Origin of the sequence: Vibrio sp. B1FLJ16, from assembly GCF_905175385.1 — a bacterium.
In the GTDB taxonomy this organism is placed as follows: Bacteria; Pseudomonadota; Gammaproteobacteria; order Enterobacterales; family Vibrionaceae; genus Vibrio.
In genome coordinates this window covers 461374-519044 of record NZ_HG992749.1, presented here as the reverse complement: position 1 = coordinate 519044, position 57671 = coordinate 461374, and the positions used below count along the sequence as shown (strand labels likewise).

Annotated in this window: 39 protein-coding genes, 4 pseudogenes and 1 other annotated feature (2 of these 44 only partly in view); of the genes and pseudogenes, 14 read left to right on the top strand and 29 right to left on the bottom strand. The window is 46.2% G+C overall.

All coding sequences use genetic code 11. The annotated features are described in order from the left end of the window. On the bottom strand, window positions 1-1103 hold the 5' portion of the coding sequence (locus tag KHN79_RS02375) for a sodium:alanine symporter family protein (protein ID WP_182009507.1). 331 nt of this gene lie to the left of the window's left edge; only the first 1103 of its 1434 coding nucleotides appear in the window; its start codon is at window positions 1101-1103; the stop codon falls past the left edge of the window. A 720-nt stretch (window positions 1104-1823) separates the two neighbouring features. Here KHN79_RS02375 and KHN79_RS02370 point away from each other — a divergent pair. Then, window positions 1824-2009, top strand: a complete 186-nt coding sequence (locus KHN79_RS02370) for a DUF3545 family protein (RefSeq protein WP_182009509.1) — start codon at window positions 1824-1826, stop codon at window positions 2007-2009. Window positions 2010-2112: 103 nt separating this feature from the next. On the opposite strand, the gene KHN79_RS02365 is transcribed toward KHN79_RS02370, so the two are convergent. From KHN79_RS02365 to nfo, 3 genes and pseudogenes are all read right to left on the bottom strand, one after another. After that, window positions 2113-2664: a hemerythrin domain-containing protein gene (locus tag KHN79_RS02365; protein ID WP_182009511.1), complete on the bottom strand. Its 552-nt coding sequence runs from the start codon at window positions 2662-2664 to the stop codon at window positions 2113-2115. 111 nt (window positions 2665-2775) lie between these two features. Further along, the gene (gene ung / locus KHN79_RS02360; RefSeq protein WP_182009513.1) at window positions 2776-3456 is read right to left on the bottom strand and encodes a uracil-DNA glycosylase; all 681 of its coding nucleotides are present in this window, start codon (window positions 3454-3456) and stop codon (window positions 2776-2778) included. 336 nt (window positions 3457-3792) lie between these two features. Next, a pseudogene (gene nfo / locus KHN79_RS02355) lies at window positions 3793-4681 on the bottom strand (deoxyribonuclease IV). A 328-nt stretch (window positions 4682-5009) separates the two neighbouring features. Here nfo and grcA point away from each other — a divergent pair. Then, on the top strand, window positions 5010-5387 hold the full coding sequence (grcA, locus tag KHN79_RS02350; RefSeq protein WP_182009517.1) for an autonomous glycyl radical cofactor GrcA: 378 nt from the start codon (window positions 5010-5012) through the stop codon (window positions 5385-5387). Between the two features lie 117 nt (window positions 5388-5504). Here the strand turns inward: grcA and thrC are convergent, their stop codons facing one another. Genes thrC through thrA form a run of 3 tightly spaced genes read right to left on the bottom strand, consistent with a single transcriptional unit; the run spans window position 5505 to window position 10218 of the window. After that, on the bottom strand, window positions 5505-6785 hold the full coding sequence (gene thrC / locus KHN79_RS02345) for a threonine synthase (protein ID WP_182009519.1): 1281 nt from the start codon (window positions 6783-6785) through the stop codon (window positions 5505-5507). Next, on the bottom strand, window positions 6782-7738 hold the full coding sequence (thrB, locus tag KHN79_RS02340) for a homoserine kinase (RefSeq protein ID WP_182009948.1): 957 nt from the start codon (window positions 7736-7738) through the stop codon (window positions 6782-6784). The genes thrC and thrB overlap by 4 nt, the downstream gene beginning before the upstream one ends. 20 nt (window positions 7739-7758) lie before the next feature. Further along, window positions 7759-10218 (bottom strand): bifunctional aspartate kinase/homoserine dehydrogenase I, encoded by a 2460-nt coding sequence (gene thrA, locus KHN79_RS02335; RefSeq protein WP_182009521.1) that lies wholly within the window; start codon window positions 10216-10218, stop codon window positions 7759-7761. 54 nt (window positions 10219-10272) lie between these two features. Beyond that, window positions 10273-10392, bottom strand: a sequence feature (Thr leader region). Window positions 10393-10836: 444 nt separating this feature from the next. Here thrA and KHN79_RS02330 point away from each other — a divergent pair. Beyond that, on the top strand, window positions 10837-11307 hold the full coding sequence (locus tag KHN79_RS02330; RefSeq protein WP_182009523.1) for a ribonuclease regulator: 471 nt from the start codon (window positions 10837-10839) through the stop codon (window positions 11305-11307). Here KHN79_RS02330 and KHN79_RS02325 read toward each other — a convergent pair. Together KHN79_RS02325 and KHN79_RS02320 are read right to left on the bottom strand one after the other, a co-directional pair. Beyond that, entirely contained in the window at window positions 11304-11786 is a 483-nt protein-coding gene (locus tag KHN79_RS02325) for a putative 4-hydroxy-4-methyl-2-oxoglutarate aldolase (protein WP_182009525.1), read from the bottom strand. The genes KHN79_RS02330 and KHN79_RS02325 overlap by 4 nt on opposite strands. A gap of 52 nt (window positions 11787-11838) precedes the next feature. Next, the gene (locus KHN79_RS02320; RefSeq protein ID WP_182009949.1) at window positions 11839-12246 is read right to left on the bottom strand and encodes a DUF3293 domain-containing protein; all 408 of its coding nucleotides are present in this window, start codon (window positions 12244-12246) and stop codon (window positions 11839-11841) included. Between the two features lie 359 nt (window positions 12247-12605). On the opposite strand from KHN79_RS02320, the pseudogene arcA reads away from it, so the two are divergent. After that, window positions 12606-13323, top strand: a pseudogene (gene arcA / locus KHN79_RS02315) (two-component system response regulator ArcA). A gap of 84 nt (window positions 13324-13407) precedes the next feature. Here the strand turns inward: arcA and KHN79_RS02310 are convergent. The 3 genes from KHN79_RS02310 to KHN79_RS02300 form a co-directional block, all read right to left on the bottom strand. After that, entirely contained in the window at window positions 13408-13857 is a 450-nt protein-coding gene (locus tag KHN79_RS02310) for a lipoprotein (RefSeq protein WP_182009527.1), read from the bottom strand. Window position 13858: 1 nt separating this feature from the next. Then, window positions 13859-16210, bottom strand: a complete 2352-nt coding sequence (arcB, locus tag KHN79_RS02305; RefSeq protein WP_182009529.1) for an aerobic respiration two-component sensor histidine kinase ArcB — start codon at window positions 16208-16210, stop codon at window positions 13859-13861. Window positions 16211-16548: 338 nt separating this feature from the next. Next, window positions 16549-17511: a TIGR01212 family radical SAM protein gene (locus KHN79_RS02300; RefSeq protein ID WP_182009531.1), complete on the bottom strand. Its 963-nt coding sequence runs from the start codon at window positions 17509-17511 to the stop codon at window positions 16549-16551. A gap of 555 nt (window positions 17512-18066) precedes the next feature. Here KHN79_RS02300 and gltB (KHN79_RS02295) point away from each other — a divergent pair. From gltB (KHN79_RS02295) to KHN79_RS02255, 9 genes and pseudogenes are all read left to right on the top strand, one after another. After that, window positions 18067-22617, top strand: coding sequence for a glutamate synthase large subunit (gene gltB, locus KHN79_RS02295; protein WP_182009533.1), 4551 nt, complete (start codon window positions 18067-18069; stop codon window positions 22615-22617). Continuing rightward, window positions 22617-24086 carry a glutamate synthase subunit beta gene (locus KHN79_RS02290; protein WP_182009535.1) on the top strand — a complete coding sequence of 490 codons (1470 nt, stop codon included), beginning with the start codon at window positions 22617-22619 and terminating at the stop codon, window positions 24084-24086. Before gltB (KHN79_RS02295) ends, KHN79_RS02290 begins: the two co-directional genes overlap by 1 nt. A 452-nt stretch (window positions 24087-24538) precedes the next feature. Further along, window positions 24539-29001: pseudogene (gltB, locus tag KHN79_RS02285) on the top strand (glutamate synthase large subunit). 21 nt (window positions 29002-29022) lie between these two features. Next, window positions 29023-30435 (top strand): FAD-dependent oxidoreductase, encoded by a 1413-nt coding sequence (locus KHN79_RS02280; RefSeq protein WP_182009537.1) that lies wholly within the window; start codon window positions 29023-29025, stop codon window positions 30433-30435. 114 nt (window positions 30436-30549) lie between these two features. Further along, entirely contained in the window at window positions 30550-30978 is a 429-nt protein-coding gene (locus tag KHN79_RS02275) for a DUF1499 domain-containing protein (protein WP_182009539.1), read from the top strand. Between the two features lie 62 nt (window positions 30979-31040). Further along, window positions 31041-31736: a 5'-methylthioadenosine/S-adenosylhomocysteine nucleosidase gene (mtnN, locus tag KHN79_RS02270; RefSeq protein ID WP_182009541.1), complete on the top strand. Its 696-nt coding sequence runs from the start codon at window positions 31041-31043 to the stop codon at window positions 31734-31736. Between the two features lie 30 nt (window positions 31737-31766). Next, window positions 31767-32720, top strand: coding sequence for a cobalamin biosynthesis family protein (locus tag KHN79_RS02265; protein ID WP_182009543.1), 954 nt, complete (start codon window positions 31767-31769; stop codon window positions 32718-32720). Then, complete coding sequence (gene btuF, locus KHN79_RS02260) at window positions 32720-33544, top strand: vitamin B12 ABC transporter substrate-binding protein BtuF (protein ID WP_182009545.1); 825 nt, start codon at window positions 32720-32722, stop codon at window positions 33542-33544. The genes KHN79_RS02265 and btuF overlap by 1 nt, the downstream gene beginning before the upstream one ends. A gap of 68 nt (window positions 33545-33612) precedes the next feature. Then, window positions 33613-34233, top strand: a complete 621-nt coding sequence (locus KHN79_RS02255) for a TRIC cation channel family protein (RefSeq protein WP_182009547.1) — start codon at window positions 33613-33615, stop codon at window positions 34231-34233. 95 nt (window positions 34234-34328) lie between these two features. On the opposite strand, the gene KHN79_RS02250 is transcribed toward KHN79_RS02255, so the two are convergent. The 6 genes from KHN79_RS02250 to secA form a co-directional block, all read right to left on the bottom strand. Further along, complete coding sequence (locus KHN79_RS02250; protein WP_182009549.1) at window positions 34329-35108, bottom strand: TSUP family transporter; 780 nt, start codon at window positions 35106-35108, stop codon at window positions 34329-34331. Window positions 35109-35304: 196 nt separating this feature from the next. Then, a complete protein-coding gene (gene carB / locus KHN79_RS02245; RefSeq protein ID WP_140254890.1) occupies window positions 35305-38538 on the bottom strand; it encodes a carbamoyl-phosphate synthase large subunit in 3234 nt (1077 codons plus the stop codon). A 16-nt stretch (window positions 38539-38554) separates the two neighbouring features. Next, window positions 38555-39694 (bottom strand): glutamine-hydrolyzing carbamoyl-phosphate synthase small subunit, encoded by a 1140-nt coding sequence (gene carA, locus KHN79_RS02240; protein WP_182009551.1) that lies wholly within the window; start codon window positions 39692-39694, stop codon window positions 38555-38557. Between the two features lie 480 nt (window positions 39695-40174). Further along, on the bottom strand, window positions 40175-40984 hold the full coding sequence (gene dapB / locus KHN79_RS02235) for a 4-hydroxy-tetrahydrodipicolinate reductase (protein WP_182009553.1): 810 nt from the start codon (window positions 40982-40984) through the stop codon (window positions 40175-40177). Between the two features lie 263 nt (window positions 40985-41247). Beyond that, window positions 41248-41649 carry an 8-oxo-dGTP diphosphatase MutT gene (gene mutT, locus KHN79_RS02230; protein WP_182009555.1) on the bottom strand — a complete coding sequence of 134 codons (402 nt, stop codon included), beginning with the start codon at window positions 41647-41649 and terminating at the stop codon, window positions 41248-41250. A 122-nt stretch (window positions 41650-41771) separates the two neighbouring features. Further along, window positions 41772-44498: a preprotein translocase subunit SecA gene (gene secA, locus KHN79_RS02225; protein WP_182009557.1), complete on the bottom strand. Its 2727-nt coding sequence runs from the start codon at window positions 44496-44498 to the stop codon at window positions 41772-41774. A gap of 409 nt (window positions 44499-44907) precedes the next feature. On the opposite strand from secA, the gene KHN79_RS02220 reads away from it, so the two are divergent. Then, window positions 44908-45360, top strand: coding sequence for a DciA family protein (locus KHN79_RS02220; protein WP_182009559.1), 453 nt, complete (start codon window positions 44908-44910; stop codon window positions 45358-45360). Window positions 45361-45426: 66 nt separating this feature from the next. Here the strand turns inward: KHN79_RS02220 and lpxC are convergent, their stop codons facing one another. From lpxC to murE, 11 genes and pseudogenes are all read right to left on the bottom strand, one after another. Beyond that, entirely contained in the window at window positions 45427-46344 is a 918-nt protein-coding gene (gene lpxC / locus KHN79_RS02215; RefSeq protein ID WP_182009561.1) for a UDP-3-O-acyl-N-acetylglucosamine deacetylase, read from the bottom strand. Window positions 46345-46445: 101 nt separating this feature from the next. Beyond that, a complete protein-coding gene (ftsZ, locus tag KHN79_RS02210; protein WP_182009563.1) occupies window positions 46446-47681 on the bottom strand; it encodes a cell division protein FtsZ in 1236 nt (411 codons plus the stop codon). A gap of 30 nt (window positions 47682-47711) precedes the next feature. Further along, entirely contained in the window at window positions 47712-48974 is a 1263-nt protein-coding gene (gene ftsA / locus KHN79_RS02205) for a cell division protein FtsA (protein ID WP_182009565.1), read from the bottom strand. After that, window positions 48967-49750, bottom strand: a pseudogene (locus KHN79_RS02200) (cell division protein FtsQ/DivIB). The gene ftsA and the pseudogene KHN79_RS02200 overlap by 8 nt, the downstream one beginning before the upstream one ends. Before the next feature lie 191 nt (window positions 49751-49941). Then, on the bottom strand, window positions 49942-51399 hold the full coding sequence (gene murC, locus KHN79_RS02195) for a UDP-N-acetylmuramate--L-alanine ligase (RefSeq protein WP_182009567.1): 1458 nt from the start codon (window positions 51397-51399) through the stop codon (window positions 49942-49944). Between the two features lie 23 nt (window positions 51400-51422). Continuing rightward, the gene (gene murG, locus KHN79_RS02190) at window positions 51423-52490 is read right to left on the bottom strand and encodes an undecaprenyldiphospho-muramoylpentapeptide beta-N-acetylglucosaminyltransferase (protein WP_182009569.1); all 1068 of its coding nucleotides are present in this window, start codon (window positions 52488-52490) and stop codon (window positions 51423-51425) included. Next, on the bottom strand, window positions 52477-53673 hold the full coding sequence (ftsW, locus tag KHN79_RS02185; RefSeq protein ID WP_182009571.1) for a cell division protein FtsW: 1197 nt from the start codon (window positions 53671-53673) through the stop codon (window positions 52477-52479). The genes murG and ftsW overlap by 14 nt, the downstream gene beginning before the upstream one ends. A 21-nt stretch (window positions 53674-53694) precedes the next feature. Continuing rightward, complete coding sequence (gene murD / locus KHN79_RS02180) at window positions 53695-55008, bottom strand: UDP-N-acetylmuramoyl-L-alanine--D-glutamate ligase (RefSeq protein WP_182009573.1); 1314 nt, start codon at window positions 55006-55008, stop codon at window positions 53695-53697. Between the two features lie 38 nt (window positions 55009-55046). Next, window positions 55047-56129, bottom strand: coding sequence for a phospho-N-acetylmuramoyl-pentapeptide-transferase (mraY, locus tag KHN79_RS02175; protein ID WP_182009575.1), 1083 nt, complete (start codon window positions 56127-56129; stop codon window positions 55047-55049). Then, complete coding sequence (gene murF, locus KHN79_RS02170; protein WP_182009577.1) at window positions 56129-57493, bottom strand: UDP-N-acetylmuramoyl-tripeptide--D-alanyl-D-alanine ligase; 1365 nt, start codon at window positions 57491-57493, stop codon at window positions 56129-56131. Before murF ends, mraY begins: the two co-directional genes overlap by 1 nt. Next, window positions 57490-57671, bottom strand: the 3' portion of a protein-coding gene (murE, locus tag KHN79_RS02165; RefSeq protein ID WP_182009579.1) for a UDP-N-acetylmuramoyl-L-alanyl-D-glutamate--2,6-diaminopimelate ligase. It continues 1300 nt past the right edge of the window; only the last 182 of its 1482 coding nucleotides appear in the window; its start codon lies beyond the right edge, outside the window; the stop codon is at window positions 57490-57492. The genes murF and murE overlap by 4 nt, the downstream gene beginning before the upstream one ends.

Here is a 57671-nt window from a genome sequence, read left to right as displayed (position 1 = left end):
TTTGCAATGATTGATGTAAACGCAAAGAAGAAAATTGCGACAGCAACGAAGATTGCACCCCAGTCACCAACTTGCGAGCTCAACGCGCGCTGGGTCAGTTCGATACCCGTTACTTCAGTAGCCTGACCAACGTATTCCCCTGACATCAGGATGATCGCTACCGTACAAGAACAGATAACAATCGTGTCCATAAACACGCCTAGCATCTGAACATAGCCCTGAGATGCCGGGTGTGGCGGATATGGTGTTGCCGATGCTGCTGCATTTGGCGCAGAACCCATACCCGCTTCGTTCGAGAACAGACCACGCTTTACGCCGTTAATCATCGCCTGCGCAATAGCGTAGCCCAGGCCACCAGCAGCTGCTTCCTGCAAACCAAATGCGCTCTTGAAGATAAGCGCGAGTACCGCAGGCAGTTTCTCGATATTGGCAAACATAACCAATAGCGCAAGAACCAAGTAAAGCAGTGCCATTACCGGAACAATCATCTCCGCGACTTTAGCGATACGTTTAATACCACCAAAAATAACGATCGCTGACAGCACAACAACGGCAATACCTACATACAGAGAGTTCCAGCCAAAAGCTGTGCTCATTGCATTTGCAATCGAGTTCGCCTGGACGGCATTAAAAACTAAACCAAAAGCGATAATGAGGAAAATGGAGAACAGCACGCCCATCCAACGCATGCCCAGGCCTTTTTCCATGTAGTAAGCCGGCCCGCCACGATAGTTGCCATCATCGTCTTTAGTTTTGTACAGCTGTGCCAGAGTACTTTCTGCAAACGATGTTGCCATACCCAGCATAGCGATTAGCCACATCCAGAAGATAGCGCCAGGGCCACCCGCAGTCAGTGCTACCGCGACACCAGCCATATTACCGGTACCAACACGTGCTGCCAGACTGGTACAAAGTGCTTGGAAAGAAGAAATACCAGCTTTGTCTGCTTTACGGCTGTTCTTTAACACCGAGAACATATGACCGAAATGGCGGAATTGAATGAATCCCAAGCGAAAGGTGAAGTAAATACCTACACCAACAAGAAGATAAACCAGAATCGATCCCCAAAGGAGATCGTTCATTAAATTAATTAAATCTGTCATGCGTACCCCAAAGTGAGTTGCGCCGGTCTGTGCGTCCTAGCCATCAACCGATTGCCTGCCAGGTGTCAAAGTGTGCCTGGCTAATTAAATAATGTTTTTATGAGCAATCCTGAATTGTAAATGTCGCTTCGTGCATCCATTTTACGTACCAGCGTTTTTTTTGACGGGCGGATAATGCAGTTTGGGTAGGTAAAAATCAATATGCAACCAAGATGGTAATATTGTTATTTTTCACTATAAAGTCACCAATAAACAACATAAAAGAAAGATCTACCGCCCACCAAATGCAACACTTTCACCACAAAGTAGCAACAATAGCGATGGACGCATCATTCACTCAATTGGAGTCTACCAGTACAACTTCAGACCAGGGCCGACAAGGTATTGCAGACACTCCGGCTACAGCTATTATCTTCGGTTGGCCGCTAATTGAGCAACTTAGTTTTATGCAACTTGAACCCTGCCTTACAGACCTGGCTGGGTACCTCTGATTAACATAGAAAATCCCACCATTTAATCGTTTTCTCTTACTCGTTTGTGCACTTTTCATACATTAATTACAAACTAAAGTGTGATTGTGAAAATGTTTTTGCACGAAAATGTCATGTGACAGACACAAATCCGCAATATGTCATAGCTATTCTCACAAATATTGTGGTAATTAAAAAACTCCACAAGGAGTGGTTAAAACAGTTTAGTTAGATAAAGGTAAGGTGGCTTATGGACGGCTTTCAACTAGATGACATGTTTAATCTGGATACTACCTCAACAACCAAAACTCGCGCCAAACCAGTAAAGCGTAAATGGCGTGAAATAGAAGCAATGAACGACAGGCGCAACTTACTTAAAGAGCTGCGCGAACTCGATGTCTGCACAGACTACGACTTAGACGACATTAAACTTTAATTCAAACAAAAGGCACCTTATGGTGCCTTTTGTTATTTGGATAGAGAATCAACAAGGGTGAGTACACTTCAGTTGTGCTTGCACCTCATTAAGGCAAGCGTATTTAGATGTACTCCATATCGCTTTGACGTACGCGTTCTGCCAACTGTTTATATCGATCAGCAATGGTTTCACCAAACACTGGGTCGTCCTCATTTTCACTCCAGAGGCTCTCTACGTGCTGCCAGTCTTCTGTGGTAAACAGCTCTTCGATGAGTGGCAGTATCTTGCGTTCTTCAAGCTCAAGGTGTTTTCTTTGCGATTCAATAAAGTCCTCTAAATGAGCGACAAACATATCCTGAGGCACCACTGCATCTTGCAGGATCATCTCAATCACCGTTGAAAACTCTTTGGTTTTCTCAGCCAGATCTTTATGTTCCTGCTCCAAATCCTCTATGGTTTGCTGCTTACCATAGTGGGTAAGAAAATGGTGATAGAGGATATCTTCTTTAGGGTGATGTACTCGCTCTGAATGGGTAGAGAGGTAATCAACAACCTCGCCCACTAACGCATAGTTAATAGCGCGCTCATGTTTAATTTCATTAAGTTTGTGGCGCAATATAGCCAATAAGCGAACCATGTAACCGTGTTCGCGTCGAATTCTTTCGATCATCATAGCGTCTCTCCTTAACACCTGCTTATAGTAAGTGTATATGAGAAATGAATGACCAGCTTGAGCGTGCTCAAAAAAACAGCAATAAGAAACCCTTAATCGCTGTCCTTTTATTTAAACCGCTAACGGAAGATGCCAGTTGACCGGCTCTTTACCTTGTGATGCAAGTAATTGGTTTGCTTGAGAGAAATGCTTACAGCCCAGAAAGCCCCGGTGAGCTGAGAGCGGTGAAGGGTGAGGGGCAGTAAGCACATGATGCTTTGAACGGTCAATAAACCTCCCCTTTTTCTGCGCGTGCGCGCCCCACAGCATGAATACAACACCTTGCTGCTGCTGGTTTATGGCTTCAATAACTTTATCTGTGAAGGTTTCCCAGCCAGTTTTGGCATGCGAATGAGCCTTGCCCTGCTCTACCGTCAATACGGTATTAAGCAGCAAAACGCCTTGCTCTGCCCAGCTTTGTAAAAAACCGTGCTGAGGGATTTGGAATCCTTCAATATCCTGCGCTAGCTCTTTATAAATATTGACTAAAGATGGCGGTGTTTTTACTCCGGGTAATACCGAGAAACACAGCCCGTGTGCCTGATTTGGACCGTGATAAGGATCCTGGCCTAAAATCACCACTTTCACCTCGTTAAACTCTGTAAAACGGAAAGCATTGAACACATCTTCTTCCGGCGGAAATATGTTTTTCCCCGCAGAACGTTCCGCTTCAACAAAGTTTAAGGTGTCGACGAAATAGCGCTGTTTTTTCTCTTCGCCGATCACATCGTGCCAGCTCGGTGTCTGATTCATGGAAAGTTCCTGTCTTAAAGTCTGGCTCTATTCTAGCGAGCGAAACTCAAACAAACAAAAACTTACCTTCAACTAAAGAACAAAACACCCTAAGCGGCAAGTCAACTTACTGAAAGAAAGGAACATTTCACAAATAGGTTAGTGTTTCTGTGGCGTTCGGAAATGACCCGGACCTGTGATGTGGCGGTTAGGCATTGGCAGACGCACTCCGCGTCTGCTTTGCGAGAAAGGAACATGAGAAATTGGTCGAGACATAATGCAATCCTTCTATACCAAGCCTCTATATAAGGCTCCAGTGATCACTAAGAAAGAAAAATGCCAACTATTACAGCTTGATTAATTTTTGTTGAATTCTTCCAGATGATAACCACGAAGAGTTTCAATCTCGCGATGCCATATTTCTGGGTCAATTGTTTCTAAAATCAAAGGGATACCATCAAATCGAGAGTCTCTTGCAATATATTCAAAGCAGTCCCAGCCAATTTCGCCTTTACCCAGAGAATGATGACGATCCACCCGGCTTGCAAACTCGACTTTTGAATCATTTAGATGCATTGCTCTTAAATAGTGCATGCCAACGATACGGTCGAACTCAGCAAAAGTGTGCTCGCAATCTTCTTTCGTTCTTAAATCATAGCCTGCTGTGAAGGTATGACACGTATCAATACACACACCGACGCGTTTTTTTGTCTTCGACCTGCTCAATGATCTCAGCTAGGTGTTCAAACTTCCAACCCAGATTGGTACCCTGACCCGCTGTGTTTTCTATCACCGCAACCACATCCGGCACCGCTTTGTGTGCAAGATTGATAGATTCAGCAATTGTCGCCAGACACTCTTGCTCCGAGACTTTCTTTAAGTGGCTGCCAGGATGAAAATTTAATAATGTCAGACCAAGCTGGTTACAACGCTCCATCTCATCGATGAATGCTGCCCGCGATTTATTAAGCTTCTCTTCTTCAGGCGCGCCCAGGTTAATCAGGTACGAGTCATGAGGGAGGATACTCTCGGAGCCAAAACCAAGCATTTTACAGTTAGCCTTAAATGCACTTATGGTCTTCTCTTCTAGTGGTTTGGCCACCCACTGACGCTGATTTTTTGTAAATAGAGCAAAAGCATTAGCGCCAATCTCTCGAGCACGCATAGGGGCTTGATCCACTCCACCAGCAGCAGATACATGAGCGCCGATAAGTTTACTTCCAAGCTTGTTTTTCATGTTTGTCATTTAATCACTTAAGACTTTCAGTAGGTGTACATAAATACAATTGATTACATATAATGGGTCAAATTAAAAACAACACTTTGTAGTAAAATTACTACAAAACAGCCATTTAAATTATTTTTATAATATCAAATATTTTGTAATTGGTATGTTTTTAAAGGTTTTATTGATTTGACTCAACAAAACAACCTCATTAAAAATAATGTTTTTGGTTGTTTTTTGACTTAAATCAATATTAAAATAGTGGATATTAGCTATATAATACCTAGCTCGACAATAAATTTGAAAGTTAATACCAATAAACTCCACGTATGTGGACTAGGAGACTGTAATGATCCAAGGCATCCAAATTACTAAAGCAGCAAACGACGCTCTACTTAACTCAATCTGGTTACTTGACAGCGAAAAGAGTGAAGCTCGTTGTGTTGCCGCTGCGGCTGGCTACGAAGCAGACCAAGTGATTGCAATCAGTGACCTGGGTGAATACGAAAGCCGTGAAGTTGCGATCGAAACTGCACCTCGTATCGAAGGTGGTCAGCACCTAAACGTAAACGTACTTAAACGTGAAACGTTAGAAGATGCAGTAGCAAACCCTGAGAAATACCCTCAGCTAACTATTCGTGTTTCTGGCTACGCAGTGCGTTTCAACTCACTGACTCCAGAGCAGCAACGCGACGTTATCGCGCGTACATTTACTGAGTCTCTATAATCGCAGAGACACTCTCCGGTATTTTTGAAAACGGCGCTTATTGAGCGCCGTTTTTATTGTCAGAAAAACAAAAGATGGAGACTAAGCTCCACCTTTGTGATTCAACTTATATCTGGTTTACTGAACGCGGCGCAATACCGTTTTTAGTGCATCGAAGTCAGCATCGAGATCTTCAGATAGCAGTTCCATTGCGGCATGCTTCGCAAGTGGCGCTGGTACTTCAATATCCGATTTTAGGATGTCATCCACTACTTCTTTGAACTTAGCAGGGTGGGCCGTACATAAGAACAGACCAGTTTCACCGGCTTGTAACTGCTGATCCAGAACACGATACGCTATTGCACCGTGAGGTTCGCACAGGTAACCCAGTGAATTAAGCTCTTGCACTGATTCTGCGCTCTGCTCATCAGTAACCATACCTTTACCTAGCGTTTCCAAACCCCACTCTTTCACGCGGCATAGCTCTTCAATACGCGGCCAGTTGTTTGGTTGGCTTACATCCATCGCATTCGATGTGGTTGCTACCGTTGGTTTGGGCTCCCACTTACCGGTTTCCAGGTAACGCGGAACCGTATCGTTGGCATTGGTTGCCGCGATAAAACGTTTGATTGGCAGACCAAGTGCTTTTGCTAACAAGCCAGCGGTTAGGTTGCCAAAGTTACCACTCGGTACTGAGATAACCAGATTTTCACGCTCTTGCTTACTCATCTGCGCTGCCGCTTCAAAGTAGTAACAGATTTGCGCCATCAAACGGCTGATATTAATTGAGTTTGCCGAGTTAAGACCGATTTCTTCGCGCAGTTCAGCGTCATCAAAGGCTTGCTTCACCAGTGCCTGACATGCGTCAAAATCACCATTAATAGCGACGGTATGGATGTTCTTACCCAGAGTACAGAATAACTTTTCCTGTAGCGGGCTGATCTTACCTTTAGGGTAAAGGATCACAACATTGATGTTTTCCATACCATAGAAAGCATGAGCAACCGCAGCGCCCGTATCACCCGATGTTGCAGTAAGAATCGTGATCTTACCGCCATCTGATACCGCGGCCAGCGACTGAGCCATAAAGCGCCCACCGAAGTCTTTAAACGCCAGTGTTGGACCGTGGAAAAGCTCTAGTGCATAAACACCATCTTTGACCTGCTTAATCGGCGCAGGGAACTGGAATGCCGCATCAACCAAGCCATTTACCTGGTCTTCCGTCAGCTCTTCACCAATCAGTGCAGAAAGGATCTTAGTACTACGAGAAACAAAGTCTTGATCCAGTAGTGCATCAATATCATCAAATTTTGGTAATTCCGATGGAAAAAACAGGCCTTGATTACGACCTAATCCTTGGCGAACGGCTTGGCCAAAGGAAACTTGTTCATCATTTTCTTTTATATTGTAAAGCTTCATAGCTCACTTCCTGTAACAATCGAACCTTGCTTATCCAGTCGACAAACGTGGACGAATCCTTCTTCATTTTGTACGTAATTTTGTTCTAACCAGCGAGCAACTCGCTCAGCGACATCTTTCTCTTTGCAAATACTGAACAGTGTCGGACCACTGCCCGAAATACCGGTGGCTAAAGCCCCTGCAGATGCTGCATATTGTCGAGCATTAGCAAAGCCAGGTAGCAGTTTCTCACGGTACGGCTCCGCGATCACGTCTTTGATCATTTTTGCAGCGAGTTCCGGCTGACCAGAATGACACGCATGAATAAAGCCTGCAAGATGACGCCCATGAGCAATAATATCTTGTCGGCGGTACTGAGATGGTAGGATCTCACGCGCTTCCGCAGTAGACACTTTGATTCCGGGATACGCCATCACCCAGTACCAGTCATCAAAACACGGTACTTCCTGGCTGATGATACCCAGCTCTTCCAGCATCAGCTGCACACCACCCAGGTAACACGGCGCTACGTTATCATAGTGGACACCGCCAGATATCTTGCCTTCCATTTCACCCATCAGGGCTAACAGCTCAGTTTCATTCAGAGGTTGGCCATGGAAACGGTTCAAAGCATCAAGCGCAGCAACGATAGAACAAGCACTGGAACCCAGGCCCGATCCAATTGGCATGTTCTTCTCAAGCGTCATTTCCAGTGGTTTCAGCTCTACGCCTTTTCTGTCTAGCTCGCGAGCAAATACAACCCAGCAATCGTAAACGATGTTCTCTCTTGGCTCTGTTGGTAACTTAGAAACGAAGCTACCTGCTGTTTTCAAGCTGAACGGTTCAGAGCCCGCTTTAACCTGAACTCGATCACCTAATAAAGTACCATCAATGGGAGATACCGCAGCGCCCAATACATCAAAACCTACGCTTACATTACCAATTGATGCCGGGGCATAAACCACTACATCCATATCACTTGAACTCATTGCTGTTATACCCCTAACTTCCAACCTAAAGTACGCATCACATCTGAGAATACGCCTGCTGCGGTAACTTCAGTACCGGCTCCGTAACCACGCAATACCAATGGGATTGGCTGGTAGTAACGGCTGTAAAACGCCAGTGCGTTCTCACCATCCTTGATTTTGAACATCGGATCATTTTCATCAACACAGGCGATACTAACCGTACATTTACCGTCGTTGATTTCACCAACATAACGTAAAACTTTGCCTTCTTCTGCTGCTTTTGCGACGAGATCTTTGAAATACGCATCAGCCTCAGGAAGTCGTGCCATAAATTCATCGACACTGCCTGAATCATCAAAGCCTGGTGGCAGCGCTTGATCTACAACCACATCTTCAAGCTCTAGTGACATACCCGCCTCACGCGCCAGGATAAGAAGTTTACGAGCCACATCCATGCCTGACAGGTCATCACGCGGATCCGGCTCAGTAAAGCCATTTTCTTTCGCGATGTTGGTTGCTTCACTCAGGCTCATACCTTCGTCTAGCTTACCGAAGATGTAAGAGAGTGAGCCAGACAGAATACCGCTGAATCGCTCCAGTTCGTCACCGGCAGCAATAAGGTTTTGCAGGTTTTCGATAACCGGCAGACCAGCACCAACTGTCGTTTCATACATCAGTTTACGACGTGAGCCACGCGCTACATCGCGCAGCTGATGGTAATACGCCATGCTTGCTGTGTTTGCTTTCTTGTTTGGTGTCACGACATGGAAGCCCGCCGCCAGAAAATCCGCATACTGGTTAGCAATGTCTTCACTTGAAGTACAATCAACCAATACTGGGTTAATGATGTGATTACGCTGCACAAGGGCAATGAGACGCGCTAAGCTGAATTCTTCCGTTGCCGAAGACATACGATCGCGCCAGTGCTCCAGTGGAAGCCCTTCACTATCAAGTAACAGACCTTTACTGTTTGCCAGACCACAAACTCGGATCACGATCCCTTTCTCAGCTAGTTTCGCCTGCTGACGTTCAATCTGATCAACCAGTTCACCACCGACACCACCGATACCAACAACGAACACATCCAGGAAGTGTTTCGAGTTGAATAGGTTCATGTGACACGCTTTGATCGCCTCAGAGATCTTATCTTCAGGGATCACCGCCGAAATCGCGCGTTCTGAAGAGCCCTGTGCAATCGCGACGATATTAACGTTCACTTCTGCAAGGGATGAGAAGAAACGGGAAGCGACACCACGAGATGTACGCATACCATCACCAACCAGAGTTACGATAGCGACATCATCGATGAAGTCTACCGGCTCAAGCAGACCATCTTTTAGTTCCAGCTCAAACGCTTCGGCCAGAGTCTGTTCTGCTTTGGCTTTATCTTCAGCCTCAATACAGAAGCTGATGCTGTACTCTGAAGAAGACTGAGTGATAAGTACAATTGAAACACCTGCCGATGACATAGCACCAAACACCCGGCTAGCCATGCCAACCATGCCTTTCATGCCTGGGCCGGAAACGTTAACCATGGTCAGGTCATTCAGTGTCGTAATACCCTTGATAGCCAGATTATCTTCACCAGTGTCCTGGCCAATCAAGGTGCCTGCACCTTGCGGATTAAAACTGTTCTTGATTAAGCATGGAATGTGGAACTGAGCAATTGGCGCGATGGTTTTCGGATGCAGAACGGACGCCCCGAAGTAAGACAGTTCCATCGCTTCCTGATAACTCAGAGACTTAAGTAATCTCGCATCTTCTACTAAACGAGGGTCACAGTTGTAAACGCCATCAACGTCTGTCCAGATCTCACAACAATCAGCACGAAGACACGCGGCTAAAACTGCGGCTGAATAGTCTGAACCGTTACGACCTAGTGTAACCAGTTCTCCTTTCTCATTACCGGCAGTAAAACCAGGCATGATGTTGACATGACCTTGAGGAAGAGGCTTTTGGCGGAAGTTTTGTGTAGAGACATCAACATCAACCATGGCTTCAAGGTGGTCACCTTGCGCGTAAAGGTATTCTACCGGATCGATTAGGCTGGCTTTCTGGCCTTTTGCTTCAAGCACCGCTTTCATCAGTTGGATCGATACACGTTCGCCTTTACTGATAATACGAGCGTTGACGTTGTTTGGGCACATACCTAACAAGCTGATACCGTGTACGAATTGACGCAGCTGGGAAAGCGAGGTTTTGACCTGATTGTCGTAGCCTGTTCCATCTAGGTTAGGCACTACGGCTTGAATATCTGCGAAGAGAGCTTTAAACGATTCTTCTAGCTCGTTAATTTGTAATTCTGCTTCACCATTTCGTAAAGCGCCTTCAATCACAGCAACCAGTTTATTAGTTGTTTTGCCTGGTGCAGAAAGCACGACTGCGACTTCTTCCTGCTGAGCATTATTCGCAATGATATCTGCTGCTCTTAAAAAGCGATCTGCATCAGCCAATGATGAACCGCCAAACTTTAATACTCGCATCCCTTCCTCCAGTGTATCTTCTTAAACTTGTCTAAATTTTGTATTAAGAAAGCATAAAAAAAGGCCTGTATCTTGTTGGATACAGGCCTTTCTTGTGAATTTGTTTCGCTCAGCAGCCTGCCCCAACAATGGTAATGTCGGTAATAATAATGGTGGTGGTCATTACAACGAGGCGGTTAACTGGCATAAATATTATTCTACAAAATGTATGTGTGTTTGCTTAACTCTACGTTTACCGAGTTTCCGAATCAGAGTCAATAAAAAAATTGTACATTTTCCAAACTTATAGAGATAAATCCTAAAGTAATGCTTTGAAATATAATATGTAAGCTAGATTTTCAATTTGATTAAATTTTATCTTTGCTTCTCAATTTCTTTGCAGTTTTCAACAGAAAACGGATCATTACACGCTAAGTTAGAAGGATCTTTGTTTAAAGGCGAAGATCAAACAAACAGACACCGTGGCAACAGCTTTGCAGCAGTTCAAATGTGATCGCTGTTCATCACTATCGATAATTTCATAAAATAAATGAGCCGACTTTCATATTCTATGCTTTAATAGTGTGAAGCATTAAGCTAATACCAATAATAATCTTCTAGTACAAAGGAGTGGTGAGCATGAAAAAATGGATTTTTCTGTTGTTTTTTGCCGTGCCCGGCATTTCTTTGGCTACTGAACTGCCTCCGCTTCCAGGAAAAAACACCACTTCCCCTCATAAGTTATTTATCTCCAGCGAAAGTTACCAGTCTGACAGTTTTGACGTATGGAATATTGATGGCGGGTACTCTTACGAGTTATTTGACTCCGTTGACCTTTACGTTGGTGCTCGTGTCAACAACTCCCCGGTTCAAAACCAGAGTGGTTTTTTGAGTGGTGTCAGCTATCACTTTAATGACCGTGTGACAGTAAAAAGTACTTTACGTTCATTTAAAGGTGAGACTACAGAAGGCATTCGTGAAGAGGATAACGGCCTTGCCGCCGAAGTATCTAGCCGCGTGAAAATTACTGATAAATTAGATATTCACGCGACTTTGGATTATCAAGACTGGCAACAAGGCTTTGAGGTAGGTTTAGGTTTCCGCTTTTAGAAGTCAAGCTTCTCTTTAGAAATAAGTACCCCATTCCAGTCTGCATAGACATAGTGTTTTGGCTGCACAATTTGATTGTGCATGGTTAACGTAACATTGACGTCCCCCATCCCACGCTTCTCAGTTTTAAACGGGCATGTACCAAGTGCTTGCACACCAATATCCATCTGTGACATTTGCGCCACATCACGAACCGCCCCGTAAATGATGATCCCTTCCCAGCCGTTTTCAATTCCCAGTATCGCTAATTGATCGCCAAGTAATGCTTTCTGACATGAGCCATGTCCATCTACTATCAACACTTTCCCTGCACCGTCCTGCCCCAAAACCTCTCTTACCTTTGAGTTATCATGGTAACAGCGTACTGTGACAATTTCCCCATGAAAGGCCGTGCGTCGTCCGAAATTCTGTAATGGCAGATTCAGCAAAGTTACCTGGTCTTCAAATTGGTCACAAATATCTGGTGTTATATCGATCATATTCCCTCCATGAATTTTTCGCCCGAGACTAGCTCCAGCGAGTAGTATCCTTTTATACGAGCCGATCTCTGATTTCACCGATATGATGCTTTTTATTCGGCTCAGTACAGGCTATTAAATAGAGCTCTCCGCGAGTGACATAATAAATCGCATGCTGTTGAAACTCGTTCGCCAGAGATATCGCTTCGTCTATCGAGATCTCGACCGCAAAACTCTCTTCGTACCATTTGAAGCCACTATCTCCAACAGTAACTGACACGTAGTTGGCGTGTTGCAGGTATTTTTCTAACTCTTGATTATTTATGCAGTTATCTTGTTTTGACCGCAATTTACTCCATGGGTTCCAAGCAGTTATTACAACATAGTTCAAAACGTTCCATTCTGATTCGAAATGAAAAAACGAATTTGAATAAGAATTCCATAATGATGCGTCGATGTTCGTATTGTTTTTTTCTATCATAACTCTTAAATGATTCATAACAGTTAAATTTCATCAATTGATGTAAATCAACAAAGTGCATGGAATTAACATTTGTGCATTGTTAGCATGCTGTTAACATTATAAAATTCGCCCCATATCTAGGGTAATTACGTTTCATACTCCATTAAAAGCAGGAACGGAACGGTAAAAAGCCCTGTAGAATAAAGTTCGCCACAGGATCTTGGTGAGCGGGTAAATTTTTATGGACAGCGGATAACTGAAAGCCGTGTTTTTTTGATCAACTTGATTTAATATCAAAATTACATTACCTGTATGTTATATTTTTGCCTAGAATTTATTCTATTAGCACAATTTTGTCACAAATTTAGGTACCGCCAATGCAAACCCCGCAGATTCTGATCGTTGAAGATGAGCAAGTAACTCGTAACACTCTAAAGAGTATTTTTGAAGCAGAGGGATACGCTGTTTTTGAAGCCAGTGACGGTGAAGAGATGCACCAAGTTTTATCTGATAACTCAGTTAACTTGGTCATTATGGACATTAACCTTCCAGGTAAGAACGGTCTTCTACTAGCACGTGAGTTGCGTGAACAAGCGAACATCGCGCTGATGTTCCTGACTGGTCGTGACAATGAAGTCGACAAGATTCTTGGTCTTGAGATTGGTGCTGATGACTACATCACGAAACCTTTTAACCCTCGTGAGCTGACTATCCGTGCACGTAACTTGCTAAGCCGCTCAATGAGCACCAGTGCTGTGCAAGAAGAAAAACGCTCGGTAGAAAAATACGAGTTCAACGGCTGGGTACTGGATATTAACAGTCGCTCACTCGTGAGCCCGTCTGGTGATAGCTACAAGCTTCCGCGTTCTGAATTCCGTGCTCTGCTTCACTTCTGTGAGAACCCGGGTAAGATCCAAACGCGTGCTGACCTGCTTAAAAAAAATGACAGGCCGTGAGCTTAAACCTCATGATCGTACTGTTGACGTAACTATTCGTCGTATTCGTAAGCACTTCGAGTCTGTGTCGGGTACGCCAGAAATCATCGCAACTATTCACGGTGAAGGTTACCGCTTCTGTGGCGATCTGGAAGACTAATAAACTTCCCAGAAACATTAAGGGCTTGCTCATTGAGCAAGCCCTTTTTATTTGAAAGATTAGGATCGCACGATAGGTCAGCCCCTAGTACACTCGGTTGATTTTTACATGCTTTTCTACCAACCAGCGCTTTTCTCCCGCATCATCAAGAAGTATCGCCAGATCAACCAACTTCTCATTGCTAAGCTCACTCTGTAGTGTAAAAGCAACTTCCCATTGGTTTTCACTATTAGTACGTGTCTCTAACGAGTCCTCTCCAATCATCCATTCCTTATCGCCTTGTCTGATGATCAAAGCTTCTGCCGTAAGGTTTGCAGGTAACTGCTGAGCACTCTCTAGGGAAAGAGAGCCATGAAGGCTTGGCTCTTGAGCCTCACCAATGGTCGGCATAAGATTAACCCAAAGGTTACTCTTAAGCTCGATGTTAACCTGATTCATGGTTATTTGGCTGTCTTGTTTCCAGTTCACTTCAGGGACGGCACTACAACCTGTCAGCAACGCAGTAGCGATTAAAACGGATGTAAATTTCTTCATGTTACTTCCTTTGATCTAGCCAGCTTCTCAGTACTTGAATATCATTCTGGTATTCATTTTTAATTTCTTCGACCCAATCTGAAATATTCTCCCACCATGCCGGCATATCAGGAGATTGCGCTTTCTGAGCGACACTTTGAATTCGTTTGAGCCCGATTGATCCTGCTGCACCTTTTATTTTATGAGCTTCAGAGACAATGCCATCCTTATCTTTCGCCGTCATATTTGAGTCCAGTACTTCAATGTAATCCGGCATCATTTCTTCGAACATTTTGATGCTGTCATAAACAGGAGCGGCACCTACAATATCCACGTAAGACTCCAGCATATCTAAGTCAAGCAGATGTGTCTCAATCACCGGAGACGGCACAGGTTCTTCTATCACTTCAGTGACTTCAACAGGCTCTGTCTTGCACACCTTATCGACAAAGAACTTATCAATTACCGACTGAATAGCATTCACGGCCAGTGGTTTACTGATCGCATCATCCATACCATTTTCCAGATATTCGCGTCGATCTTTCAGTACATTTGCCGTTAACGCGACTAACGGCGGTAGATTGTCATAATGTTCCCGGTAATAGTGAGCCACATCAAAGCCGGTCATATCAGGCAACTGGATGTCGAGCAGTACCAGGTCATACTGCTCTGGGACAAAGTTGACTAACGCTTCTTGTCCGGTCATGGCGACGGTAACTGAATGACCCAGGCTCTCTAACAACGATTTAGCGACCGTTACGTTGAGCTCAATATCTTCAACCATAAAGATATTTAAATGAACGTTATCGCGTTGTGCATCGATAACAGGCTCGTCAAGTGTCACGACCGGAACATGGATAGACACCGTAAACGTACTACCAAAGCCCTCTTCACTTGTCACGGTAATATCACCATCCATCATATTGATCAGCTGTTTAGAGACAGCTAAGCCGATACCGGTACCAACCGCGTGCAGGTTGTCCTTGCCTGATTTGACCTGGTAATACATAGCGAAGATCTTATTCAGTTCCTCTTCAGGAATGCCGATGCCTGTATCTTCCACTTCCATGATAATAGTTGCGAAATCCTCTTCAACGTCTGCACTCACCGTCATCACCACGCCACCTTCTTTAGTGAACTTCATGGCATTGCTGACGAGGTTCCAGATCACCTGACGTAAACGGGTAGCATCAACTTCAATCGCTTTCGGCAAATCACTCAGACGCTCCAAATCAAAGCGCAGCCCTTTTTGCTGCGCCATAAGAGCAGAAATACTTTCTATTTCAGCAACAAAGTCCTCAAAATTCAGAGGCTCTGGCAAAAGCTCAAGCTTACGGCGGTCAAACTTATCCATATCAATGATATCATTGAAGATGTTGCCGAGCGTTATGGCGCTCACGTTGATAGTTTGCATGTACTTACGCTGCTCTTGAGTAAGCTGAGTATCCAGCAGCATGCGGCTCAGTCCAACAATACCGTTGAGTGGAGTACGAAGTTCATGACTGATTGTTGAGATAAAGGTGGTTTTATCACGACTGGCTTTCTCCAGGGACTCTTCGTGATGTTTGCGCTCAGTGATATCACGTCCGAAACCTACCAAGCCTAGGTGACGTCCATCTTTACTGTAGAAAGGAACTTTACGAAGTTCGAAGTAATGCTTACGGCCATCAGGGTATTCGAGCCATTGTTCGTAAGTGATCGCCTGATTGTCAGTGAATACTTTCTGGTCGGTATCAACAATTGGCTGTGCTATTTCTTTGCTGTAAACATCCCAGGGACTCAAACCAACCAGCTGATGCTCCTTCTTCCCGGTCAGTTCTTCCATTGCCCGGTTACAGCCCGAGAACACACCATCGGCATTTCGGTAATAAATCAAATCCGGGGAGGCATCAATAAAGGAGCGTAAAAGAGCCGTTCGTTCGGCGAGTTCTAACTGTGTTCGCTCACGCTGGAAAACCTCATTTTCCAGGTCTTTCATCGCTTCTTCGCGCGCTTCTTCTGCCTTAAATCGGTCTTCAATCTCTTGATTGAGTTTCTCAATATTCTGTTGCAGTTGGACATTCAGTTCCTGGTCCCGAGAACGCATGTCTTTCAGTTTAGAAACCAGTTTGGTTAATCTCTGGCGGGACTCTTCAAGTTGATCAACAACTACAGAGAGGAAATATACTGCCCAGGGAGTAATCAGCAGACCGAAAAATACCGAACGGACAATATCAATATCATCGACCCGACCTTTAAGAGCCAGAGTAATACCGACTTGTACCACGACAGCCAGTGCAACCAGCGCAAGTGCCAGCAAAATTGAAAAACGGACAATCCCCAGTTTAACCAGAAGGTCAACATAGTACTGGGCAAGATTTTTCATCGGTTTCATTCACGACTCCAAGGCGCAAAGCTAAATATCATTCCTGAAAATTAAACACTAACCTTGGTGCACAAAAACTTCAGGGCAACAATCAAAAAAACACCAAGTCCCCGCAGTTTAACGTGTTTGATATAGTGATTAAAACTGCCCGCTCTCAAGTTAGAGTATGCGGTCACAAAGCACCGGCAATAACGTAAGTTAATTTACTCATGGTTAACCAGAACAATGAAAAAGTCGTTTGAAAAAATTTCCAGATGCAGTTTCGACGAAAGATCAGATAAACGAACAACTATTGGTGCCCCTCCTACCCGCCTCAAAATAAAGTACGTTCTGTCCGGGGCGAATAATCACCTTCTGTTATCGGCAGTTTGGTTTTTTAAATCGGGTTTACTGTAGACAAATGACTTACCCGTTAGACTCCCCTGAGCTCCTTCTCTATCAAGTGCCCGACCAATTTCGGTCATTGCTAACCAACGGTTTTCACACCAGAGCGGAGAGAGCAGCGTCGGACGACGAGCGGCTGAGGACACTCGGTGGAATACAATATCTGCCGGTGTCATACGGATAAGTTCACTTGCTATCGCAACGTACTCTTCTAATTCAGGTGCTTCCAGCTTTCCAGCTCGCCACGCTTTGGCCATTGTGCTGCCTTCTACAACATGCAGGCCATGTAGTTTGATGCCATCCGTACCAGCCTCGAGTACTTTTCTCATCGTTTCCACGTTATGTTCTCGAGTTTCTTTTGGTAATCCTACGATCAAATGGGTACAGACTTTAATTCCCAGGGCGCGCGCGCGTTTGGTGATTTCCGCGTAACATTCAAAATCGTGGCCACGATTAATTCGTTTAAGCGTATCATTATTAGCAGTCTGCAAACCCAGCTCCAGCCAGATTTCATACCCCTGGACGACGTAATCAGACAGCAACTCTAATACCGCATCCGGCACACAGTCGGGACGGGTTCCCACGCATAGCCCCACTATATCCGCCGCTTTTAAGGCTTCCTGATACATGCTCTTCAGGACTTGTACTTCAGCATAAGTACTGGTGTACGCCTGAAAATAGGCGAGATACTTTTTCGCACGCTGGATTTCCCCGGCACGATCACTTAACTGATCATGGATACTTTTGACCTGTACTTCTTCGTCAGCAAACGACGCAACATTACAAAATGTGCATCCACCACGCCCTATCGTGCCATCTCGGTTTGGGCAGCTGAAACCACCATGTAATGTCAGTTTGTGAACTTTTTCACCGTAACGGCGCTGGAGATCCTGACCTAATGTATTGACCAATTCATGTAACTGCATAAGCTTTCACCAGTTGCAAACCGCAATCAATCTCACTGCGGTTTATGTAAGTAAGTTACATCCCTGCAAGAAAAATACATAATTTTAGTCAATTCAAACGCCACTTAAGCAGGGTAAAATCAACAAACCTGCATAAATACATAAAAAAAACACCCATGTTGCACAATTGTTAAACAAATTATGCATATTTAAACAAAAAAAATGGGTCACAATGTCGACTTTTCATTGCATTCTTAAGTAACAAAATTGTAGGATACTTACGCAACCCCGTTGCTTTTTGTGGTTTAGATTACAACACGGACTTCGGGATTTGTTGGTGTTACCTCACTCCTACCTATATAAGTCACCAAGAAGTGGCAAATAATAAAGAGATATCACCAAGGATTGTTTTTCTCGCAATACTTTTTCTGCGAGATACGGAAAGGACTCAAGACTGGTCAACCTCGATCGGTGGCGAATCATAAATATAAAGGACAAGACGCGTAAAAAATGTGCCTGGGCAGGCCTAGTCTGTCTGGAGTTTTCGCGTCCACATTGAACTGGAAGGATGTATCTATGGTAGATATAGAGCAAAACTCACAGGGTCTGTACACTCCTGAACTGGAGCATGACGCTTGTGGTATCGGTTTTGTTGCTCACCTTAAAAACCGTAAATCTCATGAAGTAGTAACTCAGGCATTGGATATGCTGGCACGCATGGAACACCGTGGCGGTCAGGGTTGTGACCCTTGCAGCGGTGATGGCGCAGGTATCCTGCTACAGAAACCTCATGAGTTTCTATTAGAAGAAGCCGTCAAACTAGGCATTAAACTGCCTTCTTTCGACAAATATGGCGTTGGTGTCGTTCTTTTCCCGAAAGACGAATACAAACGTGAACAGTGCCGTGACATTCTGGAGCGTAATGCCAAACGCCTGGATCTTGAAGTTATCGGTTACCGCGTGCTACCAACCGACAACTCTATGATTGGTGCCGATCCGCTAAGCACAGAGCCTCAGTTTGAGCACGTGTTTATTTCTGGCGGCCCTGGTATCACTCCGGAAGAACTAGAGCGCAAACTGTATGTATTGCGTAACTACACCGTACGAGTTTGCCTGGAAAGCGTGTCGAATATTGGTGACGACTTCTACATCAACTCAATGTCATACAAGACATTAGTGTACAAAGGTCAGTTAACAACCGAGCAAGTACCTCAGTACTTCCTGGATCTGCAAAACCCGACCATGGTGACCGCACTGGCACTGGTACACTCGCGTTTCTCTACCAATACCTTCCCGAAATGGCGTCTTGCACAGCCTTTCCGTTACATCGCCCACAACGGTGAGATCAACACAGTTCGCGGTAACCTGAACTGGATGAAAGCCCGTGAAGCGATCATCGAATCAGACCTGTTTACTCAGGCTGAAATAGACATGCTTCTTCCTATCTGTCAGGAAGGCAGCTCAGATTCATCAAACTTCGATATGGCACTAGAGCTCCTGGTTCTTTCTGGTCGTAGCCTGCCACACGCGCTGATGATGCTGATCCCTGAAGCATGGCAAGAAAACAAAAACATGGATCCTAAGCGTCGTGCTTTCTATCAGTACCACGCGAATATCATGGAACCATGGGACGGCCCGGCATCGGTATGTTTTACAGATGGCGTTCAGGTCGGTGCAACCCTTGACCGAAATGGTCTGCGTCCGTCTCGCTACACAGTGACGAAAGACAACTTCCTGGTTATGGCTTCAGAATCTGGCGTTGTGGACATCGCACCAGAAAATGTTGAGTTCCGCGGTCGTCTTCAACCTGGTCGTATTTTTGTTGCGGACCTGGAACAAGGTCGCATCATTTCTGATGAAGAAGTGAAAGATACCATCGCAAATTCACAGCCTTATGAGCAGTGGGTGAAAGACAACCTGCTGAGCTTGAAAAAACTGCCAGATGCCAGCAACCAGTTCAGTCAGCCTTCTCCAGAGCGTCTACTACACCGCCAACAAGCGTTTGGTGTGAGCTCAGAAGAAGTGAATGAAATCATCGTTCCGATGGCAAATGATGCTAAAGAGCCACTATCTGCAATGGGTGCCGACTGGCCGCTAGCAGTTCTGTCTCACCAGTCTCAGCATCTGTCGAACTACTTTAAGCAATTATTTGCTCAGGTGACTAACCCACCGATCGACCCGATCCGTGAGCGTATGGTTATGTCGCTGAACACTTACCTTGGTAAAGACCAAAACCTACTGACGGAGACACCGCTTCACTGTCAGAAAGTTGAGCTTGAATCACCTGTACTGGCTAACTCTGAGCTTGAAAAACTGCGTGCTATCGATAACGAACACCTGCAAGCGAAAACGCTGGATATTGTATTCCAGGCCAGTGAAGACAAAGGTAAGTTAGAACGTGCACTGAAACGTATTTGCCAATACGCAGAAGATGCCGTGGTTGATGGTTACTCTATCATCGTGCTGACAGACCGTGCAGTTAACTCTAACCACGCAGCAATTCCGGCAATGCTGGCAGTAGGCGCAGTTCACCACCATCTTATCCGTAAGGGTCTGCGTGCGAAGTGTGATATTGTCGTTGAAACAGGTGATGCACGTGAGACACACCACTTCGCAACATTGATCGGTTACGGCGCGAACGCGGTTAACCCTTACCTGGTTATTGAAACCATCATCGAATTACAGCGTACCAAGAAGCTCGATCCTGAAGCGAATCCGCGCGATTTGTTCAACAATTACCGTAAAGCAATCAACGGTGGTCTGCTGAAGATCTTCTCTAAGATGGGTATCTCAACGCTACAGTCTTACCATGGCGCGCAAATCTTTGAAGCACTTGGTATTCACAAGTCTGTTGTTGATAAATACTTTACTGGTACGGTTTCTCGCATCCAAGGTCTGACTCTGGACGATATCGCGAAAGAAGTTTTGGTACGTCACCGTGTGGGCTACCCACAACGTGAAATCCCAATTCAGATGCTTGATGTAGGCGGTGTTTACCAGTGGAAACAACGTGGTGAAAAACACCTGTTCAACCCAGAAACAATTTCTCTGCTGCAACAATCGACTCGTAATAAAGACTACGATCAGTTCAAGCAGTACGCGAGCGCAGTAGATAAACAAGGCGATGATGCCGTTACACTACGCAGCCAGCTAGAATTCATTAAGAACCCGGCAGGTTCTATCTCTATCGACGAAGTTGAACCACTTGAAACTATCGTTAAGCGTTTCGCAACGGGTGCAATGTCATTCGGTTCAATCTCTTACGAAGCTCACTCAACACTGGCTGTTGCGATGAACCGCCTAGGCGCGAAATCCAACTCTGGTGAAGGTGGCGAAGACCCTATGCGCTTCGAGCGTAAAGAGAATGGCGACTGGGAACGCTCAGCAATCAAACAGGTTGCATCGGGCCGTTTCGGCGTGACGTCTTACTACCTTACTAACGCTGAAGAGCTTCAGATCAAGATGGCTCAAGGTGCGAAACCAGGTGAAGGTGGTCAGCTACCAGGTGATAAAGTGGATGACTGGATCGGTGCAACTCGTCACTCGACTCCAGGTGTAGGCCTGATTTCTCCACCGCCGCACCACGATATCTACTCGATCGAAGATTTGGCTCAGCTGATCTACGATTTGAAAAACGCGAACCGTGCTGGCCGTGTTAACGTGAAACTCGTCTCTGAAGCGGGTGTTGGTACCATCGCATCTGGTGTAGCGAAAGCGAAAGCGGACGTGGTACTGATCGCTGGTTTCGATGGTGGTACAGGTGCTTCACCAATGTCTTCTATTCGTCACACCGGCCTTCCTTGGGAGCTAGGTTTGGCAGAAACACACCAGACACTTCTGAAGAACGGTCTACGTAACCGTATCGTTGTACAGGCTGACGGCCAAATGAAGACACCACGTGACCTTGCAATCGCAACTCTATTAGGTGCTGAAGAATGGGGCGTGGCAACCGCCGCATTGGTTGTTGAAGGCTGTATCATGATGCGTAAGTGTCATAAAAACACCTGTCCAGTGGGTATCGCAACTCAGAACAAAACTCTGCGTGAACGCTTTGATGGCCGCGTAGAAGACGTTGTGACCTTCTTCCAATACATGGCTCAAGGTCTTCGTGAAATCATGGCGGAACTTGGTTTCCGTACTATCGATGAAATGGTTGGCCAAGGCCAGAAACTTCGTGTTCGCCAAGACGTTTCACACTGGAAATACAAGAACTTGGATCTATCTCCTGTTCTACACGTTGAGCAACCACGTGAAGCGGACGGTGTACACAACCAAACGGTACAGAACCATAACCTTGAAGCGGTACTTGACCGTAAACTGATCCAAGCGGCTATTCCGGCTCTTGAGAAAGGTGAAGCTGTCAGCGCTGAGTTCCCTATCGTCAACACTGACCGCTCTGCGGGTACTATGTTGTCGAATGAAATTTCGAAAGTCTACAAAGATCAGGGGCTGCCTCAACCAATGAACGTGAAGTTCACAGGTTCTGCAGGTCAGTCTTTCGGTGCCTTCCTTGCGAAAGGTGTGAAGTTCGAAGTTGAAGGTGACGCTAACGATTACTGGGGTAAAGGCTTGTCTGGCGGTACCTTAGTACTGTATCCAGATGCGAATTCAAGCATTGTTGCTGAGGACAACATCATCGTAGGTAACGTATGTTTCTATGGTGCAACCTCTGGTGAATCTTTCATCCGCGGTATGGCTGGTGAGCGTTTCTGTGTTCGTAACTCTGGCGCAAAAGTTGTGGTTGAAGGCGTGGGTGACCACGGCTGTGAATACATGACTGGTGGTGCAGCTATCATCCTAGGTTCAACAGGTCGCAACTTTGCTGCTGGTATGAGCGGTGGTGTAGCGTACGTGTGGGATAAATCAGGTGACTTCGAGTCAAAACTGAACCCAGAACTCGTTGACTTGGATCCTATCGAACAAGAAGACAAAGATCTGTTACTCGACATGCTGACTAAGCATGTTCAATTCACAGGAAGTGAAGTTGCTCAGTCTTTCTTAGACAATTTTGAAGCAAGCCTGGCCTCTATGGTTAAGGTGATGCCACGCGATTACAAAGCGGTACTTCAAAAGCGTAAAGCTGAGGCGCAGTCTCAAGGAAATGAAACTCAAGCGGAGGCAGTGTAATGGGTAAGCCTACTGGATTTTTAGAGCATGGTCGCGAACTTCCACAAAAGATCGACCCGGCTGAACGTATCAAGAACAACAAAGAGTTCGTTCTGAACGAGGAGTTTGGTAGCAAAATCAATACTCAGGCTTCTCGCTGTATGGATTGTGGCGTGCCGTTTTGTCATAATGGATGCCCGATTGGTAATATCATTCCGGAATTCAACGATGCAGTTTATCGTGACAGCTGGGAAGAAGCGTGGAACATTTTGAGCTCGACAAACAACTTCCCTGAGTTTACGGGTCGTGTATGTCCTGCACCATGTGAAAGCGCTTGTGTACTCGGTATTAACCAAGATCCAATTACTATCTGTAATATTGAGAAAACCATCGTAGAAACAGCGTACCGTGAAGGATACGCCAAACCGAAAACACCACGTTCTCGCACTGGTAAAACCGTTGCTATCATCGGTTCTGGCCCTGCTGGCCTTGCAGCGGCAGAGCAGTTGAACAGTGCAGGTCACTCCGTGACAGTATTTGAACGCGATGAGAAAGTCGGTGGTCTACTGCGTTTTGGCATTCCAGACTTTAAACTAAGCATGGAAGTGATTGATCGTAAGATCAATCTGATGGCAGAAGCAGGTGTTGAATTCAGAGTAAACCAACACGTTGGTGTCGATGTAAACGCTCTGCAATTGCGTCAGGAATACGATGTGGTACTTCTGACTGGTGGTTCAACGGTTCCTCGTGATCTTCCAGTTCCCGGACGTGAGCTAAACGGTGTTTACTTCGCGATGCAGTTCCTTGGTCAAAACAACCGCCGAGCAAATAACATGGATCTTAAAGGTGAAGAGATTCACGCAGCAGGCAAACATGTTGTGGTCATCGGTGGCGGTGATACAGGCTCAGACTGTGTAGGAACATCAAACCGACACGGTGCAGCGAGCGTGACTCAGGTCGAGATCATGCCTGTTCCACCAGAGAAACGTCCGGCGAATATGCCTTGGCCTCAGTATCCAATGATCCTGCGTACTTCTACTTCTCACGAAGAAGGGGTGGATCGTCACTGGAATATTCTGACCAAAGAGTTCGTTGGTAATGATAAAGGTGAAGTGACCGGTCTGCGTATTGCCGATATCGTATGGGAAGATGCAAAACCCGGCGAACGCCCGAACTTTAAAGAAGTAGAAGGCAGTGAGCGAGTGATTCCATGTGATATGGCTTTCCTAGCGATGGGTTTCTTACATCCGGAACCAACTGGAGTTCTGGCTCAGCTGGATATTGCTCTTGATGAACGTGGTAACGTTGCAACTCAAGGCTTTGCAACCAATCAAGAAGGCGTATTTGCAGCCGGCGATATGCGTACTGGTCAGTCACTTGTCGTTCGTTGTATCAACGAAGGTCGTGAGTGTGCCCGCGCTGTCGATGAATACCTGATGGGTGGAACCCATCTGGAAGCGAAAGCAAACTCGCTGATGCTTTCAGCATAACAAAGGGGGAGACACACTCCCCTCTTTCTAGTTCACTCGCAGATTTTAAATATATTGTCGGCTGTTGACTGAGAAAGAAAACAATTCCTTCCAATCTTTCTATTTTGACCAGCATTTAATGCTGGTCTTTTTTATCCTCCCTAGCATTAAATGTTACTTTATTGTAACAATCAAATTCCTATCCATTTGAAAACATTGAATAAATTCAGCCAATTAAATGGGAAATCCCTTATTCACATGATTATCCACTAATAACTTGACCTTTTTTACAATAAGCTATAGCTTGTGAAGTTAATGAAAATAAAACAGGCTAATTTTGTTAAATATTTCATAGAAATTACTGAATAGAAATTCATAAAACAATAAAAATGACACATAGTTAGTCATCACTATCAACATAAGCAGTGTTGATATATCTGTCGGGATGACAGATAAGCAAAGGGAGAATTGCAATGGCTCTTTATGATCCAAGTCTTGAGAAAGACAACTGTGGATTTGGCTTGATCGCTCATATGGAAGGCGAACAAAGCCACAAGCTGGTTCGTACAGCAATTTCTGCACTTGACCGTATGACCCACCGAGGTGGTATCGCCGCCGATGGTAAAACCGGTGATGGTTGTGGTCTTCTATTACAAAAGCCCGATTCCTATCTACGCCTAGTCGCAGAAGAAAATGGTTTTAACCTTGGCAAGCAATATGCCGTGGGGATGATTTTCTTTAGCCAAGACCCTATCAAAGCTCAACAAGCTCGAGACATCGTCAACAAAGAGCTAACTCAGGAAACGCTGACTGTCGCTGGCTGGAGAGAAGTTCCGACAAATTCTGAAGTACTTGGGCCTATCGCCCTGCACTCAGTGCCACATATTCAGCAAGTATTTATATCGGCGCCGGCGGGATGGCGTGAACGAGATATTGAACGCCGTCTGTATATCGCTCGTCGTCGTATTGAAAAGCAGATCACGGAAGATCCGGATTTCTATATCTGTAGCTTATCAACACAAGTTCTAGTGTATAAAGGTCTGTGTATGCCTGCGGATCTGCCGCGTTTCTATCTAGATCTTGCCGATCTACGTATGGAATCTGCGATCTGTCTATTCCACCAACGTTTCTCGACCAACACTCAGCCTCGCTGGCCACTCGCACAACCGTTCCGTTATCTGGCACACAATGGCGAGATCAATACCATTGAGGGTAACCGCCAGTGGGCGCGTGCGCGTGCATACAAATTCTCATCTCCACTGCTACCGGATCTGCAAACCGCTGCGCCGTTCGTGAATGAAACCGGCTCTGACTCTTCCAGCCTAGATAATATGCTGGATCTATTTTTGGCAGGCGGTATGGATATCTTCCGCGCAATGCGAATGCTTGTGCCACCAGCTTGGCAGAATCACCCGGATATGGATCAGGACTTACGAGCTTTTTATGACTTCAACTCTAAGCACATGGAACCATGGGATGGCCCTGCAGGTATCGTATTATCCGATGGTCGTTATGCGGCATGTAACCTTGACCGTAACGGCTTGCGTCCTGCCCGCTATGTTATAACTAAAGATAAGTTAATCACTCTGGCCTCTGAGATAGGAATTTGGGACTACGCACCAGATGAAGTTGCACAGAAAGGCCGCGTTGGACCGGGTGAACTTTTAGTTATCGATACCCGAAAAGGCAAACTGTGGCAATCGAGCGAAATCGATAATGATCTGAAAAGCCGTCATCCATACCGGGAATGGATGGAGAATAACGTGCGCACTCTGACGCCGTTCTCCGAACTTCCAGAAGATCAGGTCGGTGAGCGTAGCTTTGATGAAGATTTGCTTAAGAGTTATCAAAAGCAGTTCGCCATGACCAACGAAGAAATTGATCAAGTATTGCGTGTTCTCGGTGAAATGGGACAAGAAGCAGTCGGCTCCATGGGTGATGACACCCCGATGGCCGTACTCTCTTCTAAAGAACGTCTCGTAACGGATTACTTCCGTCAGAAATTTGCTCAGGTCACCAACCCGCCAATCGATCCTTTGCGTGAAAAACATGTGATGTCACTGGCGACTAGCATTGGCCAAGAGATGAATGTTTTCTGTGAAACAGACGGACACGCACATCGAGTCACCTTCGATTCACCAGTTCTTCTATATTCAGATATGCAGCAACTGCTTGGGTTAAGTGACGATCACTATCGCAATACGATTCTTGATATTAACTACGACCCGAAAGAACGCAGCCTTGAAGAGGCTATTAAATTCTTATGTGATCAAGCCGAACAAGTGGTTCGTGAAGGTACCGTTCTGGTCGTACTCTCTGACCGTGCTCTGGTGAAAGGCCGATTACCTATCCCGGCAGCTATGGCAGTAGGGGCCGTACAAACTCGTCTGGCTGACGCAAATTTACGTTGCGATGCAAATATCGTGGTAGAAACAGCAACCGCGCGTGATCCGCACCAGTTCGCGGTATTACTTGGCTTTGGTGCGACGGCAGTCTACCCGTACTTAGCGTATGAAACGCTGGGTAAAATGATTGATGATGGCGTACTAGATAAAGACTATCGTGATGTGATGCAGGACTACCAGTACGGCATCAATAAAGGTCTGTACAAGATCATGTCTAAAATGGGCATCTCCACCATTGCTTCCTACCGCTGTTCTCAGTTATTTGAAGCGGTCGGATTAAGCCAGCAAGTTGTCGATCTTTGTTTCAAAGGTGTCACTACGCGTATTGCAGGTGCTAACTTTGACGACTTCCAGCAGGATTTAACCAACCTGTCGCGGAAAGCCTGGGCAAAACGCAAATCTATCGAACATGGTGGTTTGCTGAAATACGTCCATGGTGGTGAGTATCATGCTTACAACCCTGACGTAGTAAGCACACTGCAACAAGCAGTGAAATCTGGTGAAATTAATGATTATCAAACTTACGCCAAACACGTGAACCAGCGTCCGGTTGCCATGCTGCGTGATTTGATGACATTGAAAAAAGCCGACACACCATTACCTCTGGATAAAGTGGAGCCGAAAGTTGATCTGTTCAAACGTTTCGATTCTGCGGCCATGTCTATCGGGGCGTTAAGTCCGGAAGCGCACGAGGCGCTTGCGACCGCAATGAACCGACTTGGCGGTTACTCTAACTCTGGTGAGGGCGGTGAAGACCCACGCCGTTTCGGTACCGAGCGTAACTCACGAATCAAACAAATTGCATCAGGCCGATTTGGCGTAACGCCGCACTACCTAACCAATGCAGATGTTCTGCAAATCAAGGTCGCACAAGGGGCGAAACCGGGTGAAGGTGGTCAGCTACCGGGACACAAAGTGACGGCAGAGATAGCTAAACTTCGTTACTCAGTGCAAGGGGTGACACTAATATCTCCTCCTCCGCACCACGATATTTATTCGATTGAGGATTTGGCGCAGCTGATCTTCGACCTGAAACAAGTTAACCCGAAAGCGCTGGTTTCGGTGAAACTCGTCTCTGAACCAGGCGTTGGTACTATCGCCACTGGCGTAGCAAAAGCTTATGCTGACCTTATTACCATTCAGGGTATGACGGTGGTACTGCAGCAAGCCCACTCACCTCAGTGAAATACGCCGGTAGCCCTTGGGAACTTGGCCTCGCTGAAACTCAACAAGCTCTGGTTGCTAATGGTCTGCGTCATAAGATCCGCTTGCAGGTCGATGGTGGTCTGAAAACAGGTTTAGACGTCGTTAAAGCAGCTATCTTAGGGGCAGAGAGCTTCGGCTTTGGTACTGCACCTATGGTTGCGATGGGCTGTAAATTCTTGCGTATCTGTCACTTAAACAACTGTGCGACAGGTGTGGCGACTCAGGATGAAACGCTGCGTAAAGAGTACTTCAAAGGTTTGCCAGAAATGGTGATTAACTACTTCACCGGCCTTGCAGAAGAAGTTCGTGGCTTGCTGGCTGAACTCGGCGTAGAAAAGCTCACCGACCTGATTGGCCGTACAGACCTGCTCGAAACCGTTGAAGGCTTCACAGCCAAACAGACTAAGCTAGATTTGTCTAACATTCTGGAAGCACCTGTTTCTCCGGAAGGTCATCCTCTTTTCTGGACAGAGCCGAATGCACCATTTGATAAAGCGGAGCTGAACCAGAAAATTGTCGACGACGCCATTAGCGCCGTGGAAGAAGGCCGTTCAGCCAGCCTGTATTACAACGTAATTAACACCGATCGCTCAATCGGTGCTCGCCTGTCAGGTGAAATCGCGAAACGCTATGGAAACCAAGGCATGGCAGCAACTCCGATTAAGCTGCATTTAGACGGAACGGCAGGTCAATCATTTGGTGTGTGGAACGCTGGCGGCGTCGATCTGTACCTGACTGGTGATGCCAACGACTACGTCGGTAAAGGTATGGCTGGCGGTAAGATTGTTATCAAGCCTCATTTAGGTACCGCGTTCAAATGTAACGAGGCAACCATTATCGGTAACACCTGTTTGTATGGCGCGACAGGCGGTAAACTGTTTGCCGCAGGTAAAGCAGGCGAACGTTTTGGTGTGCGTAACTCGGGCACAATAGCTGTCATCGAAGGTGCCGGCGATAATGCGTGTGAATACATGACAGGTGGTATTGTTGCCATTCTTGGTGCGACAGGGGTGAACTTCGGTGCAGGTATGACCGGTGGTTTTGCCTACGTTCTGGATGAGAACCAAAGCTTCCAGGGCCGAGTAAACAACGAATCGGTTGAAGCGATTTCACTTTCTGACCTGTACATACACCAGGAACACCTTCGTGGCCTGATTGCAGAGCACCTGGAAGAAACCGGCTCTAGTCACGCAGAGCATATTCTGGCGAACTTCGATAAATGGATTCCGAAGTTCTACCTGGTGAAACCTCAGGCGGCGGACTTAAATACCCTGCTTGGTCACCAAAGCCGCAGCGCTGCTGAACTGCGCGTTCAAGCCCAATAAATCATGGAGGATGTTTGAATCATGAGTCAGAACGTTTACCAATTTATCGATGTTCAACGCGTAGATCCGGCAAAGAAGCCTATTAAGATTCGTAAGATTGAGTTTGTCGAAATATACGAGCCGTTCACTAAACAGCAAGCGACGGCACAGGCTGATCGTTGCCTGGATTGCGGTAACCCATACTGCGAATGGAAGTGTCCGGTGCATAACTACATCCCTCAGTGGCTCAAACTGGCCAATGAGGGACGAATTCTGGAAGCGGCTGAATTATCCCATCAAACCAACAGCCTGCCGGAAGTCTGTGGCCGTGTTTGCCCGCAAGACCGCTTATGTGAAGGGTCATGCACACTTAATGATGACTTTGGTGCTGTAACCATAGGTAACATCGAGAAGTACATCACTGATAAAGCATTCGAAATGGGCTGGAAGCCAGACATGTCCAAAGTAGAATGGACGGACAAAAAAGTCGCCATTATTGGTGCTGGGCCAGCAGGCTTGGCAGCTGCGGACATCTTAGTCCGTAACGGTGTTAAGCCTGTGGTGTTTGACCGCTACCCGGAAATTGGCGGCCTGCTGACCTTCGGTATCCCTTCATTCAAACTCGAAAAAGGGGTAATGGAAAACCGTCGCCGCGTCTTTACTGAGATGGGTGTAGAGTTCCGTATGAATGTGGAAGTCGGTCAGGATGTGCAGATGCAAGAGCTGCTTGATGAATACGACGCGGTTTTCCTTGGTGTAGGCACCTACAAGTACATGCGCGCAGGTCTGGAAAATGAAGATGCGCCGGGTGTTTATGACGCTCTGCCGTTTTTGATTTCCAACACTTACAAAGTGATGGATCTGAAACACAACCAGCCATTTATCGATATGGCTGGTAAAAAAGTGGTCGTACTCGGTGGTGGTGATACTGCGATGGACTGTGTGCGTACCTCTGTCCGCCAGGGAGCATCTAACGTAATTTGTGCCTATCGCCGTGACGAAGCCAACATGCCGGGTTCCCGCCGAGAGGTAAAAAATGCCAAGGAAGAAGGCGTGAAATTCATGTTCAACCTTCAACCTCTGGGTCTGGAAATTAATGCATCCGGTAAGGTAACTGGTGTAAAAGTAGTGAAAACCGCACTGGGTGAACCTGATGAAGCTGGCCGTCGTCGTCCAGAACCTGTCGAAGGTAGTGAGCATGTGTTAGCTGCTGACGCGGTGATCATGGCATTTGGTTTCCAGCCTCATCAGATGGACTGGTTAACACCATTCAATGTCGACCTGGATCAGTGGGGCCGCATCAAAGCGCCACTAGAGCAAGAGTTCCAGTACCAAACCAGTAATGAAAAGATCTTTGCAGGCGGAGATGCTGTACGCGGCTCTGATCTGGTGGTTACCGCCATCGACGAAGGCCGAAAAGCCGCTGAGGGCATCCTCGATTACCTCGAAGTCTAGAGTTTTAACGTAAATAATCTCAAAAAGGACCCTAACAACGGGTCCTTTTTTCTTTTATTACATATAATTACAACAAACCAATTAAATGAGTTCCTACGGCAAGGAATCAACACTATGAAAACAACCACCCTTCTTACCATCACTTTACTCGGCTTAACAGCGTGCAGCCAAGGAGTACCTATGACGACCGATCGTTCTCAAACGCCATGTGGTAATAAGCCAAACTGCGTTTCTACCCAAGACCCGCGTGAAGAGCACTATCTTGAGCCGTTCATTCTCACTGAATCAGCAACACTCGATGCCATAGAACAAGCGGCGCTCAAGTTACCGGGGTCCAAAACAGCAGTAAAAGAAGACGATTATCTGCGCATAGAATGCACATCCAAGATCATGCGTTTTGTTGATGACCTGGAGTTAAAGATCACTGACGGTAAGTTGGTGGTGCGTTCTGAATCCCGACTCGGATACTCCGATTTTGGTGTTAACAGAAAGCGAGCCAACCAATTGCGTAAAGAGCTCTCTGACGCCGCTCTCATCAAATAGAAAACTAATAGGAGAGAGTGCTATACTCTCGCCCAACAAATATTTTACCCAAAGAGAGTGTTATGAAAGTTGGTATCATCGGTGCGATGGAACAAGAAGTGACCATCCTGAAAGAAGCTATGACAAACTGCCAGACAGTTAACAAAGCAGGTTGTACGTTTTTCGCTGGTCAGATTAACGATGTAGATGTCGTTTTACTACAGTCAGGTATCGGTAAAGTTGCTGCTGCTATCGGCACCACAATCCTTCTTGATGAGCACCAACCAGACGTAGTAATTAACACAGGCTCAGCTGGTGGTTTTGATTCCAGCCTAAATCTGGGTGATGTCGTTATCTCAACCGAAGTTCGCCACCACGATGCCGATGTGACAGCATTCGGTTACGAAATGGGGCAAATGGCGGGTCAGCCAGCGGCATTTAAAGCTGACGACAAGTTAATGGACCTGGCAGAAAAAGCGCTAGCTCAGATGGAAAACACCCATGCGGTTCGCGGCCTGATCTGTACTGGTGACGCTTTCGTCTGTACGGCAGAACGTCAGGCATTTATTCGCCAGCACTTCCCGTCTGTAATCGCAGTCGAAATGGAAGCATCAGCCATTGCTCAAACTTGTCACCAGTTCAATACACCATTCGTAGTGGTACGCGCTATTTCGGATGTAGCAGACAAAGAATCACCAATGAGCTTCGAAGAGTTCTTACCTCTTGCGGCGAAAAGCTCCTCAGAAATGGTATTCAAAATGCTAGAGTTGGTGAAATAAATCAGGCTAGCGAAGTAAACCAAACCATTCATGCAAGAAGTTTTTCAGCAATTTTATGCCAATGGTGCGCTCCTTGTAATGTGGGGCGCACTGCTATTTCATCTCATTTTACCTATCCCCCGCTCCGCTCACCCCATGACTTTATGGCGCATGATGGCCGAGCAGCTTGCCGGTAAGGTAAATCGCCACCATAGCTATTCACAGAGTCTGTTATCAGGCAGCCTAGCCACCTTGGTGATGGTATTACCTTGCTTGATCGTGCTGCTGGCTTTAAAACCATTGGTATGGCAAGCACCTCTGTACGAATTAGCGCTCTTACTCCTAGCATTAGACTGGCGCAGCACTGAGGCTCTTACCCAACAACTGGTTAAAGGCATGTCGCAAGAGAACAAAGCTCAGTGTCGTCAGAAGTTAAAGCCATATATCAATCGTGATACGGACAGCCTCTCGCTTCTGGGAATAGGAAAAGCCGGAGCGGAAACCATTATTATGGGGTATGGCCGAAATGTCGTTTGCGTGCTGTTCTGGTATGCGTTGACTGGTGGTATTGGTGCTTTTGTTTACCGGCTCATCGCTGAACTTGCACGTACGTGGTCACCGAGTCGTAAGCAATACGCTCCATTTGGTAAGCCCGTGATTCAGTTGCTCGCAGCACTTGAAGTTATTCCGATGCGCTTGTTCGCTCTGTTTGTTGCTGCTGGCAAGGATTTATCAAGGGTAACCAGTGGCATGAAACACCAGGTAAAATCCTGGCCATTGCCGGGCCCTTCGTGGCTACTTTGTTGTGTCGGACACAAGTTACAGCTCTCTTTAGGTGGCCCCGCTTTTTACCAGGGAACACGTACCGAGCGAGCGAGAATTGGTGGACGTATTGCGCCTTCTGCCCTGCACCTGTCTCAGATTCAAACCCTGCTGGTTTGGCGTATATTTGCGTGGCTTGTTATCGAAAGTCTGCTTCTCGGACTTATTCATCAAGGATTATGATGTACAAACTTACTGTATTGTTTTCGCTGGCATTTTCATCAATTACGGTAGCTAGCGAGCCGGTAAAAAAAGTAATAAGTTTAGCGCCTCACGCAACAGAAATTGCCTATGCTGCCGGGTTAGGAGACAAACTGGTCGCGGTAAGTGAAATGAGCGATTACCCAGAACAAGCAAAAGAGCTGGAGAGAGTGGCTAATTACCAAGGCTTAAAACTAGAGCGAATACTGGCACTTGAGCCAGATCTGGTGCTTGTCTGGCCGACAGGAAATCCGGCTAAAGAAGTCGATAAACTAAAACAGTTTGATGTACCGGTTTACTACATAACCACAAACTCGCTGCAAGATATTGCCAGCAACATCGAAAAATTGAGCCAGTACAGCGAGAATCCACAAATCGGACAAAACGCAGCTCAAGAATTTCGGGCTCAGCTAGATACGCTACGAATGAAATACAACACTGAGACTAAAGTACGCTACTTTTATCAACTGAGTGAAAAACCGATCATTACGGTTGCGGGTAAAAACTGGCCAAGTGAGGTGTTCACCTTTTGTGGCGGCGAAAACATTTTTACCCAGTCCAGCTCACCCTACCCCCAGGTCAGCATAGAACAAGTGATTACCCGCCAGCCTGATGTCATTTTCACTTCACCGCATGCAATGAGTGATGACGGTATGTGGTCAGAATGGAAAAGTGAGCTTACTGCATTAAAGAATGGTCATGTTTGGTCATTAAACTCTGACTGGCTCAACCGACCAACCCCCAGAACCCTCAAAGCCATCACAGAGGTTTGCGAACATTTTGAAAACGTACGCCAAAAACGCTAACGTTTTCATGACAAATACCGTACAATTCCTGGCCATTTTCTATCACTCTTTTAAAGGTTCCAAGTAACATGGATTCCATGCTGCTCTATATGATCGATTTATTCGGTACCGCTATTTTTGCCATATCTGGTGTTTTACTTGCGGGCCGATTGAAAATGGATCCATTCGGAGTTGTTGTGCTTGGTAGTGTCACCGCCATTGGTGGCGGCACAATCCGAGATATGGCACTTGGTGCCACACCCGTATTTTGGATCACAGATACGACCTATTTGTGGGTAATTTTTATTACCTGCCTGCTTACCATGCTATTAGTACGCCGCCCGAAACGAATCTCCTGGTGGGTACTTCCCGTCTGTGACGCTATTGGGCTCGCAGTCTTTGTCGGTATTGGAGTAGAAAAAGCACTGGCTTACAACGCTTCTGGAATGGTTGCTGTCATTATGGGGGTTATTACTGGATGTGGCGGCGGTATCATCCGCGATGTACTGGCTCGTGAAGTCCCAATGGTGCTCAGAAGTGAAGTATACGCTACCGCATGTATTATTGGCGGCGTATTCCATACAACTGCGCTCGCCATGGGATATGAACATTCCGTTGCGTTACTTGCAGGTGTAATTTCAACATTGATTATTCGTCTTGGCGCGATCCGCTGGCACCTGTCCTTACCGACATTTGCGATTAATCGCTAGAAACGACCAAGTTGTTTATTGTTTAAAGCCGACAGTTAAGTCGGCTTTTTTAGTTCTGAACTGCCTACTCCGCAGCGTCTATCGCTATCAACAGGTTAAAACATGGATAATAACCACTGCTGATGTTGCTGCCAAAGAAGTTTTATAGCCATCAGCATCGACATCGTAATCACTAAAGGCCGAATCCACTTTTGACCTTTCGTCACCACCACCTTCGCTCCAAACTGAGCTCCGATAAAGCCGCCAACAGCCATAGTCAGACCAATCTCCCATACCGGCAAACCAGCGAAAATAAAGAATAACAAGGCAGCTATATTAGACGTAAAGTTAAGAACTTTGGTACGTGCGGTTGCATCGACTAAAGAAAAGTGACCCAGCGCTACAAAACAAACGGTGAATATTGAGCCAGTTCCCGGCCCGAAAAATCCGTCATAAAAACCCACACCACCACCAACACAAAGCGCAAACATTGCCTCTGAAACTTTTGGATCTCCACCCGCTTTTTTCGTTGTTGGTGCGAGTAAAAAATAAAGTGAGATAGCGATCAGTAATGCAGGTATTAAGCTGGTAAGAACACCTGCATCGATAAACTGCACTGCCTCAGCTCCGACTGCGGAGCCGATGAAAGTACATAAGATGGCAACCCGCATCTCTTTGAGACTGACAATACCGTTACGCACAAAATACCAGCTAGCGGAAAAACTACCGAATGAGCTTTGCAGTTTATTGGTAGCCAGAGCCTGAGTCGGACTAAGACCCGAGGCCAACAGTGCGGGAAGAGTCAACAAACCGCCCCCACCCGCCATTGCATCAATAAACCCGGCCACTGACGCCACAAAAAACAGTGCGGCTAAAACTTCTAACGTGACTTCCACTTATGCTTCCTTGTCAAACAGATACCAAAAAGAGAGCAACGGTATCACTAATCCGAAAAAGGACAAAAGGAAAGATTCAATAGCTACTGTTCCAAATTTACTTAACGAATTAAAGACATAAAAAAGCCCGCTCAAAAGAGCGGGCAATGAGGTTGTCATATAAGCCCTGTTTTCCGGGCTTACTGATTTTTATTTATTACGCTTCCAGACTTGCTTTCACTTTCGCGTGTAGCTCTTGCACAGAAGTCACTGAGGCTTTCGCATCCGCAGTGTGAGACATACAAGTTGCAAACGCAGCGTTTAGCGTTGTTGTATAGTTCACTTTCTCTGCCAGTGCACCGCGACGTAGAACTTTCGAATCTTCAATCGCTTGACGACCAGCAGCCGTGTTCACGATGTAGGTGTATTCGTTGTTCTTGATGCGGTCAAGAATGTGTGGACGACCTTCGTGTACCTTGTTTACCAGACGTGGGTTGATACCCGCTTCGCCCAGAATCACTGCAGTACCGTGTGTCGCGTCCAGCTGGTAGCCTAGTTTCACTAGCTTAGAAGCCAGGTCAACAACTCGCTCTTTATCGCCTTCACGCACAGATAGCAGCGCTCGACCACCTTCAGGGTAAACCGCACCACAACCTAGTTCCGCTTTCGCGTAAGCTTCTGCGAATGTTGCACCAACGCCCATAACTTCGCCTGTTGAGCGCATTTCTGGGCCCAATAGCGGGTCAACGCCAGGGAACTTGTTGAACGGCAGAACCACTTCTTTCACTGAGTAGTAAGGAGGAATAATCTCTTTAGTAAATCCTTGTGACTCTAGAGATTGACCCGCCATTACACGTGCAGCGATTTTCGCTAGTGGTGCACCTGTTGCTTTCGATACGAATGGAACCGTACGCGCAGCACGAGGGTTAACTTCGATTAGGTAAACTTCGTTGTCTTTCACTGCGAACTGAGTGTTCATCAGACCACGTACACCAAGTTCAAACGCCAGCTTCTCAACTTGCTCACGCATCTTGTCTTGGATTTCCTGACTTAGCGTGTAAGCAGGAAGTGAACATGCTGAGTCACCTGAGTGAACACCGGCTTGCTCGATATGCTCCATGATACCGCCGATAACCACGCGCTCACCATCACAGATAGCGTCGATATCAACTTCAGTCGCGTCATCTAGGAAACGGTCCAGTAGTACTGGAGACTCATTCGATACACTTACAGCTTCGTTAAAGTAGCGACGTAGGTCTTGCTCGTCGTATACGATTTCCATCGCACGACCGCCTAGTACGTAAGATGGACGAACAACCAATGGGAAACCGATCTCTTTCGACTTCTCTACCGCTTGTTCCATCGCCGTTACTGTTGCGTTTTGTGGTTGTAGCAGACCTAGACGCTCAACTGCCGCTTGGAAACGCTCACGGTCTTCTGCGCGGTCGATAGCATCTGGGCTAGTACCGATGATTGGCACACCAGCAGCTTCCAGGGCACGAGCCAGTTTAAGTGGTGTTTGACCACCGTACTGAACAATCACACCTTTTGGTTTTTCAACACGAGCGATAGACAGTACATCTTCCAGAGTTACTGGTTCGAAGTACAGACGGTCAGACGTGTCGTAATCCGTAGATACTGTTTCTGGGTTACAGTTAACCATAATGGTTTCGTAACCGTCTTCGCGTAGTGCTAATGATGCGTGTACACAGCAGTAGTCAAATTCAATGCCTTGACCGATACGGTTTGGACCGCCGCCAAGAACCATGATCTTGTCTTTGTCTGTCGGGTTTGCTTCACACTCTTCATCGTAAGATGAGTACATGTAAGCCGTATCAGAAGAGAACTCAGCGGCACAAGTATCCACACGCTTGTAAACTGGGTGAATGTCGAACTGCTCACGAGCACGGCGGATTTCACTTTCAGCCACACCAAGTAGTTTAGACAGACGCGCGTCAGAGAAACCTTTACGCTTCATCTGGCGAAGAACATCTTTAGTCAAGCCAGCGTAACCGCCCGCTTTCACTTGCTCTTCCATCTTCACTAGTTCTTCGATTTGAACCAGGAACCAACGATCGATGTTAGTTAGATTGAACACGCCATCTACTGACATGCCAGCACGGAATGCATCAGCGATGTACCAGATACGCTCTGCGCCTGCTTCTTTAAGCTCATGACGAATCTTAGTCAGTGCGTCAGGTGCTTCAAGGTCAACCATTTCATCAAAGCCAGTCGCGCCGACTTCCAGGCCACGCAGTGCTTTGTGCAGAGATTCTTGTTGGTTACGACCAATCGCCATTACCTCACCAACTGACTTCATCTGAGTAGTCAGACGGTCGTTAGCGCCAGCAAATTTCTCGAAGTTAAAACGAGGAATCTTGGTCACTACGTAGTCGATAGTAGGTTCGAATGATGCCGGAGTTGCACCACCTGTAATGTCGTTTTGCAGCTCGTCCAGAGTAAAGCCAACAGCCAGTTTCGCTGCAATCTTAGCGATTGGGAAACCTGTTGCTTTTGATGCCAGAGCAGAAGAACGGGATACACGTGGGTTCATCTCGATGATAACCATACGGCCATCTTTCGGGTTGATACCAAACTGTACGTTTGAACCACCTGTCTCAACACCGATTTCACGCAGAACCGCTAGCGATGCGTTACGCATTAGCTGGTATTCTTTGTCAGTCAGTGTCTGTGCTGGTGCTACTGTGATTGAGTCACCAGTGTGGATGCCCATTGGGTCGAAGTTTTCGATTGAACATACGATGATACAGTTGTCCGCTTTGTCGCGAACTACTTCCATTTCGTACTCTTTCCAGCCGATAAGAGATTCATCGATAAGAAGTTCGTTAGTCGGAGAAAGATCCAGACCACGACGACAGATTTCTTCAAACTCTTCTTTGTTGTACGCGATACCACCACCAGTACCACCCATCGTAAATGATGGACGGATGATACAAGGGAAGCCAACCATGTCTAAAACTTTGTAAGCTTCTTCCATAGTCTTCGCTGTATCAGCACGAGGACACTCAAGGCCGATAGACTTCATCGCTTTATCGAAGCGAGAACGGTCTTCTGCTTTATCAATCGCATCTGCCGTTGCACCAATCATCTCTACGCCGAACTCTTTCAGAACGCCGTGCTTCTCTAGATCCAGAGCACAGTTAAGCGCCGTCTGACCGCCCATAGTAGGCAATACCGCGTCCGGGCGTTCTTTTTCGATGATCTTGCGTACCACTTCCCACTGAATCGGCTCGATGTAAGTCGCATCTGCCATTTCAGGGTCAGTCATGATTGTTGCTGGGTTAGAGTTAACCAGGATAACTCGGTAGCCTTCTTCACGAAGAGCTTTACACGCTTGTGCGCCAGAGTAGTCAAACTCACATGCCTGACCGATAACAATCGGACCAGCACCAAGAATTAGAATACTTTGAATGTCAGTACGTTTTGGCATTATCTACTACTCCGAATTAAGCGCTGTGTTTTTTGATTAGTTCGATAAAGTGGTCAAATAGCGGTGCCGCGTCATGTGGACCCGGGCTCGCTTCTGGGTGACCTTGGAAGCTAAATGCTGGCTTATCTGTACGGTGAATACCCTGTAAAGAGCCATCAAATAGCGATACGTGAGTAGCACGTAAGTTTTCTGGTAATGTTGCTTCGTCTGCCGCAAAACCGTGGTTTTGAGAAGTAATCATCACAACATTACGGTCTAAATCTTTTACCGGGTGGTTAGCACCATGGTGGCCAAACTTCATCTTCACAGTTTTAGCACCAGACGCCAACGCCAGGATTTGGTGGCCAAGACAGATACCGAAGATTGGTAAGCCTTTTTCCAGGAATACTTTTGTCGCTTCAATTGCATAAGTACATGGTTCTGGGTCACCAGGGCCATTCGACAGGAAAACACCATCTGGATTAAGAGCAAGTACTTCTTCTGCTGATGTTTCAGCCGGTACAACTGTTAAGCGGCAGCCGCGGTCAACCAGCATGCGTAGAATGTTGCGTTTCGCACCGAAGTCGTATGCAACAACATGGTATGGCAACTCGCTGTCATCTTTCGCTTCTGGAAGTCCACCTTCAAGAGTCCACGAACCTTGTTTCCATTGGTACGCTTCTTTAGTTGTCACAACTTTCGCCAGGTCCATTCCTTTCAGACCAGGGAACTCTTTCGCTTTTGCCAGCGCTAAAGCCTCGTCCAGATTGTCACCTGCAACGATGCAACCATTCTGCGCACCTTTCTCACGCAAGATACGAGTCAGTTTGCGCGTATCAATATCAGCGATACCAACGATATTTTGTGATTTAAGGTAATCAGACAGTGATTGTTCATTACGGAAGTTAGAAGCGATAAGAGGAAGGTCGCGAATCACAAGGCCTTGTGCATGAATTGAAGAGGATTCTTCATCTTCGGAAGTGGTTCCGGTATTGCCAATGTGAGGATAAGTAAGAGTAACGATTTGTTGAGAATAAGAAGGATCAGTGAGGATTTCTTGATACCCCGTCATTGAGGTATTGAAAACAACTTCACCGACGGATACGCCATCTGCCCCAATGGACACTCCGCGGAACACTGTCCCATCTTGTAGGACTAACAGTGCTAATTTACCCAAGACAACCTCCAGAATAAAAATGCAAAAAAATAAATCAAACTGCAAAAATGCCTTTCTTTCCCTATCAAATTGACATAAATAGGTACTTCAGACAAATTGGCGGTATTCTAAAGATGGAGTTGATATCTGTCAACCTACAATCAAAAATAAATTATCAATTTCTGGTCAGTAAGCTCGTTTGAACAGAGTAAGCCCCAAAATAGCAAGTTTTAGGCATCTCTAAATGGAGATAGGCGGTGTTTTTGTGAATTTTACAAATTTGAACTTTCTATAGATCACAAAAAATTATGATATTTTTACGCAAACGTTAATCAAACAAAAACAACACCAACTTTTAGACGTTACAAACAAAAAACACACCCAAACAAACAAAAACAACAAGAAACCAACCCCGCATATGCGGCCTTAACACATCATTTTTTTTACATTGTTATCAAGGAACATAAAAAAGCCGGCTTCCGCCGGCGAATAATTATGTATTTATAGTTCATTCAAACCCAGTACATCGGTCATGGTATAGAATCCAGCCGGTTTCGAACTCAACCAGACAGCAGCTTTCACCGCACCATTTGCGAATGTCATACGATCAGTCGCTTTGTGGGTGATTTCAACACGCTCACCAATATCAGCAAACATTGCCGTGTGCTCACCGACAATATCTCCGGCACGAATGGTCGCGAAACCAATTTCATCTTTGGTTCGCTCACCGGTGATACCTTCACGCGCATAAACAGCCACATCATTAAGCTTGTTACCCATCGCACCGGCAATTGCCTCTCCCATACCGATTGCGGTACCAGATGGTGCATCTACTTTATGGCGGTGGTGCGCTTCGACAATCTCGATATCACAGTAGTCCCCCATCACTTTGGCCGCTTTCTCCAACAGTTTGAAGACTAAGTTCACACCCACAGAGTAATTCGGAGCCATCACGACAGGAACCTGTTTTGAAACTTCATCGATAAGCGCTCGTTCCTCATCGCTAAAGCCGGTAGTACCAATAACAATGCTCTTACCATGCTGTTTGCACAACTCAAGGTTCGCCAGGGTACTTACTGGTGCAGTAAAATCGATGATGACATCAAAGTTATCCACTTCTTTAGCAAGATCATCCGTCAGTACGACATCAAATTTCCCTTCTCCACAAAGTTCGCCGATATCAACACCGACCAATGAAGACTCGGGGCGCTCTGATCCCGCCGATACCGATGCTTCCTGATTATGATGAGAAGCCTTAACTAAGTTACGGCCCATGCGGCCTGCTGCCCCTGCAATTGCAATACGAACCATTGCGTTTTATCTCCTTATATGGATGACGAGTTTTCTTCGTTTCGCTGAATCTTTTTAAACTAACAACATACCTTGAGAACCACAAGATACTTATGCCAATCACAGTAAATAAGTGTTCAGAGCTAGCGTAGGAAAAATGCTTGATGGCAAGACAATAATTTTTGATAAGTAGCAGCTCTACGATCAAAATTTTTAACGCAGTCATCGAGTATTTTAACAAGCTAGAATGAGCAATGATTTACTACGATTGGCAGCGTTGTAAACTACAAAGAAAACTCTTGTACCACGCGCTCAAGGATAGGTACGTTGGCCTCAGGAAAGGCATATTCAGGCAAATTGCCAACGTCAACCCAAAGCCCTTCCTGGCCTTCTTTTCCATAAGGTTCATTTTCAAAAGCTGTTACGAGGATAAAATCAAACTTCAAAGACTTATCTGGGTAGTCAAACTCTAAGTGCTCGAACAATGTCTGCTCTGTTACACGAATACCTATTTCTTCATCTAACTCACGAATCATCGCTTGCTCTATGCTTTCATCAGGCTCGACTTTCCCTCCGGGAAACTCCCAAAAGCCGCCTTTATGCTTATCATCTGGACGCTTGGTGATGAAGATCTGCGATTTGTCTTGGTTAAAAATGATCGCTGCAACAATGTGAATTCTTTTCATGGAGAATACTTCCTAAAGATGAAATGCTTATACCTTACAGACAGGTAACCCAACTGGCATTAAAATTTACTTAAAAAAAGAGCCGCATAAGCGACTCTTTCTCTGTAAATTATCAAACTATATTAGTCAATTTTACCGTGGCACTGCTTGTACTTCTTACCACTGCCACACGGACAAGGCTCATTACGTCCAACTTTACGTTCATCACGAACGACTGGCTGGTTTGAACCTTCTGACTCTTCACCATCAGATAACTGGTTTTCAGCTGCCGCATGTTGAGCCTGTGCACGACGAGCCGCTTCTTCAGCTTGTGCGCGACGTTGCTCTTCCATACGCTCAACTTCTTCTTGTTGCTGAACACGTACACGAGACAATACGGTAATTACATCGGTTTTCAGTGCTTCCAGCAGACCTTCAAACAGTTCAAACGACTCACGTTTGTACTCTTGTTTCGGGTTTTTCTGTGCGTAACCGCGCAGGTGAATACCTTGACGTAAGTGATCCATTGCAGCCAGATGTTCTTTCCAAAGTGTATCCAGTGTTTGCAGCATCACTGATTTCTCGAAGTTACGTAGCACTTGTGCACCAACCACTTCTTCTTTAGCTTTGTATACGTCAACCGCCAGTCCAATGATCTTTTCACGAAGCGCTTCTTCGTAAAGTTTGTCATCTTCTTCTAGCCACTGCTTAACTGGTACATCGAGATCAAAGTCAGCTTTCAGACGTTCTTGCAATCCTTCAACATCCCACATCTCTTCCAGAGACTGTGGCGGAATGTATTCATCAATTATCGCTGTCATGACGTCTTCGCGGTTTTGCTCGATCATGTCGCTGATATCATCGACGCTCATCAGCTCGTCACGCAGTTCATAAACCACTTTACGCTGATCGTTCGCTACGTCATCGTACTCAAGTAGCTGCTTACGAATATCGAAGTTACGACCTTCAACTTTACGTTGTGCTTTTTCAATCGAACGAGAAAGCATTTTCGACTCGATCGCTTCGCCTTCTTCCATACCGCTTTGGATCAGACTTGCCATACGATCCGAGGTGAAGATACGCAGTAGTGAATCTTCCATCGAAAGATAGAAACGTGAAGAACCCGCATCACCCTGACGACCAGAACGACCACGCAACTGGTTATCGATACGACGGGATTCGTGACGCTCAGTACCGATGATGTGCAGACCACCGGCTTCCAGCACCTGATCATGTACGACTTTCCAGTCTGCTTTAATCGCATCGATCTGTTCTTTAGTCGGGTTTTCCAGCGACTCTACTTTTGCCTGCCAGCTACCGCCCAGAACAATATCGGTACCACGACCTGCCATGTTAGTTGCGATGGTAACCGCACCAGGCATACCTGCTTCAGCAACGATTTCCGCTTCTTTCTCGTGGAACTTAGCGTTCAGTACGTTATGTTTGATCTTGGCTTTCTTAAGAGCATTAGAGAGAAGTTCAGATTTCTCGATAGATACTGTACCTACCAGTGAAGGCTGACCTTTTTCCACACGCTCTTTGATATCTTCAATGATTGCCGCGAATTTTTCCGCTTCAGTACGGTACACCACATCCGGCATATCGTTACGGATCATCGGCTTGTTAGTTGGAACAACCACCGTTTCCAGACCGTAAATCGACTGGAATTCAAATGCTTCTGTATCTGCTGTACCAGTCATACCTGACAGCTTTTCATACAGACGGAAGTAGTTCTGGAAAGTAATTGAAGCCAGCGTTTGGTTTTCGTTTTGGATCTTAACGCCTTCTTTCGCTTCTACCGCTTGGTGCAGGCCTTCAGACCAGCGACGACCAGGCATAGTACGACCAGTGTGTTCGTCAACGATAACCACTTCGCCATCTTCAGTAACGATGTAATCTACGTTACGTTCAAACAACACATGCGCACGCAGTGCAGCGTTAACGTGGTGAAGTAGGCTAATATTGGTAGGAGAGTAAAGTGTGTCACCCTCTTCCATCAAACCGTTTTTGACCATCAGTTCTTCTACGAACTCCTGGCCGGTCTCTGTGAGGTAAACTTGCTTAGACTTTTCGTCTAACGTGTAGTGACCATCACCACGGTATTCTTCAGAATCTTCTTTATCTTGTCTTTCAAGGTGCGGAATCAACAGGTTGATTCGAGTGTACAGTTCAGAACTGTCTTCAGCCGGACCAGAGATGATAAGAGGAGTACGGGCTTCATCGATAAGGATTGAGTCAACTTCGTCGACTACAGCAAAGAAGCGTTCACGTTGTACGCGATCTTCGGTACGGAAAGCCATGTTGTCACGGAGATAATCAAAACCAAACTCGTTGTTGGTTCCGTATAAGATATCCGCCTGATAAGCTTCTTTTTTCTCTTGAGGTGGCATGTTTGGCACGTTCACGCCAACTGTCATACCTAAGAATTCGAATAGTGGACGGTTTGTCTCAGCGTCACGTTTAGCTAGGTAATCGTTCACCGTTACCACGTGAACACCTTTACCAGCAAGTGCATTAAGGTAAGCAGGAAGAGTTGCAGTCAGAGTTTTACCTTCACCTGTACGCATTTCCGCAATTTGGCCAGCATTCAGAACCATGCCACCAATCATCTGTACATCGAAGTGACGCATCCCGTATACACGTTTAGACGCTTCACGAACCGTTGCAAAAGCTTCAGGAAGCAGTTTATCTAGAGTCTCACCCTTATCTAGACGCTCACGGAATTCAACAGTTTTCGCTTTTAGCTCTTCATCACTCAGAGCCTCAAAAGTGGGCTCGTAGTTATTAATCTCTTTTACAATTTTTCTAAGGCGGCGCAGTGTTCGGTCGTTGCGACTGCCAATTACTTTTGTCAGTAGCTTAGTTATCATTTTTTGTGAATCTCTCTTTCATCAGACCGTTACCGATCTACTCGTAATGCCTTCAGTCTCTGCCAATTTGGAACTAAGAATACTGAGATAAATCATTTATCAAAGATATTGAGTTCAAACATTCATATTTCAAGGCTAAATTTAGAAACATTGTGGCTTAGTGTAAGGATTTTTAATCGATACAACCATAAATAGACCTATTTGTTTGAAGCACTCTGAAGTTTTTAGTTAAAGTGGTGCTCGATTAGTCAGTATTTCATCGACAAAGCGGTGAAATTATCAATCTTACTTTGCAATCAGCCATTTCCGGACCAATTGTAAACTGAAGCTAAAGTCGTTAATGTAAACTATACCTAGCAAGAAAGCTGCTCTAAAATAGCTTATATATCAACAAAATTAGATTTTACCTATGCGTGATCACCGCCCTACCTCGACAGAAGATGTTATCGCTGATTCTCAGTTTAAACAGATTCAGGAACATGCAGGAGAGATTTTGCAGCTCAATCAAGCCTTGCAAGAGATCTTACCTAAAGGAACGGCCGATCATTGCCGTGTGGCAAATGTCCGTAATGGCCACTTGTTGATAGATGTATCCAGCGCGGCTATCAAAATGAAGATCGACTACGATCGCCTGATGATCCTGAATAAATTGCGCACCCAGGGCTTCGCGAAACTGATGAGCGTTGAAGTCAGAATTAATCCGTCTTTGTATCGCAACAGATATGAACAAGATGATCGACCAAAACGGCCACCATTGACCGAATCAGCAGCAAAGTCTTTGATGATAATTGCAGACATGGCTCCGCCTAAAATTCAGGAGCGACTGAAAAGACTGGCCGATATGGCAGATAAATCAAAATAAACAGGTAAGTTTCAGATAGAAAAAAACCAGGTCATGAGACCTGGTTTTTTATAATCAGATAGCGGTTTACGCTAAAACCATATTTGGCTCTGCAAATGCGACTGGCGAACCGACTTCTTCTTCAAATGTTGTCCATTCCCATGCTTCCTGGTCAGCCAGAACAGCACGTAGAAGTTGGTTGTTCAGACCATGGCCTGACTTGAATGCACGGAATTCACCAATAATTGGATGACCACACATGTAAAGATCACCAATTGCATCCAACACTTTATGAGTAACAAACTCATTGTCAAAGCGCAGACCTTCTTCATTAAGAATACGGTACTCATCCAGTACGATAGCGTTATCGAAACTACCACCCAAAACTAGGTTCTGAGATTGTAGGTATTCGATATCACGCATGAAACCAAACGTACGCGCGCGAGAAATTTCGCGAACAAACCCTTTTGATGAGAAATCAAACAGAAGACGTTGCTCGTCTGCTTCTATCGCAGGGTGGTTGAAGTCAATTTCAAAGTCCATACGGAAGCCGTTAAATGGTACAAATTCTGCCCATTTATCACCATCTTCGAAACGTACTGGTTTTTTAATACGGATAAAACGCTTTGGTACATTTTGCATTTCAATACCTGCTTGCTGAAGCAAGTATACAAATGGGCTTGCACTGCCATCCATAATTGGAATTTCAGGCGCGTCGACTTCAACAATTATGTTGTCGATACCCATACCAGCAAGCGCTGCATTCAAGTGTTCAACCGTTGAAATACGCACGCCTTCATCGTTCACTAATGCTGTACATAGCATTGTGTCACGAACAGACGCGGGATCAGCTGGAAAATCTACAGGAGGATTTACATCTGTACGACGGTAAATGATACCTGTATTTGCAGCAGCCGGGCGCAGAGTAAGCGTGACTTTACGACCAGAGTGGAGACCCACACCAGTTGTTTTCACTATCTCTTTCAGAGTACGTTGTCTGATCATCTGCTTGCCTCTCTAAATTGTGCTACAAAACACGGTCGCTTGTAACATCGACCGTGAATGCTACCATAAATTTGAACCTTGTCAAATTTATGGGTTAAAGATCAATCAGCCTGACGACGTAAAAATGCCGGTATATCTAAATAGCCGCTTTCTTTCTCTTGCTTTGGTGCCGCAGAGCCTTGGCTCGACGAAGCAGAAGATGAAACGGTAGTATTTGCAGGCTGAGGAGTTGCCGCTGGCTTCTCTTGCACTTGAGCTTGCAAAGTCTGTGCCGGTTTCTCTTCAACTTGCGCAGTCACTACCTGCTGTTGTGGTTGAGCCTGAGGAGCCGGAGCTACTTTCGCTTTACCACCAGCGACTAACGTAATATCTGGTTTTTTCTCGTTGCCGATACCTGTCGCAACAACAGTTACACGGATTTCATCGGTCATATCTGGGTCTAGAGACGTACCGATAACCACAGTCGCGTTATCAGAAGCAAACGCCTTAACGGTGTTACCTACTGTCTCAAACTCATCAAGACGCATATCCAGACCAGCGGTGATGTTAACAAGCACACCACGAGCGCCAGCCAGATCGATGTCTTCCAGAAGCGGGCTGGAAATTGCCATTTCAGCAGCTTCTTCAGCGCGGTCTTCGCCTTTCGCGATACCGCTACCCATCATTGCGTGACCCATTTCAGACATTACTGTTCGTACGTCTGCGAAGTCGACGTTGATCATGCCAGGACGAGTAATCAGTTCTGCGATACCTTGTACTGCATTTTTAAGAACGTCATTTGCACTGGCAAACGCTTCCAGCAAAGTCACACCACGACCAAGAACTTTAAGTAGCTTTTCGTTTGGAATGGTAATCAATGAGTCAACGTGTTTTGAAAGCTCGTCGATACCTTGTTCTGCAAACGCTAAACGTTTCTTACCTTCAAAGCTAAATGGTTTTGTCACCACTGCTACAGTAAGAATGCCTAGTTCTTTCGCTACTTCAGCAATAACAGGTGCTGCACCAGTACCTGTACCACCGCCCATACCTGCTGCGATAAACACCATATCGGCACCAGTTATGGAATCTTTAATTCTATCTCTATCTTCTAGAGCTGCCTCACGGCCGACCTGTGGATTCGCACCTGCACCCAGACCTTTAGTGATATCACCACCAATCTGAATAACATTGCCAACGCTTGTCTTACGAAGTGCTTGCGCATCAGTATTCACGCTGATGAATTCCACACCTTCGATGGATTCACGCACCATGTGTTCAACAGCGTTACCACCGCCGCCACCAACTCCAACGACTTTGATCACTGCATCGTCAGACATTTCCATCATCGGTTCAAACATGTGTTGTCTCCGTTTATCCTGCAACTCAGGTTAAAACTCTTTTTGTATCCAGTTACGCAATTTACCGAAAAAGCCAGTAACAGATGAGCGTTTAGGTTCATTGTAATCGCTATCGTCGCTGGACTGCATGTCTCTTGCGTAATGAAGTAATCCAACTGCCGTAGAATGGTACGGCTCTTTTACATAGTCAGTTAATCCGCTAACTTCAAGCGGCTTGCCGACCCTTACTTGATTGCGGAATACGCGTTCCGCACATTCTACCACTCCGTCCATTTGCGCAGCACCGCCGGTTAGAACAACACCAGCGGCAAGATGGTGCTTAATGCCCTCTGCACGCAATTTAGCCTGAACGGAATCGATAGTTTGGTTAACCAGTCCCATGAGCTCAGAGTAGCGTGGCTCAATCACTTCTGACAACGTCTGACGCTGCAGACTTCGTGAAGGACGCCCACCTACGCTCGGTACGTTAACCGTGTCATCCTTACTGACCAGTTCGCTCAAAGCACAGCCATACTTTACTTTTATTTCTTCAGCATCGCTTACTGGCGTACCAAAAGCAAAAGCAATATCGCTGGTTACGGCATTTCCTGCGTATGAAAACACCTCAGTGTGACGTAGCGCACCACCAGTCCAGATAGCAACATCCATCGTGCCGGCGCCAATATCGACCACACAAACTCCAAGCTCTCTTTCATCTTCGGTGATTACCGCATTACTTGCAGCAAGCCCAGAGAATACGAGTTGCTCTACCTTAAGGCCGCAACGTTCTACTGCCTTAATGATATTACGCGCCATGTCATTATGGCACGTGATAAGATGGACACTCACTTCCATTCTTACCCCGGAAAGGCCAAGAGGATTCTTGATTCCTTCCTGGTAATCGATAGTGAACTCTTGTGGAATCACATGCAGGATTCGCTGTTCATCACCGATTTTAATAGATTTTGCAGTATGGATAGCTCTGTCCATATCTTCCTGAGAAACTTCCTCATCAGATATCGTACCCATACCTTTTTCGATTCGGCTTGCGATATGCTTACCAGACAACGAAATGAATACCCGGCTGATCTGGCACTCTGCCATTAATTCAGCCTGATCAACTGCGCGTTGTACTGATTTTACAACCGACTCCAAGTCATTCACGCCACCTTTATCCATACCGCGCGAAGGGCTGCTACCCGCACCAATAATATTAATTTGGCCGTCAGGCAAAACTTCGCCCACCAGAGCTGATACGGTTGCAGTGCCTATATCAAGACCAACAATAATGTTGTCTTCTGCGGCCTTAGTCATCTGTACTCTCTTCTAACTCTTCTTCAGGAAACCAACCGACTGCAGCCCCTGTATCGTACCTGAGATCGATATAGCTGATTCTTTGAGTGTCACTACCAAGCTTGTTATAAAGCGAAAAAAAAACGCTCTATACGCTCAAGAAGAGACTCTTTACCGAGCTCTAATCGAATACCATTTTCAAGAATGATTTGCCAAGCGCGTCGCTCGTTTAACACCAGAGACGAAATTGCTAAACCCAGTTGTTGAAACTTAGGACTCAGATCACGGTAGGTTTGTAGCACCTCCGATCCGCTGCCTTGGGGTCCGTACAACTTAACTTTTTCTTCCTTGAGCAGACCAATATCCCCATCAAATACCAAGCCGTCTTTATCCAACAGCTCGTTGCCATTCCAGATGGCTTCTGGATGATACTCTGTCAAAAAAACTTTTACTGTGTCAGGCCACTGCTTTCTGATTGCTGCATGAGCAACCCAAGGCAGAGCTTCAACACTTTGCTGCAATACATCAATGTCTTGCGACATAAAGGTTCCGATGTGATCAATTCTGCTGAGTGCGACTTGAACATCATCCGCTTTGATATACTCCAGCTTTCCCTGGAGCACTATTTTGGAAAGAGGTAACCTTTGGTCATCCCACATCCAACTGATCGCCGAGAACAAAACCGAACTAATTAAAGTCACGACTACAACGAAAAACAGCGCACCTAAGATTTTTTCCTGTCGGCCACGGTTATCGTCCGTATCTAGCCGCTCTTCGTTTAGTGCAATATTCAACAACGTCTTCGTTTCCTGACTTTTGCAGCGTACCTCTGCCGGTGTTTTACGCACCAACAAAGAGTAATGACTTTAACCTTGGGATTATACTGAGCTCTAATAAACTATCAAACACTGATAGTAATAAATCACAACGTTCTTGGCGCAAAATCGAGATCTAGATCTTTATCTTAAAGTTTGCACCGTGATCTAGCTTATCCCATCATTTTATTGATATTTAACTCAAGAGCTGCGAGCTGTTTGGCAACTTTACCAATATCTCCCGCACCTTGGGTCAAAATCAGGTCGCCATCCTGTATAACGTTCGCTAAAACTGACGGTAATTGCCCGATTTCCTGCACGAAAATTGGATCGACTTTACCCCGACTGCGAATAGTACGACATAAAGAACGTCCATCCGCTCCCGAGATTGGCTTCTCACCTGCCGCATAGACATCCAGCATAATTAACACGTCAACCTGTTCAAGTACGTTAGCAAAGTCATCATACAGATCGCGAGTTCGGCTGTAACGGTGGGGCTGGAAAATCATCACTAGACGTTTGTCCTGCCAACCGCTGCGCGCTGCGTCGATGGTTACACCAACTTCAGTTGGGTGATGCCCGTAGTCATCCACCAGCATGGCATGACCATTACCTGTATCAAACTCACCTAGGTGGTCAAAACGACGACCTGTGCCTTGTGTTCCCGCCATTGCTTTAAGAATCGCTTCATCTTCAACATCATCTTCTGTCGCCACAGCAATGGCAGCTGAAGCATTGAGTGCATTGTGGCGGCCCGGGATATTTAAGGTGATATCAAGGTCTGCTCTGCCTTTACGTACGACAGTAAATTTACCTTGCTGGCCATCCTGGCGATAATTCTCTATACGTACATCTGCATCTTTAGCAAATCCGTAAGTGATCACCTGACGACTGATACGTGGTATCAGCTCACGAATAACAGGATCGTCAATACAAACAATTGCCTGACCGTAAAATGGCAGATTATGCAGAAAATCAATAAACGTTTGTTTCAGTGTTTCAAAGTCACCGCCATAAGTATCCATATGGTCGGCTTCGATATTGGTGACAATACTCACCATCGGCTGAAGATGCAGAAATGACGCGTCACTTTCGTCCGCTTCGGCAATCAGAATTCGGCTGGAGCCTAAACGAGCATTCGTGCCAGCACTTTTGACTAAGCCGCCGTTAACAAACGTTGGATCCAGACCCGCTTCTGAGTAGATTTGAGTGACCAGAGCGGTTGTTGTGGTTTTGCCATGCGTGCCAGCGACCGCAATACCATGACGAAAGCGCATCAGCTCTGCCAGCATTTCTGCCCGGCGAACAATAGGGATACGAAGCTCACGAGCGGCCATCACTTCTGGGTTTTCTTCATTGATCGCCGTAGAAACCACCACCACACTTGCTTTCTCAACATTACTCTCCTGATGACCGATATAGATGGTTGCGCCTTTAGAAGCCAGTCTCTCGGTAACCGGGTTCTTAGACAAATCTGAGCCAGTAATTTGATAACCTTCATTGAGAAGCACTTCAGCAATACCGCTCATTCCCGCGCCACCAATTCCTATGAAGTGGATGGATTTAACACGACGCATCTCTGGAACCATTGCACGAATCTGAGCTAAGTCTTGGGTATGTTTGATAGTCATCTGTTTCTATTCTCGGTAATTCATTAATGCTTTTCGGTCAAAGCGACGATAGCTTGTGCGACAACTTTGTCAGCATCTAATTTAGCGGCACCACGCGCCTGCTCAGCCATCTCTAGTAAAGCGGCACGATCAAGCTGTTGAATTTGCTGCGTAAGTGACTCAACGGTCAGTTCTGGCTGCTCAATCATTTTTGCCGCCCCGCAGTCCACTAAGTGATCGGCATTAAGTGCCTGTTGACGGTCTTTATGCATAAACGGAACAAAAATAGCGCCGACACCAGCAGCAGACACTTCGGATACCGTCAGTGCGCCTGAACGGCACACCAGTAAATCAGCCCATGCATAGGCTTCGGCCACATCATCGATAAATTCGGTCACTTCGGCATTGTTCACCTTGTGCTCCTGATAAGCCACCTGTACCTCTTGAGCTGCGCCTTTACCTGCCTGATGACGAATGCAGTACGTTTCACCAAGATTTGCCATTACCGCAGGAAGCGTCTGATTAAGAATACGCGCGCCCTGGCTTCCGCCCATTACCAAGATGCGAATCGGATCTTGGCGGTCTTGCATACGTACTGACGGCTCTTCAAGTTGAATCACATCTTCACGTACAGGGTTGCCGACAACTTCTGCTTTCGGAAAAGCTCCCGGGAAAGCCTGAAATACTTTTTTAGCGATTTTAGACAACCACTGGTTAGTTAAGCCAGCCACTGCATTTTGTTCATGAAGTACAACCGGTATACCACTAAGCCAGGCAGCAATACCACCAGGCCCACTGACGTAGCCACCCATGCCGAGAACGGCATCCGGCTGCCAGCGTTTCATATGATCTCGTGCCTGCATAATGGCATTAATGATTTGAAACGGTGCAGCTAAAAGACGCTTAACGCCTTGCCCTCTCAGGCCTTTCACTTTGATGAAGTCGATTTCAATACCGTGCTTAGGCACTAAATCCGCTTCCATTCGATCTGCGGTACCTAACCAGCGGATCTCCCAACCCTGCTCTTGCAGCTGTTTTGCAACGGCAAGACCCGGAAATACGTGACCGCCAGTACCACCAGCCATCACCATCAAACGTTTAGTTTTCATCATTAGTCTGTTGTTCTGATTGTTGTTGCTCGCGTTTCAGGCGGCATTCGTGATCAATTCGCAGCAATATAGATACTGCAACGGACATTATAATCAGGCTGGAACCACCATAACTGATCAGTGGCAGCGTCAAACCTTTGGTTGGTACGATACCTGCCGCAGCGCCGACGTTAACCAGAGTCTGGAACGCGAACCAGATACCGATACCAAACGCGAGATATCCGCCAAACATTTCACCTTCTTCAAAGGCGCGTTTGCCGATGTAAACCGCTTTAAGTACTAAACTGAAAATCAGCATCAGTATCAACACGACACCTACAAAGCCTAACTCTTCAGCCAGTACCGCAAATACAAAATCGGTATGCGCTTCTGGCAAGTATTCGAGTTTCTGAATCGAGTTACCGAGCCCCTGGCCAAACCATTCACCGCGTCCAAATGCCATCAATGACTGAGTCAGCTGGTAGCCGCTGCCGAATGGGTCTTCCCAAGGGTCAAGAAATGACGTTACACGTCGCATCCGGTAAGGTTCGACCAAAATCAAACCCACGACGGCACCAACACCAGCCACCATAAGTGCGACAAACTGTGTCAGCTTTGCACCAGCAATGAATAGCATGCCGAATAAGGTCACCAGCATAACGACAACGGTCCCTAGGTCTGGCTGTCCGAGCAACAAGACGGCGAAAGATGCAAACACCATAATTGGCTTCATAAAGCCGCCAAAAAATGTCTGGCGGACTTCATCTTGCTTACGTACCAGGTAACCAGACATAAAGATGAACAGTGAGAGTTTTGCTACCTCAGCAGGCTGCAGGTTAAACAGCCCCAGAGGTATCCAGCGAGACGCACCATTTACTGATTTGCCCGCAAGCAACACAACGACCAGCAAGGCAAAAGAGACCCAAAGTAAGTAGTGACTCCGTTTGAACCACTCCTTTAAAGGCACCTGAAGTATTACTGCCGAAGTCCCGAGTGCCAGCACAAGGAAGGTAGCGTGACGGAACATAAAGTGAAATGGCTGGTCAGTCAGTCGTGAGCTGATAGGAAAAGAAGCCGATGTTACCATGATCAAACCAGTCAACATCAAACCCAGTGCAATCCATACTAACTGGCGATCAAACAATGCCTGTGGTGCGGGGTGCCTAAGCCAGTGACCGATATTATGTTTAACGTTTCCTAAACCCACGAAATGAGTAACCTTAAATTATTATGCGTATTGATTGGCAAGAGCCGCGAACGCGTCGCCTCTTGCCATAAAGTTGTCAAATTGATCAAAGCTAGCACATGCAGGGGACAGCATCACCATATCACCCGGTTTTAACTTTGAAGATATTCGCTGAATCACATCTTCCATCGTATCGAAACGAATAGCAGACTCGTGGAGAGGCAAAAAGGCATCGCCATCAGCACCAAAACAACAAAGCTGCACATTGAGTGCCGCTAAGATAGGTTTTAACGGAGAGAAGTCAGCACCTTTACCGACGCCACCGACCAACAAGTACAAAGTACCAGTTAGTTCCAGCCCCGATAACGCCGCCATCGTACTTGCTATATTCGTTGCTTTGGAGTCATTGACCCACTTAACACCCTGATTATCCTCAACAACCTGGCAACGATGTGTCAGCCCGGTGTAGTTTTTCAGTGTATTCAATGTGTTGTGACATTCAACATTCGCAGCTCTAAGCAGTGCCAGTACAACCAGGACATTCGCCAAGTTGTGCTTGCCGACGAGCTTAAGTTCATTGCTGGCTATAATGCGTTGACCATGGTCAAGCAACCAGGTTTTTTCGCCGTCAACTTCTAAACCAAACTCCTGAGTATCACTGCCAAATGTCACCATAGGCATATTTTTTTCAGGGAAGGTTTCCGGGTCATCACGGTTTACCACCGCAATCGCAGCATGATTGAAAATACGCAGTTTCGCTGCCCGGTAGTCAGTCATACCTTGATAGCGATCCATATGATCTTCAGACAGGTTCAGAAACGCCGCCGCTTTTAACTGAAGACTCGAAGTGGTTTCCAACTGGAAACTGGACAGCTCCAGTACATACAGGTCGGCCTCCTGCTCGAGTAGGTCCAGGGCAGGTACACCGATATTGCCACCAACACCAACCTTTAAACCCGCGGCTTTTGCCATGACTCCGGTCAGATCCGTCACGGTGCTCTTGCCATTGGAGCCAGTAATAGCAACGACTGGCTTAGTGACAGCCCAGGCAAACAGTTCAATATCCCCAACAACAGGCGTGCCACGATTCAGTACCGACTGAATTTCAGGCGTCGCAAGCGCGATACCCGGGTTAGTAACAACCAGATCCGCTTCTGCAAGCCATGCTGTATTCCAGCCGCCGCTGTGCAGCTCCACACATTGAGGAAGGCGTTCTGCCCCCGGTGGATTAGCACGCGTATCAATGACTTTGACAACCAGCTGAGGCTGGTTTTTTCTCAGGTGTTTAACGACAGAGAGCCCGGTAATACCGAGCCCTACGACGACAACGTTATGTATGTTATGCCAACGTTCCATAAATGTTCACACTGTATATCTTGTCTGAGAGGGTGCGATTAACGCACCTTCAGCGTTGCCAGGCCAATCAGGACAAGAACAATAGAAATAATCCAGAAACGCACGATTACACGAGGTTCTGGCCAGCCTTTAAGTTCGTAGTGATGGTGAATTGGTGCCATGCGGAAAATACGCTGGCCACGCAGTTTGTATGAACCTACCTGAAGAATTACAGACAGGGTTTCCATAACAAAAACACCACCCATGATAACCAGTACAAATTCCTGACGAACCAACACTGCAATAGTCCCCAGAGCTCCACCCAGAGCCAGTGAGCCTACATCGCCCATGAACACCTGTGCCGGATAAGTGTTGAACCACAAAAAGCCGAGACCAGCACCAACAATCGCTGTACACACCACCACCAGCTCAGATGCATGAGGAAGATATGGTATATGCAGGTATTCAGAAAAGTTAACGTTACCCGTCGCCCATGCAATGGCCGCAAAGCCTGCCGCAACAAGTACCGTAGGCATAATCGCAAGACCATCCAGACCGTCGGTCAGGTTAACGGCGTTACTGGTACCAACAATCACAAAATACGTGAACAGAATATAAAACATCCCCATCTGAGGCATCACATCTTTGAAGAATGGCACCACAAGCTGAGTTGCAGCAGTATCTTTACCATAAGCGTACAACGCGAACGCAACCACAAATGCGATCAGAGACTGCCAAAAGTATTTCCAGCGTGCTATCAGACCATCAGTATTCTTACGCACCACTTTGCGGTAATCGTCAACGAAGCCGACCGCGCCATAGCCGAGTAGTACAGCCAACACAGCCCAAACATAAGGGTTGGATAAATCGGCCCAGAGAAGAATAGTGATAGAAATTGCAGCCAAAATCATGATCCCCCCCATTGTCGGGGTACCACGTTTGCTAAAGTGAGATTCAGGACCTTCGTTACGTACTACCTGACCAATCTGAAGCATCTGCAGGCGCTTGATCATGATAGGCCCCATCCAAAGTGACAGACCTAAGGCAGTGAGTACGCTGATAATTGCTCGAAAAGAGAGGTATTCAAACAAACGAAAAAAAGAAAAGTATGGCTGTAGCAGCTCGGCAAGCCAGATAAACATTAAAAATACTCCTTCAAAGCAGCAGCGACTTCAAACATACGAGCACCGTTCGCTCCCTTAACCAGAATGGTATGGTTTTCAGAAACGGTTTGGTCTAGATGCTGCTTGATGTAGTCAATCATCTCTTGATGCGTTTCAAAATGGATACCGTCGCACAGGTCGCTAATGACCCTTGCATCCGTACCATAAGTGAGAACATGTTCAAATTTTAGTGGGGCAGCATGTTCCCCGACTTGACGATGAAGTGCAAGACTTTCCTTACCCAATTCCGCCATATTACCCAAAATCAGCCAACGCTGACCTTTAAAAGTCCCCAGCAAGTCAACCGCGGCCTTCATTGCAGGTACACTGGCGTTATAGCTGTCATCAATCAGTTTGACGGACGGGCTCAGCTGTTCGACGTCAACACGGCCTTTAACCTTGTTGAGGTGCATCAGACCAGACTGAATCTCTTCGCTTGTCGCACCCATCTGCAGAGCAATGATCGACGCAGCTATCGCGTTAGCAACATTGTGTTGACCAATAATACCCAGAGATAGTTCAATTTGTTGCGAGTCATCTGAGATATGCAGAGTGAAGCTGGCTTTCCCCTCTTCATTCATGGTTACGCCGGACGCATAAAAGTTAGCCTGAGGGTTAGACTGCGAGAAAGTAATCACCTTTTTATCAGCAAGAACAGGCTGCCACTGAGCATCACCCTGACTATCCAAGTTGACAATTGCCACCCCGCCAGCCGACAGCCCCTGGTAAATTTCACCTTTAGCCTGCTTAACCCCGTCTATAGAACCAAAGCCTTCTAAATGCGCCGCTGCCACGTTATTGACTAACGCAATATCCGGTTTAACTAGCTGCGTGGTATAAGCGATTTCACCGATATGATTAGCGCCTAACTCAATAACGGCGTAATCATCCTCTGCCTGAGAGCGCAGCAATGTCAGAGGGACACCGATATCATTATTAAAGTTACCCGCAGTAAACAGCACCTGCCCTTTCAACTGCAGAATACTCGCCACCATCTCCTTCACGGTAGTTTTGCCGCAGCTGCCGGTAATGGCGACAGTCTGAGTCTGGCAAGAGTGATGAACCCAGGCAGCAAGTTCACCCAGAGCAATTTTGCTGTCAGTCACAACAACCTGTGGCACATTCACGTCGAGGCGTTTCTGAACCAACAAAGCACCCGCTCCAGCTTCCGCAGCCTGCTGACAGAAATCATGCGCATCGAACCGTTCGCCAACCAAAGCAACAAACAGCGAACCATTCTCAATGGATCTGGTATCCGTTGAAACCGCCGTGATGCTTAGATCATCACCGACCAGCTCACCGAAGGTAATGTGGGCAATTTGAGAAAGGGTTACATTGATCATGATGACAGTCCTAAAAGCTGCATAGCCGATTCCCGATCCGAATAGTGAATCGTTTCACCATTGCGGATTTGATAGTCTTCATGGCCTTTCCCTGCCACTAATATGATGTCTTGTGCAGAGGCATTTTCGAGCGCATAAGACAGCGCCTGGAAACGATCATGCTCAATCACTGCGTCAG

Excerpts from the sequence above, each read along its gene's own strand:
- thrC (WP_182009519.1), bottom strand. The coding sequence starts at position 6,785 with ATGAAGCTTTACAATATAAAAGAAAATGATGAACAAGTTTCCTTTGGC.
- arcB (WP_182009529.1), bottom strand. The coding sequence starts at position 16,210 with ATGAAACCGATGAAAAATCTTGCCCAGTACTATGTTGACCTTCTGGTT.
- KHN79_RS02220 (WP_182009559.1), top strand. The coding sequence starts at position 44,908 with ATGCGTGATCACCGCCCTACCTCGACAGAAGATGTTATCGCTGATTCT.
- murD (WP_182009573.1), bottom strand. The coding sequence starts at position 55,008 with ATGGAACGTTGGCATAACATACATAACGTTGTCGTCGTAGGGCTCGGT.
- KHN79_RS02365 (WP_182009511.1), bottom strand. The coding sequence starts at position 2,664 with ATGATGATCGAAAGAATTCGACGCGAACACGGTTACATGGTTCGCTTA.
- KHN79_RS02265 (WP_182009543.1), top strand. The coding sequence starts at position 31,767 with ATGCAAGAAGTTTTTCAGCAATTTTATGCCAATGGTGCGCTCCTTGTA.
- KHN79_RS02310 (WP_182009527.1), bottom strand. The coding sequence starts at position 13,857 with ATGAAGAAATTTACATCCGTTTTAATCGCTACTGCGTTGCTGACAGGT.
- mtnN (WP_182009541.1), top strand. The coding sequence starts at position 31,041 with ATGAAAGTTGGTATCATCGGTGCGATGGAACAAGAAGTGACCATCCTG.
- mutT (WP_182009555.1), bottom strand. The coding sequence starts at position 41,649 with ATGAAAAGAATTCACATTGTTGCAGCGATCATTTTTAACCAAGACAAA.
- KHN79_RS02325 (WP_182009525.1), bottom strand. The coding sequence starts at position 11,786 with ATGATCGATATAACACCAGATATTTGTGACCAATTTGAAGACCAGGTA.
- KHN79_RS02300 (WP_182009531.1), bottom strand. The coding sequence starts at position 17,511 with ATGCAGTTACATGAATTGGTCAATACATTAGGTCAGGATCTCCAGCGC.
- btuF (WP_182009545.1), top strand. The coding sequence starts at position 32,720 with ATGTACAAACTTACTGTATTGTTTTCGCTGGCATTTTCATCAATTACG.
- murG (WP_182009569.1), bottom strand. The coding sequence starts at position 52,490 with ATGATGAAAACTAAACGTTTGATGGTGATGGCTGGTGGTACTGGCGGT.
- dapB (WP_182009553.1), bottom strand. The coding sequence starts at position 40,984 with ATGGTTCGTATTGCAATTGCAGGGGCAGCAGGCCGCATGGGCCGTAAC.
- KHN79_RS02330 (WP_182009523.1), top strand. The coding sequence starts at position 10,837 with ATGAAAAAATGGATTTTTCTGTTGTTTTTTGCCGTGCCCGGCATTTCT.
- KHN79_RS02255 (WP_182009547.1), top strand. The coding sequence starts at position 33,613 with ATGGATTCCATGCTGCTCTATATGATCGATTTATTCGGTACCGCTATT.
- mraY (WP_182009575.1), bottom strand. The coding sequence starts at position 56,129 with ATGTTTATCTGGCTTGCCGAGCTGCTACAGCCATACTTTTCTTTTTTT.
- lpxC (WP_182009561.1), bottom strand. The coding sequence starts at position 46,344 with ATGATCAGACAACGTACTCTGAAAGAGATAGTGAAAACAACTGGTGTG.
- KHN79_RS02275 (WP_182009539.1), top strand. The coding sequence starts at position 30,550 with ATGAAAACAACCACCCTTCTTACCATCACTTTACTCGGCTTAACAGCG.
- carB (WP_140254890.1), bottom strand. The coding sequence starts at position 38,538 with ATGCCAAAACGTACTGACATTCAAAGTATTCTAATTCTTGGTGCTGGT.
- grcA (WP_182009517.1), top strand. The coding sequence starts at position 5,010 with ATGATCCAAGGCATCCAAATTACTAAAGCAGCAAACGACGCTCTACTT.
- KHN79_RS02280 (WP_182009537.1), top strand. The coding sequence starts at position 29,023 with ATGAGTCAGAACGTTTACCAATTTATCGATGTTCAACGCGTAGATCCG.
- thrB (WP_182009948.1), bottom strand. The coding sequence starts at position 7,738 with ATGGATGTAGTGGTTTATGCCCCGGCATCAATTGGTAATGTAAGCGTA.
- KHN79_RS02320 (WP_182009949.1), bottom strand. The coding sequence starts at position 12,246 with ATGATAGAAAAAAACAATACGAACATCGACGCATCATTATGGAATTCT.
- murF (WP_182009577.1), bottom strand. The coding sequence starts at position 57,493 with ATGATCAATGTAACCCTTTCTCAAATTGCCCACATTACCTTCGGTGAG.
- ftsA (WP_182009565.1), bottom strand. The coding sequence starts at position 48,974 with ATGACTAAGGCCGCAGAAGACAACATTATTGTTGGTCTTGATATAGGC.
- KHN79_RS02370 (WP_182009509.1), top strand. The coding sequence starts at position 1,824 with ATGGACGGCTTTCAACTAGATGACATGTTTAATCTGGATACTACCTCA.
- ftsZ (WP_182009563.1), bottom strand. The coding sequence starts at position 47,681 with ATGTTTGAACCGATGATGGAAATGTCTGACGATGCAGTGATCAAAGTC.
- murC (WP_182009567.1), bottom strand. The coding sequence starts at position 51,399 with ATGACTATCAAACATACCCAAGACTTAGCTCAGATTCGTGCAATGGTT.
- secA (WP_182009557.1), bottom strand. The coding sequence starts at position 44,498 with ATGATAACTAAGCTACTGACAAAAGTAATTGGCAGTCGCAACGACCGA.
- thrA (WP_182009521.1), bottom strand. The coding sequence starts at position 10,218 with ATGCGAGTATTAAAGTTTGGCGGTTCATCATTGGCTGATGCAGATCGC.
- gltB (WP_182009533.1), top strand. The coding sequence starts at position 18,067 with ATGGTAGATATAGAGCAAAACTCACAGGGTCTGTACACTCCTGAACTG.
- KHN79_RS02290 (WP_182009535.1), top strand. The coding sequence starts at position 22,617 with ATGGGTAAGCCTACTGGATTTTTAGAGCATGGTCGCGAACTTCCACAA.
- ung (WP_182009513.1), bottom strand. The coding sequence starts at position 3,456 with ATGAATCAGACACCGAGCTGGCACGATGTGATCGGCGAAGAGAAAAAA.